Genomic DNA, 54,717 nt, shown 5'->3' with positions numbered 1-54,717 from the left:
GCGTAATACAGGTGATCGGCGCGACCGTCGCCGGTATTGGGGTGGATCAGGATGGTCAGCCCCAGGCTGTTGAGCTGCAGCCACGGCACCAGCACCGGCAGCAGGTCGTTGGTGAAGCCGAAGTAGAAAGAGGGCGTGACGTGCGGGCCGCGCGGCTCCAGGTTCCAGTTGCCCAGCTCCACCGGGAAGCGCTCGGCGGCCCAGCGCCGCAGCAGGGCTGCCTTCTCGAAGCTGTCCTCATCGAAATAGATATGGGCGTGGTAGCTCTTGATGTCGGTGTAGGCGCGCGGGGCGGTGGGCAACGTGGCCTCGCCGGGGCGCACGCTGGCCGGGCGCGGGGTCGGTTCGCTGGCCGTGGCCTGGCCCCAGGGGCTGCGGCCCTTGGGCGCTGGCGGAACGATGGCGCGGAAGCCAGGTCGCCCGGGTTCGGTGGTGTTCACGGCGCTGCCGACGCGCGCGGCGGCGGTGGCGGTGGACGCGCTGGCCAGGCCGCCGGCGGCCAGGCCGGCCGACGCGATCAGGCGCCGGCGGGCGGGCGAGAGCAGGTCGGCCCAGTGGGCGTCATCGTCGCCTGCGTCGGTGAGGGGATGCGGGTCCGGGTGCATGAGGGGCTCCGTGGCGGCATTGTGGGGGCAGGCGTCCACGCTCGGGCAGGGCTGCCGGTGGCGTCCAATAAGCAGCCGGCATCACTTCATGCACGGCTGCCTTCGTCGCCTTGAGCGCGACCGAACGGCGGGCTAGGGTGCAGGTCTACTGCCCCGGAGCCCGCCATGGCCTCGCCTGATGCCGACACCCTGCGCAAGCGCGCCAGCTTCCGCCAGTTGCATGCAGCAGGATGCTTCGTGCTGCCCAATCCGTGGGACGTGGGCAGTGCGCGCTATCTGCAACGGCAGGGCTTCCAGGCCCTGGCCACGACCAGTGCCGGCTGCGCCTGGAGTGAGGGGCGGCCGGACGGCGCGGTATCGCTGCAGGCCACGCTGGAGCACCTGCGACTGATGGCGGCGGCGACCCCGTTGCCGTTGAATGCCGACTTCGGTGATGGTTTCGGCGCTACGCCACAGGCGGTGGAGGAGGCGGTAGCCGCGGCGCTCGCTACCGGCATCGCGGCGTTGTCGATCGAGGACGCCAGCGGCCTGGCCGATGCACCACTGAGGCCCATCGAGCAGGCGGTCGAGCGATTGCGCGCGGCGCGTGCGGCCATCGACCGCGCGGGCGGCGACGTGCTGCTGGTCGGGCGAGCGGAGAACTTCTTCGTGGGCGTACCGGATCTGCAGGACACCCTGCGGCGCCTGCGTGCCTACGCCGAGGCCGGTGCCGATGTGCTGTATGCACCGGGCATCAGTACGCGCGAGCAGATCAGTGCGGTGGTCGCCGCCGCGGGCTCGAAGCCGGTGAACCTGCTGGTCGCTGGACCCACAGCACTGAGCCTGCAGGACATCGCCGCACTTGGCGTTCGCCGGGTCAGCCTGGGCGGTGCGCTGGCGCGTGCCGCGTGGGCTGGACTGATGCAGGCGACCCAGCCGATCGTGCAGGACGGACGCTTCAATGGCCTGCAGCAGGCGGCGTCCGGGGCTGCCTTGAACGCGTTGTTCCAGTAGCCCCGCGCCCTGCATGACGGGAAGGGCCGGTGACTACAACGCCTCGATCTCCCGCTTGGGCAGGATCACGCCGGGTTCCAGCGCTGGCAGCAGTTGGCGAAGCAGGCGCGGATTGTCCTGCAGCCCCGTGCCGTCCAGATACGTCCACCCGGAACCGCCAATGCGGCGCACGGCCACCATGAACGTGGTGCTGCGCATCGGGGTTTCACGCACCCGTACCAGGGATTGGCGTGGCACGAAGCAGACTTCTTCCTCCCCGGCCGCATAGGTCCGGGTCGGCACACCGACGTCTTCGCTGATGACCACCACGCCGCCGCTGTGCTGCCTCTTCAGCGCATCGCGGGTGATCGCCTGGAAGGCCTCATCGCCGCCGGCCAGCCGCTTGAGGCTGGGATGCGTACGCTCGATGAGGAAGTCCGCATCGCCGCGGGCGTAGGCAGTCATCAGGGCGCGCACATCATCGCGCAGGGCCTTCGCGTCACTGGGACTGAGTTCACCCGCGAAGGCGGATGGCAGCAACAGCGACAGCAGCAGCGTCAGTATCGTCAGGGGCAGGCGTCGATCCATGTCCGGGTGTCCCACAGGGCATCGCTGCACTATACGTTGGACGCGAAAACAGCGTCCCATCGGTGGCGCTGGTTTCCCCGGAATCGCTACTTACCATTGGTAGGTATAGATTCCTGGAGATCCCCATGCACAGCCTCATTGTCATCGCCCACCCTGAGCCCGGTTCGCTGACCCACGCGATGGCGCGTCGCATCGGTGATGCCATTGCCGCGGCCGACACCGGCAACACCGTGGCCTACGCCGACCTGATGGCCGAAGGCTTCGATCCGCGCTTCAACCCGCAGGACCAGGCGTTGTTCCGCGGCACCGGCGCGGTACCCGCCGATGTCGCTGCCGAGCACGCGCGGCTGGATGCCACCGATACCCTGGTGCTGGTGTTCCCGTTGTACTGGTGGTCGTTCCCGGCGCTGCTGAAAGGCTGGATCGACCGTGTGTTCACCAACGACTGGGCCTACGCACAGGATGCGCAGGGCAGGCTGGTGAAGAAGCTGCAGCGCCTGAATGTGCATCTGGTCGGCTTGGGCGGCGCCGACGCAGCCATGGTCGAACGTCGTGGCTACGACGCGGCAATGAGGACGCAGATCGACATGGGCATCTTCGACTATTGCGGCGCACGCGTGCTGTCGTCCCATCTGCTGCTGGACGCCGATACCGGTGCCGCTGACGCGCATCTGCAGACCGCGCTGGCGATCGGCCGTAAAATTGGTGTTCCAATGCGCTGATCGCCGTGCGCCGCCGATGCCCGCCAACGCCACCCCCACGCGCCGCCGAATGACCCGGGAGCAACGCACCCGCCAGTTGCTGGATGTGGCCTGGGCACTGGTCCGCGGAGAAGGTACCGGAGCGTTGACGCTGGGGCGGCTGGCCGAGGCGGCGGGCGTGACCAAGCCTGTGGCCTACGATCACTTCGTGACCCGCAATGGCTTGCTGGCGGCGCTCTACGATGACTATGACGGACGCCAGACCGTGGTCTTCCACGAGCGCATCGGCCGCGCCCGGGCGCAACTGGTCGATCGGGCGGCGGCCATCGCCTCCGGCTACATCGACTGCGTCCTCAGCCAGGGCAGTGAAGTGCAAGGCATCCTCGCCGCGCTGGTGGGGGCGCCGGAACTGCATGAGGTGCGGCGGCGCTACCAGCAGGATTTCATCGACAACTGCCAGGTCTGGCTGGGCCCGTTCGCCGCCGACGGCACGGTGTCGCTGGCGGGGCGCTGGGCCATCCTCGGTGCGGCTGAAGCCCTTTCAGAGGGTGTGGCTGCCGGCGCGCTGGACAAGGCCGGTGCCGTGGCCGAGCTGCAGCGGCTGATCGTGGCGACGGTCAAGCGGCGCTGAGCCGCACGAGCGGTCAGCCGCCGGCCAGGGCGGCGAATCCCGCGGCCAGCTGGTCGCGCACCAGTGCGTCGCGCGCGTCGCGGCTTGCAGAGCCCAGCACCACGGTGATCAGCCGTACCGGCTGGTCCCGCCCGGATACTGGCCGGCACGCGGTGGCGGCCAGGCAGAAGCCTGCGGCCTGGGTGTAGCCGGTCTTCAAGCCGTCCACGCCGTCTTCGCCGAGCAGGGCGTTCTGGTTGCTGCGGTTGAAGCTGCCATGGGCGAACGCGCGCTGCGCGGTGATCGCCAGGATCTGCGGATGGTCGTTCAACAGGCGGGCGGCCAGCACCGCCATGTCGCGCGCGCTGGAGACATGGTGCGGTGTGGTGATGCCGGACACGCTGGCAAACCAGGTGCTGCGCAGCCCGAGCTGGCGTGCGTGCCGGTTCATGCGTTCCAGGAATGCGGCCTGCGATCCGTCCAGGTGACGCGCGATCGCCAATGCAGCGTCATTGCCGGAAACCACCATCAACCCTTCCAGCAGGCGTGCCAGAGTGATTGTCTCGCCGGGCACCAGGCCCATGCGCGTTTCATCATCGGCCACGGCATGCACATCGTCGGCGGCGATGGTGACCGGGTCGTCCCACGAGCGTCCGTTCTCTTCGACGCACGCATAGGCGGCGTAGGCGGTCATCAGCTTGGTCAGCGATGCCGGTTGCCGCGCGGTTTCAGCGTCGTGCTGGTGGATCACCGCGGAGGTTGCCGCTTCCAGGGTGATGGACGAAATCGGTAGGGGGGCGGGCGCAGCAGACGGCATGGCGGGCGGAGATGGCAGCGACGGTCAGCAAGAATAGTTCGTGCCGGCTGCACGAAGCCGCACTGCCGGAGCGCTGCAGCGTCCACGGCAACGCCCGGTTGCGCCCGGGCTGGGGTCGAGGCAGCCTGCGCACATGCAATCGGATATCCGCATCGACGGTCGTGTCTTCACCTACGTCTTCCCGTGTGCGTGGGAGGACTACGCGAAGATCGGCTTTTCACGTGATCCGCTCGGACGCATCAGCGCATTGCATCGGCGATGGTTCGAGTTCTTCGATCTCGATGCCGGTGCGCTGGTGGAAGCGGAGGGCGAGCGCGATGCACGTGATCTGGAGCTGCAGCTGCGTTCGCCGTTCAAGGCGCACCGCGCACCGGCACCGATGACGATCCAGCACAAGGCTGGGGGTTGTACTGAATGGGTACGTGGTGCCAACCAGGCCTTGTCGCTGGCAATTGCTGCGTTGGGTGAACAAGGCTATCGCTGTTACCCGCTGAAGGCATGGCTGCAGGCGGCGCTGCGCCTGCGCATGGACCGGCTGCACGACTGGGCTGTGGTGCAGCTTCCGGAAGAAGAAGGCCTGCGGATTCCCGGTGGCCCCGGTGAGGGCGTGCTGCGTGACACGCTCGACGGTTGCCGGGCACTGGATATCGATCCAATGCCCTGGCTGCCTGAATACGTCCAACGCTGGTACACAGGTTGAGCCGCGTTCAACGGGTCCCCGGCTGCTGAACCGGCGCGGCCGGTTGCGCCGCGCACGCAGGGGAGGCGGTGGACGGGCTGGCCAGCTGGCGTGCCAGCTCGGCGTTGGCCACATGGCCGTGCAGGAACAACAGGCTGCCGAAGATGTTCATGAGCGTGCCTCCACTTGAGTGGATTGCACGATACGGGCAGCATGGAAGCGCAAAAAGAGACATTTCCGCAAGCATGCCTTGAGAGGAATTCAAGCCTGATGTCCCGTCCGCCCCTTCATGCCCTGCAGGGATTCGTGGCCGCCGCGCGGCTGGGCAACCTGTCACGGGCAGCGGCGTCGATGAATCTGACCGTCAGTGCGCTCAGCCATCAGATGCGCCAGCTGGAAGAGCGGCTCGGGCAGCCACTGCTGGTCCGCCAACCGCGTGGCGTCGCCCTCACCCTGGAGGGGCAGCGCCTGCTCGACCAGGTCGGCCCGCATCTGGATGCGATCAACGAAGCTTTCCAGCCCTATGCGGCCCGCGCCGAGCACGTGCTGACGATCAGTGCGGTGCCGTCGATGGCGTCGGCGTGGCTGGTGCCGCGCTTGGGTCACTTCGTGGCTGAGCACCCACAGATCGAGATCAACCTGCAGTCGAGTGAGCGCCTGATTGATTTCGAGCGGCAGCGCCAGTTCGACGCCGCGCTGCGGCTGGGCAGCGGGCAGTGGCCGGGCCTGGTGGTTGAGCCGCTGTTCGACGAGTGGCTGCTGCCGATGGCGAACCCGGCGCTGATCGAACGTATGGGAGGGATCGACCGGGTGCCACTGAACCAGTGGCCACTGCTGGGGGACCCCGATGGTGCGTGGGGGGCCTGGTTCGCGTTGAGCGGGCAGACCCCGCCGTCGCGCTTCGTAGCGGTGCTGGATGATTCGGAGGCACACCACCGTGCGGCGCTGGACGGGGTGGGCGTGGCGCTGGGGCGGGTGACGCGGGCGCGCTTGTTGCTGGATTCCGGCCAACTGGTTGCGCTGTCCAACCTGCGCCTGAAAACCGCCTGGCCGCATTGGCTGGTCTACCCGCAGCGTTCGGCCCGCCACCGCGGCTTTCTTGCCTTCCGCGACTGGCTGCACGCGCAGGCTGCCGAACACGTGCGGCACATGGCGGACGCTACACTCATCGCACCAGCGTGACCGCCTGCCCGCCACGCGCGAATGCCTCTTCCAGCAGCGAGCAGGCCTTGATCGCCTGCACTTCCTTGAACAGCGCCTGCAGCGCGTCGGCGGGGCGCGATGCCGGCGCCGCCACCGCCTGCTGGATCGCGGTGAAACGGTCGGCCAGCACGCGGTGGCCGGGATGCGCCCGCGCCCATGCTTGCAGCGGCTGGCGCACGCCGGCGGCGGCATCCAGGCGCTGCAGATCGAACAGGGTGATCGCAGCCGCCGACGTCTCGGCCCGTTCGATCGTGGCGTGGCGCAGTTCGCGGCTGAGAAACAGGTCGTAGGCTGCACCGCGGCCCACCGCGATGCGCAGCCCTCGCGGTCGAGGTCGGTCACCTGCTGCGCGGGACTGTCCTCGCGCACCAGATAGGTGCCTTCGATCTCCACGTACGGAGCACTGAAGGCGATGCGGTCGGCGCGTGCCGGATCGATGGCCAGGAAGGCCAGATCCCAGCCGTCTTCGCCTGCCGCAGCGACCACCGAGGCTGCGGCATCGTGACAGGTGAAGCGTGCCTGCACACCCAGGCGCTGCGCCAATGTCGTGGCCAGCTCCACCGACGGTCCACGCGGTGAGTGCGCATCGCCCTGCGCCAGCACCGGGTTGCCCAGGTTGATCGCCACGCGCAGGAAACCCTGCGGTGCCAGCGCACTTTGGTGTTCGGCCAGGGACATGCAGGACTCCGCGAGGAAAGGGGCACCCAGCATGCCAGCACTGCCCTGCAAGGGGTGTCATGCTGCACGACTGCAGGATGGCCCACCTTCCGTTTGCCGACGAGGCCGCAGGTGTCGGTATGGACTTGGAGGTGAGCCTGGCGCGTGGCCGAGATCTGCGACAGTGAAGGCAACCGCATTGCGTTGCAGGCGCACGCAGCTCTGTAGAGCCGAGCCCACGCTCGGCTGCTGTTGGCCCAGCCGCCCAAGCTCAGCCGAGCATGGGCTCGGCTCTACAAGGTCGCGGCGCGTGAGCGCTGCAGCCAGTCGTTGATCGCCGGATCGAGCCGCGGGTCGTCCGGCAGCTGCATGCCGAAGCCTTGCTGCAGCACGTCGCGCACGTCGGCAACATCCTGCAGCGGACGCTTGTCCGGTGCCTGGCCGGGGCGGTACTCGGTGTAGTTGCCGCTGCCGATGGTGCGTCGCCAGTCCGGCCCGGTCAGCGACGCGCGCAGCTGGCCAGGGAAGCTGGAGTCGGGATGGGTGCACACGTACCAGTTGCCCACCACGTTGTCGATCGGTGCCGGCACGTGCAGGTCGAAACGGTACATCGCCCGCCAGCCGTCAGCGGATTCGGCGGACAGCACGAAATCCCCCTCGCCGGGCAGCCGCTGCAGCAGATAGCGTTCGTGCGGCGTGGCTTGCGGTTGCGGATCATGCAGCCGCAGCGGCACGGTCGGGGTCAGGCTGCCGAAACCGGCATCCACCAGCCAGTCATCGCCGTCCACCTGCACGCGCAGCAGCAGGTGGGTCCGTGCGGTCAGTTCGCCGTCCTGGGCAGCCAGCAGCACGCGCGCGCTCAATGGCTGTGCATCGAAGCCCAGCGCCTGCAGCAGCGCCAGCAGGCCGCCGTTGAGTTCGAAGCAGTAGCCGCCACGACGGTCGTCGAGCAGCTTGCGCTGCACGCTGTCCAGGTCGATCGGTACCGCATCGCGCAGCAGGCAGCTGAGGGTCTCGAACGGCAGCACTGCGTTGTGACGCTGCTGCAGCAGGGTCAGCCCGGCCAGCGTCAGCGGTGGCGGGGCATCCAGCTGCAGGCGCTGCAGGTAGAGGGGGACATCGAGCGTCGTCATGGCGGCACCGGGCGGGAGGGGAGGTCCACTGTGCTCCCCCAACCGGGGTTGAGGTCAAGGGCGCTGGTCGTGTCACGCCAGCGTCGCCTGCACCCGGTACAAAGGCCGCGTCCGCCCGTCACCGCTGGGCCAGGACGACGAAAGTTCTAAAGTTGCCTTGAATCCGGCCGATACAGGTGCGTCCTTCTGCCTGGAGTCTGTCATGTCGGCCGTTGTCCCCCACCTCCGGTCCCTGCGCACGCGGCTTGCGGCGCTGCGCCCGGCGTCTTCCGGCCTGCTGCTGTGGCTGCAACCGCATCGGCTGAGCGTAGCCAACAAGCTCAAGGCGACCTTGTGGGTCTGTGGCCTGGGACTGGTCGCAATTGCCGCCGCCTATGCCTGGACCGGGCATGCCAGCACGCAGGCTGCGCGCAGCCAGGCCAGCTACCAGCGCGGCAGTGATCTGGCCGCGCGCCTGGCCACGCGGGTGGCCGAAGCGCGCCGCCTGCAGATCCAGTATGCACGCAGTTTCGATGATGCCGACCGCGCGCAGCTGCTGGCCACGCAAAAGGCGCTGCAGGACGATCTGCAGGCCCTGCGCACGATGCCGATGGATGCCGGCCGGCGCAAGGCCCTGCAGGCGCTGACCGAAGCTGCAGACGCGTTCTCGCAGGGTGTTGCCGCCCTGTTCGAACGGGTCGACGAGATGGGCCGTGGTGAGGCCGGCCTCGCCGCGCAGCTGCAACAGGCTGCAGACACGCTGCAGGGGCAGGTGGATGCGCAGCAGCGGGATGCGCTGGCGTTGTCCCTGCAGAAGATGCGGCGGCAGGAGGCCCTGCTGCTGCTCGACGGTGATTCCACCCACGCCGACCGCGCCAGCGAAGAAAAGCTGCCGTTCGATCTCGCGCTGGCGGGCCTGCCCGCGGATGCGCAGGTCACCCTGCGCACCGGGATGGATGCGTATCAGGCCGCATTGCTGGGGTATACCGCGGCCCGCGTCGGCCTGGATGTGGAAGCGCAGTCGCTGCTGGATACCGCCGCGGGCGTAGCGCCTGCGCTGGCCGCATTCCAGCAGGCACAGGTGGCGGCGCTGGCCGGGGCGCAGGCACGCCAGCAGGCCGGCGCGCGCACCATGAGCGTGCTGTTCGCACTGACCCTGCTGCTGGTGGCCGGCGTGCTGATCACCAGCCTGGTCCTGGTGCTGCGTGCGGTGCGCCAGCCGATCCAGGACACCCTGCGCTTCGCCAGCGACATCGCTGACGACCGCTTGGACACCACCCTCCGCGTCTACAACGCCAACGACGAGATCGGCCAGCTGGCGCAGCGCCTGGTCGACATGCAGCAGCGCCTGCGCGCGCGTATCGAGACCGAGCGTGCCGTCGCGCGCGGCAACACCCGGGTGCGCCAGGCATTGGACAGTGCACAGACCGGTTTGATGGTGATCGATGCGGAAGGGCAGGTCGCCTACGCCAACCCGGCATTGCTGCAGCTGCTTGACCTGCGGAACGAAGCGCTGGTGGGCAGCGACGCGGTACGCCTGCATCCGGCGTTGGCCAGCCTGGCCGGCGTGCGCCAGCGCGAAGAGCGCGAGATCGGTCATGCCGGAACGCGTTACCAGCTGATTGCCAACCCCATCATCGATGAAGGGCAATTCCTCGGCGTAGCGGTGGAATGGCGCAGTCGTGCGCTGGAGACCCTGCTGGAAACCGAGGTCGCTGCCCTGGTCGATGCTGCAGCACACGGCGACCTGCACGGTCGCATCGCGCTGGAGGGCAAGCAGGGCTTCGTGCGCACGTTGTCGACCAGCATCAACCGCCTGCTGGCGACGTTTGAAACCAACCTCGGCGACCTGCAGGCATTGCTGGCTGCGCTGGCCCGTGGTGACCTCAGCGTGCGCATGGAGGGTGAGCTGCAGGGCGTGTTCGCGCGCATGCGCGATGATGCCAACGCGACGGTCGCGCAGCTGGGCCGCATCGTCACCCGCATCCAGCACGCCACCTCCAGTCTCGATACCGGCGTTGGCGAGATCGTTGCCGGCCATCATGATCTGTCTCAGCGCACCGAGCAGCAGGCCGCCAACCTGGAAGAGACCGCCGCTTCCATGCACGAACTGACCGATACGGTCGGTCGCAATGCTGATGCCGCAGGCCGTGCCGACGCGCTGGTCAAGGGTGCGGCTGCGGTGGCGCAGCGCGGCGGCGAGGCTGTCGGCCAGGTGGTGGCGACCATGCAGGGCATCAGCGAGGCGTCGCGGCGGATCGGCGACATTACCCAGCTGATCGACGGCATCGCCTTCCAGACCAACATCCTGGCGCTGAATGCGGCGGTGGAAGCGGCGCGTGCCGGTGAGCAGGGCCGCAGTTTCGCCGTGGTAGCCGCGGAAGTGCGCCTGCTTGCACAACGCAGCGCAGAGGCGGCCAAGCAGATCAAGGGCCTGATCGAGGATTCGGTGGCGCGTGTGGGAGAGGGCAACCAGCAGGCCGAACAGGCCGGCACCACGATGGGCGAGATCGTCGGCAGCGTGCAGCAGCTGGCCGAGCTGCTGGCGGGTATCCGCAGTGCGTCGCAGGACCAGCATGCCGGCATCGCACAGGTGAACCAGACCATCGTGCAGATGGAAGCCAGTACCCAACGCAACGCCAGCCTGGTGGAAGAGGCCGGTGCCTCCACGGCGCAGATGCAGGTCCAGGTGCGTGCCCTGGCCGACGCGGTGGGCGCGTTCCGGTTGCAGTCGATGCCGCAGGCGCGCGCCGCCGCGGCCTAGTCAGCCGAGCGTAGGCTCGGCGCTACATCGGCTGCAGGAACACTGTAGAGCCGAGCCCATGCTCGGCTCACACCAGCGTTCGGCGGCAGGAATCAATACACGTCGCGGCGGTAGCGCCCGTTTTCCAGCAGCATTTCCACCGCTTCATCGCCCAGCGCCGTTCGCAGCACCTGATCCACGCCTTCGGCCATGCCCTGCAACGACCCACAGACATGGATCACTGCACCGCGCCGCATCCAGTCGCGCAGCGTTCCGGTGGCCGCCTGCAGGCGATCCTGCACATAACCGCCGTCGCCATCGCGCGAGAACGCCAGGTCCACCCGCGCGAGATGGCCATCGGCCTGCCACGCTTCGATCTCGTCGGCGAACAGGAAATCGAGTGCACGCTGGCGCTCGCCGAACAACAGCCAGTGCCCGTGTTCGCCTGCACGGGCGGCTTCGCGCAACAGGCTGCGCAGGCCGGCGATGCCGGTGCCGTTGCCGATCAGCACCATCGGCGCGCCAATGACACGATGGAAACCGGGGTTGCGATGCACGCGGGCGACGATGCCGGCACCGATCGGCGCATGCAACGACAGCCAGCCCGAGCCCAGCCCGGCTCGACCGGAGGCGTCATGCACCAGCCGCACCACCAGCTCCACCACGCCATCATCCGTGCAGGAGGCGATCGAATACTCGCGGCTGGGCAGCAGCGGCAGCCCGGCCAGCCACAGGCAGGCATCCTGCACTGCCAGCGCGGCATCGGCCTCCGGCAGCTCGCGTTCGCTGGCCAGCGCCAGCAGCGTGCGCGGATGGCCATCGACCAGCAAGGGCTGCAGCGGATCCAGCCCATGCGCCTTCAACACGGCACCGGCATGCTGCGCATTGTGGCGGGGCGCGATGTGCAGGATGTCACCGGCCTGCCACTGCACGTCGGCCGGTGCGGCAAGACGGATACGCCAGATCGCTCCGCCGACGCTGCCAGGGTTGAGGCGGTCACGGCCGAGCAGGCGCCACTCATGCATCTGCGTAGCCGCAGGCAGCACGCTGTCATCGGTGACGATGCCGGTGAGCGCACCCAGCTCCTGCTGCCACCGGCGCAGCGCGGGGACCGAGGCGGCATCGACGTCGACGCGCTCGAACAGTGCACGCGCGCCGTTTCCGATCAACCAGCCATCGACCCGGCGGCCGAAGCCGCAGTAGTGCGGGTACTGGCGGTCACCCAACGCGAGCAGGCCGAACTGCAGGCCCGAAAGGTCCAGCGCTTGTGCAAGCAACTGCCGCGCTGCGCGCCGTGCGGCGTCGGGCGGCTCGCCGTCGCCGAAGGTGCTCAGCACGAACAGCGCGCTCGATGCACGCAGCAGGAGCGCGGCATCGATGCGCGCCAGCGGCAGCACCTGCACCGCATGGCCGGCCGCCTGCAGCTGGGCCGCCGCGCGCCACGCCAGCTGTTCGCCCAGTCCGCTCTGGCTGGCATGCACCACCAGCCACGCTGCGTTGCCGGCGTCGCTGGCCGGCATCGGTAGCGCCTGGCGCAGCCCGCGCGCGGCACGCTGGCTGCGGCGGCGGTCCAGGTACAGCATCCAGCCGGTGATGAAGAACAGGCTCATGCCCAGGCTGCTGAGCATCACCACCACGCGTCCGGGTACACCGAAGTAGCTGCCCGAATGCAGCGCGAACACGCTGGTGGCCAGCTGTCCGCCCGCGCCCTGGCGTGCGTACGGGCGGGCATCGAGAACCGCACCGCTGGCCGGATCGAGCTGCAGCAGGTCATGCGCACGATCGTGGTGGCCGCCGCGCTGCGACGGATCACCGGCCATCACCCGCACGTTCAGCGCCTGCCCGGGCTTCTCCGGCAGGCGCAGGTCAATGAAGCCGGCGCGCACGCCCGGCACCGCGTACAGCGTGGCTTCAATGCGGTGCAGGTCCAGCGATGCATCGGTGGCAACCTGGTGCTTGGCCGCCGGTGGGACGCCCAGCAGCGTGCTGGCCGCGCTGCGATACCCGTCGAACGACCACCACAGGCCGGTCAGCGCACTCATCAGGTAGATCAGCAGCACCCAGGTGCCGACTACCGAGTGCAGGCTCCACAGGAAGCCGCGCCCGCTGCGTTTCCACTCCACTGCCAGCCAGCTGCGCCAGTGCCACCAGCGTCGTGGCCAGCGCAGGTAGAGGCCGGACAGGGTGAAGAACAGCAGGGCGATGGCACAGCTGCCGGTGATCCACTTGCCGCGTTCGCCCGCGGCAAGGTGGCGATGCAGGTCCTCGACGAAGTCAAAGAACGCCTGGCCGCGCAGGGCGCTGAAGCGCTCACCGCTGTACGGGTCGAAGTACACCCAGTGGTCCTTGCCGCCGGCAAAGCGCGCGACCGACGGCCGCTGTCCGGTGGCATCGATACGCAGGCGTTGCAGGGGGCGTTCGCTGCCGGCCTGCAGCAGCGGCACCAGTTCACTGAGTGCAAGGGGATGCTGTCCGTCGGCATGGTGCTCGGCGATCTCGGCAAAGCCGGGATTGGCGGCGCGCAGCAGCTCGTCCTCGAAGGACAGCACGGCGCCGCTGAGGCCCATCACGGCCAGGACGGCACCGGCGGTAATGCCCAGCAGCCAATGCAGTTGGAACAGGACGTTCTTGAACATCGAAGGAGAGGGGCCCGGGAGGCTGCCGCCCGCATCCTGCGCAACAGCAAATGAGAATTAGTCGCGTAATTCTCCGTGGCGCGTTGGCTGCGGTCAAGCTGGAGGTACCGGCCGGGCGGCACCCGGCACCCGCGGTAGTGCCGGCCGCTGGCCGGCAACCTCAGAAGCAACAGCCGAAGCAACAGCGGGTTTCCTGTGAGGAGGCGGGGTGGGTCCGGTTGCGGGGGACGGCGCAAGTACGTCCCTGTAGCCTTGGTCACGGCATCCATGCCGCGGACACCCCCTCAACCGGACCCACCCCGCCTTCGACAGTTTCCTGCGATCTGTCGGAACGGCGTTCTGCTTTGGTGGGTGCCGACCGTTGGTCGGCACGGGGTCTGATTCCGTTCTGAATATCGATATCTGACAGATGTGTCGACCAAGGTCGACACCTACCAACAGCCGCGAAGATCTGTCAGAGGTGGGGCGGTGTCGGAGTGCGGGGTGTCAGCCGCATGGGCCCGAGGCATGCCTCGGGCGGGTTGGGCAGGACGCCCAACCCCGGTCTTGACGTGTGCGCAGGACAGCGCTCACGAGCAAGCGGCTGCCAAGCTTACAGGGACGTACTTGCAGCGTCCCCGCACTCCGACACCGCCCCGCCAACCCACGGAATGCCCGCTTTGGCTTTGGCTGTTGCCGTTGCATTGAGCAGGGTGCAGGGCTGCAAGCCCTGCAAAAAACACCCTCACTTCGCCCAGCCGTCGATCTCGCCGTGGGCGAACGGTCCCAGCTTCGCTTTTACCATTCGCCCCTGCGCATCGAACAACACGCTGTAGGGCAGCAGGCCTTGCGCGTTGCCGAGCTGCACGCTGGCATCGCGCGGGCCCGGTGTCTCGATCACGATCGGGTAGTCCACCGGCACCTGCTGCAGGAAACCGCGCACGTCGTCCGTGGTGTCCAGCGCCAGACCCAGCACCTGCACACCGTTGTCGCCCTGGGCATCGGCGAAGCGCGCCAGTTCGGGCATCTCTTCCACGCAGGGCGCACACCAGCTGGCCCAGACGTTGATCAGCAGCGGCCGGCCGGCGAAGTGATCGCGCAGGACCAATGGCTGACCCGCCAGGTCCGGCAGTGTCAGCGCGGGCAACTGATCGCCCACCTGCAGCGTGGGCTTCATGGCCGTCGCCCTGGAAGCCGTCGCTGGCGCGGCAGGTGATGATGGGCCGGGGGCCAGGCGGTGCCCGGCCCACAGGCCGAGGCCGGCGGCCAGCACCGCTGTCCACAGCAGCGCTGGCCGTTGCCACTTCATCGTGCGGTGCGCAGCAGCGCTTCCTCGACCACCGCCTGGGTCAGCAGGGTCGGCAGCACGGTCGGCGGCGCGCCGGGGCCGTACACCACGTACAGCGGTACGCCCACCGCCTTGTGCTCTTCCAGGAACGTGGTGATCTGCGGGTCGACGTTGGTGTAGTCACCGCGCATGTACACCGCATTGGTGCGCTTGAGCAGTTCCTTGAACTCCGGCCGTGACAGCACCGCACGTTCGTTGGCCTTGCAGCTCACGCACCAGTCGGCGGTCATGTTGACGAACACCACGCGGTTGTCGGCGCGCAGGCGGTCCAGCAGCTGCGGCGAATACTCGACCACGTTGTCGCTGGCGGCCTGTGCGGCCCTCGCCGGCGGTGCCAGCTGGGTCACGCCCCAGGCCGGAACCAGTGCACCGATCGCCAGCAGCACGCCGAGCAGCGTCCCCGCACGCGAGCCGGTCCAGCGGTTGCGTTCAAACAGCCACAGGCCGAACGCGAACAGCAGCAGGCCACCCAGCACCAGCGCCATGCCGTCCACGCCGCGCTGCTTGCCCAGCACCCACAGCAGCCACAGCGCAGTGGCGTACATCGGGAAGGCCAGCACGTGCTTGAGCGTTTCCATCCACGGGCCGGGCTTGGGCAGGCGGCGTGCCAGCGCTGGCACGAAGCCGATCAGCAGGAACGGCAGCGCCAGGCCCAGGCCGAGGAACAGGAACACGGTCATCGCCTTCAGCGGCGGGGCAATGAAGGCGTAGGCGATCGCACCGCCCATGAACGGGCCGACGCAGGCACTGCCGACCACGCAGGCCAGCGCACCGGTGAAGAAGTCACCGGCCGGGCCGCTGCGGCTGGCCAGCGACTGGCCAAGGTTGCCGATGCCGCCGCCGAGGGTGAACACGCCGGACAGGCTCAGGCCCACCGCGAACATGATGTAGGCCAGTGCCGCCACCACGCCCGGGTGCTGCAACTGGAAGCCGATGCCGACGGCGTTGCCGATCGCGCGCAGGCTGACCATCAATGCGCCGATCACGGCGAACGCGACCAGCACGCCCAACGTGTACCAGAGCGCGTGGCTGCGGGCGCGCTGCGGGCTTTCGCCGCTCTGCGCCAGGCTCAGCACCTTCAGCGACAGGATCGGCAGCACGCAGGGCATCAGGTTCAGCACCAGTCCACCGGCCAGCGCCAGCAGCAGCACCCAGACGAACGAACGGTCCGGGTTCGGGGTGGTCGCCGGCGGACGCGTGCGAAGCGCATTGTCACCACGCGCGTCGGTGGCGAACGCGTTGCCTGCGCCCTGGCCGCCCGTGGCGGCGGGAGTGGCGTTGCCGTCGTTGGGTACGGTCGGCAGCAGGCGCAGCGGTACGCCATTGGCGGATTCACGCGGCGCACCGGCAGCGTGCAGCGCATTGACGGCTTCCTCGCGCACTGGCGCCTGGCCGGTGCCGGCGGTGAGCTTGCCGGCCGGAATCGACAGCTTCACCCGACGGGTCATCGGCGGGTAGCAGATACCATCGGTCTGGCAGCCCTGGAAGGTCACCACCAGGGTGCTGTCGACCGCATCAGTAACAGTGCGGCGCAGCGGCAGCGGCACTTCCACCTGGTTGAAGTACACCGAGACATCGCCGAAGTGCTCGTCGCGATGCGACTGCGCGGCCGGCCAGCGCGGCTTGTCGGCGAGCACGCCGGCGCTGCCTTCCAGCTTCAGCGAAGTGCGGTCGCGGTACAGGTAGTAGCCGGGTGCCGGGCTGAAGCGCAGCAGCAGGGTGTTGCCGTCGCTGGCGATGGCATCGAAGCCGAACGCCTGTTCCGACGGCAGCGGCAGCGCCTGGCTGTTGTTGGCCGCGCCCGGCAGGCGCAGGCCACCGCTGTTGCCGGCACCGGCCAGCGGGTTGTTGAACGGACTGGCGGCACCGGTACGCGCGGCAGGCACCGCGGCCGCCGCACCGGCACCCGGCAGGGTGACCTGCACCACGCGCTTCTGCGGCGGGTAGCAGACGCCGGCATCGGCGCAGCCCTGGTAGCGGACTTCCAGGCTGATGGCACCGGCGGCGTCCGTCGGCGTGCCGGGCAGGGTGGCCTGCAGGCGCTCGCGATAGGTTTCGACCTCGCCGAAGAAATCATCGTGGTGCCTGTCACCCTCGGGCATCTGCAGCGTGCCGGCATTGAATGCCGGATCCGCCTTGACGCTGGTGCGGTGGCGATACAGGTAGTAGCCCGGTGCGATCTTGAACTGCAGTTGCACCTGGCCCCGTTCGGGGGCCGTGGCGGTCAGCGCGAACGCCTGGTCCACCGGCAGCAGGTCCTTCTCATCCAGGGCCAAGGCGGGCAGCGAGAGCCACAACAGGGCGCACAAGGCAGCGCCACGCGCAAACAGAGTCTTCAATCAGTGTCCTCCCGGGTCTGTGCCCGGATCCAGTCCAGATACGCCGGCAGGCCGGCCCGGGTTTCGACCGCGATGCACTCCGGGAGTTCATACGGATGCAGTTCGACGATCCGGGCGATTGCGTCATCGATGCGGCTCGCGGTGGTCTTTACCAGCAGCTGCAGCTCGGCATCGGTGGTCACCTCGCCCTGCCAGCGGTAGGTGGACTGCGCGCCATCAAGGCGGGTCACGCACGCGGCCAGGCGCTCGCCGACCAGCGCGTGCGCAATGCGCTCGGCACTGGCCCGGTCCGGGCAGGTGGTCAACAGCAGCAGGACGGGATCGACGATCGGCATGACCGCCGAGTATAGGGCCGCCGCCGGGTCAGGGCCCGGCGGCGGCAGTGGACCGCTGCGTTGCGCGGTCAGTTGGCCAGCTGGCAGGTGGCTGGCTTGGCCGAGGTGAACAGGGCCGGGGTCGCCCACTCGGGGTGATCGATGAACGGGTTGCGATTGCCCTGGAAGCTGTAGACCACGTCATTGCGGGCACGCTCGGCATCATCCGGCGGATCGGACAGGTGCCAGTCGATCAGCGTCGACAGCAGGCCCATGTAGGCCGGCGAACTGCTGGTCTTGACGATCTTGCTGCGGTCGTCGGTCAGCTCCAGGTCCGGCTCGGACTGACCGGTGGCCGCATCCTTGCCACCCTCATAGCGGATCGCCATGTACATCACCGCACGCGCCATGTCGCCCTTGCGCTTGCCCCACACCTCGAAGGTGCCGGTGTTGCCGTCCGGCGTGCGCACCCAGTTGGAGTTGCCCGGGTAGCCGCCGCTGCCGCCGCCCTGCCCATTGTTGGCTTCGGTGGCACGCTCGCCGCAGCTGGCATCGCACTTGGCGAACGGCTTGTTGCCACGGTCGGCGTTCCACTGCGCGTCGGTCAGGTACAGCATGTGGGTGTCGGTGTACGGCGCGTAGGGCAGGCCCTTGTCACCGGTGGTGGTGGCAAAGCCCAGCGAGTTCGGCCAGGTGTGCTCGCGGTTGTAGGTCAGGCCGCTGCCGGTGCCCGCACGATCACTGACCTTGGCGTAGCTGCGGTTGCGGTACGCATCGAGGATGCGGTTCGGGTTGTTCGGATCCTCGTCGGCGATTTCCAGGATGGTCCAGGTGCTGGTGCCCGAGCCGCTGTACGGGTAAGCGGTATGGCCCTTGATGGTGGCGTGCAGCGAGCAGCGCAGCTGGCTGGGGCTGCTGGTGTTGACCCTGGAGTAGTAGCCGGCCGGCACGCCCGGGTTGCCTGGGTCCGGATTGCCGCCGGTGCTGGCCACGGTGAAGGCGATGCGGCTGTCGGCGGCCGGATGCGCGCCCTGCAGGTCGGTGATGCGCGCAGCGCGGATGTCGAAGCGGCAGGCTTCACCGGCCACCAGCGCGGTGTTGGTGGACAGCTTCACGCTGCGGCCGCTGGCCGGGAAGGTCAGCGGCACGGTGCCGGAGGTGCCGCAGCTCAGGGCGAAGGCGCCACTGGCCAGGTTCACCGTCTCGCTGAACACCACTTCCAGGTCGGCGGCAGCGGGGAAGGTGCTGCTGCCCTGCGCCGGGGTGGTGGTGGAGACTGACGGCGGCGTGTTGGGGCCTGGCGTGCCGCCGCCGCTGAAGGTCTGGCCGTTGTTGCAGCTGCCGAACGTCTGGCCGGCCGATTCGGCCCAGGTGAAGTGGGTGTACTGGCTGCCGCTGCCGGTCAGCTGCAGTGACGTACCCGGCGCCGTGCTGTTGCTTTCGGCCACCGGGATGTTCTGGCTGGTCATGCCCGCAGCAGGGCCGCCGGAGGCGGTGATGGCACCCTCGTAGCTGAGGAACTGGACCACCTTGCCGCTGGCATCGACCAGGGCGATGCCGTCGTTCGGACCATTCTGGAGGCCGTTGGTCGGGTAGTTGACCACGGCGATGGTGGCGCTGCCGCAGCCGGCGGCGGTGCCGGCCGGGACCGGGGTGTTGGCGTAGACGGTGGCGGCCGACGGATTGCTGCCGTTGTAGAGGTACAGGCGGTAGCCGGACAGGTCCTCACCGGCAGTGGCTACGACCTCGATCGCTTCGCCGACGTCACCGGCGGCGGTGCTGTCGTCGTAGTGCAGTTCATTGATGAAGACCTCGGCCTGGGCCGGCGCGGCGGCCAGCGCCAGCAGGCAGGCGGCGGCAAGCGGGGACAGCAATCGCATCGACTACTCCTTGTGATTGGGAATGCCTGACCGAGCCTAAGGCCGATCCAGTGACACTTTGTCGTAAATGAACGTCAGATATCTGACAGTGCGACGCTTGTCACCGAAATTGTCCAGGACCGACGCCTTGGCCGACGCGCGCGGGCGGAAAAATTTTTTTCATTCCGCCCTTGAAAGGGGACGGCGGGGCTCCATCTCTGCCCTGCTCCCGACGTTGTCGGGTTTCTTCACGTGCGGTTCTGGCACTCGCCTGGGGTGAGTGCTAACATCGCCGGACTTTTTTAGACCAATCAATCACTTAAGAGGTCTCCTATGAGCATCAAGCCGCTGCACGACCGCGTTGTGGTCAAGCCGATCGAAGCCGACGAAATCTCCGCCGGTGGCATCGTCATCCCCGACTCGGCCAAGGAAAAGTCCACCAAGGGTGAGGTCGTGGCCGTCGGCCCCGGCAAGCCGCTGGACAACGGCAACGTGCGCGCGCCGTCGCTGAAGGTCGGCGACAAGGTCATCTACGGCCAGTACGCCGGCAGCTCGTACAAGAGCGAAGGCGTCGAATACAAGGTCCTGCGCGAAGACGACGTGCTCGCCGTCATCGGCTGAGCTTCGGCGCGACCTGTTTCAACCTGATCCCAAACTCCCAGCCGCCGGGCCTCGTCCGGCGCTACCAATGAGGTAAATGCAATGGCTGCCAAGGATATTCGTTTCGGTGAAGACGCCCGTTCGCGCATGGTGCGCGGCGTCAATGTTCTCGCCAATGCCGTCAAGGCCACCCTGGGCCCGAAGGGCCGCAACGTCGTGCTGGAAAAGAGCTTCGGCGCCCCGACCATCACCAAGGACGGCGTCTCCGTCGCCAAGGAAATCGAACTGGCTGACAAGTTCGAGAACATGGGCGCGCAGATGGTGAAGGAAGTTGCGTCGCGCACCAACGACGATGCCGGCGACGGCACCACCACCGCCACCGTGCTGGCCCAGGCCCTGATCCGCGAAGGCGCCAAGGCCGTTGCCGCCGGCATGAATCCGATGGACCTCAAGCGCGGTATCGACAAGGCCGTTTCGGCTGCCGTCGCCGAGCTGAAGAACATCTCCAAGCCGACCGCCGACGACAAGGCGATTGCCCAGGTCGGTACCATCTCGGCCAACTCGGACGAGTCGATCGGCCAGATCATCGCTGACGCGATGAAGGAAGTCGGCAAGGAAGGCGTCATCACCGTTGAAGAAGGCTCGGGCCTGGACAACGAGCTGGACGTGGTCAAGGGCATGCAGTTCGACCGCGGCTACCTGTCGCCGTACTTCATCAACAACCAGCAGTCGCAGACCGCTGACCTGGATGATCCGTTCATCCTGCTGCACGACAAGAAGATCTCCAACGTCCGTGACCTGCTGCCGGTACTGGAAGGCGTCGCCAAGGCCGGCAAGCCGCTGCTGATCGTCGCTGAAGAAGTCGAAGGCGAAGCGCTGGCGACCCTGGTGGTCAACACCATCCGTGGCATCGTCAAGGTCGTGGCCGTCAAGGCCCCGGGCTTCGGCGACCGCCGCAAGGCGATGCTGGAAGACATGGCCGTGCTGACCGGCGGCACCGTGATCTCCGAAGAAGTCGGCCTGTCGCTGGAAAAGGCCACCATCAAGGACCTGGGCCGCGCCAAGAAGGTGCAGGTCTCCAAGGAGAACACCACCATCATCGACGGCGTCGGCGACAAGGCCAACGTTGATGCACGCGTGGCGCAGATCAAGACCCAGATCCAGGACACCTCCTCGGATTACGATCGCGAGAAGCTGCAGGAACGCGTGGCCAAGCTGGCCGGCGGCGTTGCCGTGATCAAGGTCGGCGCCTCGACCGAAATCGAAATGAAGGAAAAGAAGGATCGCGTCGACGACGCCCTGCACGCCACCCGTGCAGCCGTTGAAGAAGGCGTGGTCCCGGGCGGCGGCGTTGCCCTGGTCCGCGCAATCACCGCGCTGGCCGGCCTGAAGGGTGCCAACGAAGACCAGAACCACGGCATCCAGATTGCCCTGCGTGCGATGGAAGCCCCGCTGCGCGAGATCGTGGCCAACGCTGGCGACGAGCCGTCGGTCATCATCAACAAGGTCAAGGAAGGCACCGGCAGCTTCGGCTACAACGCGGCCACCGGCGAGTTCGGCGACATGCTGCAGTTCGGCATCCTGGACCCGACCAAGGTGACCCGTTCGGCCCTGCAGAACGCGGCCTCGATCGCCGGCCTGATGATCACCACCGAAGCCATGGTTGCCGAAGCTCCGAAGAAGGACGAGCCGGCCATGGGCGGCGCTGGTGGCATGGGTGGCATGGGCGGCATGGGCGGCATGGACTTCTAAGTCCACGCCTCCGGCGGTCGTTGCCGGCCTCGGTCGGCACGCCTTCCCGATGTGATGTAAGGAAGAACCCCGCCGCAAGGCGGGGTTTTTCGTTGCCCGGTTGCCGTCGCCGCAGTGCATCGCTACGCTCGGTGACCATGCCTACTTCGTTCATCGTCGTTGACGACTTCCTTTCTCCCGCCGATGCGCAGGGGTTGCGCCAGGCGGCACTGGGCCTGGACTATCCCGTCCAGGAGGGCGCATTCCCCGGCCGCAATTCACAGCAGCGGCTGGAGTTGGAGGGACTGTCCGGTGCGGTCTCGCGACTGGTCAACGAACCGCTGCGGCCGGTCAACCCGCTGCAGTCGCACGGCAAGTTCCGCCTTACCCTCGCCGGCGACATCGGCCGCGCCAAGGTACACGCCGACCACTCGCACTGGTCGGGCATTCTCTACCTGAGTGCACCGGAGCACTGCGAGGGCGGCACCGAGTTCTTCCGCCATCGCCGTACCGGCACCGAGCGCATGGCCCTGGACGCGGCGGAGCTGGCCGCATTGGGCTACGCCAACGGCGGCGACATGCATCGCGACATCATCGAGCGCGACAGCAACGACGACAGCCAGTGGGAAATGACCATGCGCATTCCGATGCGCTTCAACCGGCTGGTGCTGCTGCGGCCCTGGTTCTGGCACACCGCCGGGCCAGCGTTCGGTGATCGACCGGAGAATGGCCGGCTGGTGTACCTGATGTTCTTCGAGCAGGCCCGCTGAGGAGTGCCATCCACGCATGGCGTGGATGCTCCCCCTGGCCGCGTTCGCCATGCAGGCGTCATCGCACCCTCATTCGACGAATACCTTCGCCGCGCCATACTCCCACTGCCACGGCACGCCGGTATCGCCCAGTACGAATGCCACCAGTGCCGGGAACGCAGCTTCCGCCCGTACATCGTTGCCCAGGATCACCACGCAGCGTCTGTACCGTTCGATGCACACCAGCGTGTTGCCGACCGCATCGTCGTGGCCACCCTTGTAGAAGCCTGCGCCCTGCGGGCCGCGGAACGTCACCACGCCCAGGCCTGAGGCCAGATCCTTGCGTTGCTGCGCCACGGGCAGCTCTGGCTGCAGCGTGGGGAACTGGCTGGCGGTGGTGATCGGCAGCTGCGGCCGCACCAGTTCCCTGCGCATTGCAGGCGACAGCCCATCGCCGCGGACATAGCCGGCGGCGAAGCGCGCCATGTCGGCGATGGTGGTATCCATCGAACCGGCCGCACGCACGCGGCTGCGTTCATCGTGCGGCTCGGCCGTGCCTTCCGCCGTCCAGCCATCGGCCAGGTTGGCGGCGAAATCCTCACGCCACATCATGCTGGTGCGGACCATGCCGAAGCGGTCGAATACCTGCCGCTGCATCAATGCACCCACGTCCTGGCCAAGCCGTCCACGCTCGATCACGAACTGCAACAGGATCAGCCCTTCGCCGGAATACCCATAACGACTGCCCGGATCGAAGTGGAACTTCAGGCGGCCATCGGGTTCCAGGAACCCGAAGTTGGCAAAGCCACTGGAATGGTTGAGCAGCAGGCGCGGAGTGAGCTGGCGCCAGCGCGCATCATCGGCCAGTACGCTGTAGTCGGCGTACTTCTTCGGCTCCGGCGGGTAGTCCGGCAGCGGCTTGTCCAGCGCCGTGGCGATGCTGGCGTCCAGCTCGATCCGTGCGTCCTGGGCAAGCTGTGCGACCAGGTGGCCGAACGCCATCTTGGTCAGCGAGGCGGCGTACATCACGGTATCGGTGCGCAGCGGCTCGCCTGCGGCGTTGCGTTCGCCGTAGGCGGCCACGTGTACCACCTTGCCGCCATCGATCACCGCCAGCGCCATCCCGCGCGCATGGGCCGCCTGCATCAGCCGCTGTGCTCCGGCATCGATGCGCGCGGGCGAGGGTAGCGGCGGCGCGGCCAGCACGGCCGGCGGGAGCAGCGTCAGCAACAGCAGGACAGCACGGCGCATGCGTGGAACTCCTGGCGGGACGTGGCGCGATGCTACGCCTGCCAGCTCCCGCCGTCATGCGCCAGACGTCAGCCGGGTCGGCGCAGGCAGATCCGCGCGGCACCCGCACCGATGTCCACCTGGCCACCGCGCATCGCGTCGGCACCGAGGATCAAGGCCGGTCGCGCCTCCAGGCCGATCGCCCTGAACACCGGCAGTTCGCTGATCCGGACCTCCATCGGCGGGTGCTGCCAGTTGCCGCCGGTCATGCCGGGCAGGGTGTACAGCCAGGTTGCCTGTGCACCGCCACCCAGCCCCTCGGTGCCCTCTTCACGTGCACGCACCCGAGCATCGCTGCCGTCGGTGCGCAGGCCCAGTGCGCGGGCTGCTTCGGCGTTGAGGACGGTCTGCGCGGCACCGGTGTCGACCACGGCGATGGCGTCCACGCCGGGCGTACCCAAGGCAAGCGTGATGAAGCCGAACTGGCGCAGGCCGTCATCGCGGCCGGGCAGCGCATTGGGTTGGCAACCCGGTCCTTCCAGGTCCAAGCCGCCGGGTGTCCACAGCGCCAGTTGATTGCGGCCGAAGTCCCAACGGGTGTCCCAGCGCCCGGTCAGGTCGTTGCCGATCAAGCCGTCAATGGCCGGATCATCGCCCTTCGCCAGCGATGACAGGTCGACCTGCATGCCGCTGGCCTTCAATTGCCAGCTGCCCAGCTGCCACGCTGTGCTGCGCATGCGCTGCAACCGCGCCGCCTTCGCGCTCGCGCCCTGGGCCTGCGACACTGCCGCTTCCGCATCCTGCAAACCGTAGCGCCGCACTACGCGTGCATCGACCAGGGTTGCCCCGGCGGCACTGTCGACCACGAAGCGCAGCGGCTCTGAACGCCCGTCCAGCGAGACGGCCACTGCCGGATGACCGCCCTGCATCCACATCGGCAGGACGTGCTCGGCGGCATCGGAGGCGAGCGCCGGCAAGGGGATGGCGAACAGGGGCAGCAGGAACAGGCGCAAGGGGAGACTCCGCAGTGATCGTGGGCGACCATTGGCGCGCAGCGGCGTATCACCGCGATATCGGCGTTGATACCGTCCTGATACACAGGTGCGGGATACTGGGGCAATGAACACTCCCATCCGCGTCATCGTCGTCGATGACGATGCCAGCATTCGTGACGCCATCGCCGACCACCTGCTGCTGCACGGCTACCAGGTGCGTGTGGCGGCGGATGCAACAGCGCTGGACGTGTTGCTGCAGGTTGAACGTCCTGACCTGATCATCCTCGACTGGATGATGCCCGGTGAGGACGGCCTGTCGGTATGCCGCCGGCTGCAGGCGCGGGCGATCCCGATCCTGATGCTGTCGGCGATGGGGGCCGCGCCGGATCGCGTGATCGGCCTGGAGATGGGCGCGGACGACTACCTGGCCAAGCCGTTTGACCCGCGCGAGCTGTTGGCGCGGGTTCGCGCGCTGATGCGCAGGCAGGACAAGCTGCGCGCACAGGTGGCCAGCGAGCTGCGGTTTGATGGCTGGCGATTGCTGCCTGACCAGCGTCGCCTGTTCGCGCCGGATGGCGCCGAACTGGTGCTGAGCCGCGGTGAATTCTCCCTGCTGCTGGCACTGGCTGAACGTCCCGGGCGGGTGCTGGCGCGCGAACAGCTGCTGCAGTTGAGTCGCGGAGAAGCCAGTGACAGCGTGGACCGTGCCGTCGACCTTGCGATCAGCCGCCTGCGCCGCAAGCTCGGGCAGGCCGCGTCCGGCGCTGAAGCCCTTGTGCAGACACTGCGTGGCGAAGGGTACCGCTTCAACGCGGAGGTAGGGGTGTTGTGAGCAGCCGGTGGTCAACCACCCGCTGGATCGCGATGCTGGCCTTGGCCAGCCTGCTGCTGGCAACCCTGGTCAGCGTGGCGGTAGTGGGGTGGATGCCCCGGCCCGCGCCGCCACCGATGCGGCTGGACCATGCGATGCAGGTGCTGCGTGGGGAACAGGCGCCGGCGCCACTGGGATTGCATATGTCGACGCAGGACGCGCCACCCCGGGGCAGCGCCAGTGACTGGCTCACCCAGTTGGCGGCGCTGCAGATGGACCTGCCGGCCAGGAATGTACGCCTGGTGTGGACGGGGCAGGGCAGGGCGCCCGATGTGCAGGTCATCGAGGGTGGCGCGGTACTGGACGCCTCCGCTCGTGCTGGCGTGCTGAAATCGCAGGCCGCGTTGCTGACCGCCATGCAGTGGCCGCCGTTCGAACTGGGGATGCGGCAAGCCGATGGCCGATGGCGGGTGGTCGGCAGCGACCACAGTGAACTGGCGGCCTGGCGCCGCCAGGTGATGCTCGCCCTGCTGGGCGGTGCGATCCTGCTGGCCCCTCTGGCGGCGTGGGCGTCGATCCGGTTGGGGCGCCCGCTGCGACGCCTGGCTGAAGCCAGCGCACGGGTCGACCTGCAGGCCGAAACGCCATTGCCTGATGACGGTCCACGCGAAGTGCAGGTACTGGCCACAGCGATCAGCACCGGTCGCGAACGTCTGCGCGCCCAGGCACGGGACATGACCCATATGCTGGCGGCCGTGGCGCATGACCTGCGCACGCCCCTGACCGGCCTGCGCCTGCGCGCGGAGTTCGCTCCCGCGCCACAGGCCGCCAGGATGGTGGCAGACATCGAGCGCATGGATACGATGATCGAGCAGGTGCTCGACTACGCACGCGGTGAGCTGCAGCCGTTGCAGATGCGGATGGTGGATCTTTCAGCGCTGCTGGAGGACTGCGTGCAGGCGGCGCTGCTGCGCGGGGTCGACATTTCCCTTCAGGGCCCGGATACGTTGCCGTGGCATGGCGATGCGCTGCTGCTCCGACGCGCGGTCGACAATCTCATCGACAACGCCGAGCGCTACGCGGGCGCCGTGGAGCTGTGGGTCGCCATGGCGGGGGATGGAGTGCAGCTGGACGTGATGGACCGCGGCCCTGGCATCGCCGAGATCGATCGCGCACGCCTGCTGCAACCGTTCCAGCGCAGCGAGGGCTCGCGTAGCCGCGCCACCGGGGGCGCCGGACTTGGACTGGCCGTGGCTGCCAACGTGGCGAAGCGCCACGCGGGCGAACTTCAGCTGTTGCACCGCGAGGGCGGGGGGCTGATCGCGCGGCTGCTGCTGGGACGCACTTCCTGAGTCAACTCCGATTTGCTTCCACTGGCCACTCCTCCATATGATTAGGTGCCTAATCATTCAGTGAGGAAAGGATGATCGAAGCCAAGCATCAGGCGTTGCTGGAGGAAGCGCAGCGGCGCGGCCACGCCAACATCGCGCAGCTGCGCCTGTGCTTCCAGCTGCTCTCGTTGTCCTCGTCGATCGATCGCGACTGCGCTGCACGGTTGGCACCGCACGGGCTCAGCGAGGGTCGCTTCATCGTGCTGTTCCTGCTGCACGGGGCCGGCGGCGCACTGGCGCCGCACGCGCTGGCCGAGCGCGCTGGCGTGACCCGGGCCACCATCAGCGGCCTGCTCGATGGCCTGCAGCGCGAAGGCCTGCTGCAGCGTCGCAGCGATGACGAGGATGGCCGTCGTCTGCAGATCGTGTTGACCGCACCGGGCAAGCGTTTGGCCGAGTCGCTGTTCGAGCGGCACACACAATGGATCAGCGGCCTGTTCAACGGCCTGGATGCTGATGAACGGCAGCAGCTGTCACAACTGCTGCACAAGGTCTGGCAGCACACGGACACCGGGCGGGAAGCCTCCGCATGAGCACGCCCATTCCCGCGGAACGGCTGCGTGCACTCAACAGCGGTGGTGCCGCTGCCACGCATCTGGCCGAATGCCTGGCAGTGGATTTCGCCGCGCTGTTGCAGGGGGTGGCACCTGTGCTCGAGCCGGAAGCGCTGCAATGTATGCGCGACGCCTCCGGCAAGGGCATCACCCAGCGCATGGCGCTGGCGGCGCGGTTGCTGCACGAATCCGGGCAGGGTGATCCCGCGCACTGGCAGGCACACGCATCAGACACCGTGCGTGGCTGGGCCTGCTACCTGATTGGCAGCGATGCCGGCGCGGCGCTGCCGGCCAAGCTGCGGGCGATGCGTCCGCTGGCTGACGACCCGCACTTCGGCGTGCGCGAATGGGCATGGCTGGCGCTGCGCAGCGACATCGTTGCCGCACCGTTGCAGGCGCTTGAGTACCTGCAGGTGTGGACGCAGGAAGCATCGCCTTACCTGCGCCGCTTCGCCTGCGAAGCGCTGCGCCCACGAGGCGTGTGGTCCACGCATATCGCGCTGTTCAAGCAGCATCCAGAACTCGCGTTGCCGATGCTGGAAGCAATGGCCAACGACCCGGAGCGCTACGTGCAGGACTCGGTCGGGAACTGGCTCAACGATGCCGGCAAGACTCGCCCGCAGTGGCTGCGTGAGCTGTGCGCACGATGGCAACAGCAGCACCCTGGCGATGCCAATGCCTACATCCGCAAACGCGCCATGCGCTCGTTGCGGTAGTGCCGGCCGCTGGCCGGCAACCTCATCAACCTCAAGGAAGGCCTTCCATGTCCTACACCCTCATCGAGCTCTACACCGCTCTGGCCACCTTGTAACAGCGCCTCCGGAGGCGCATGGCACATGCGTCTGTCACCCGGACGCGGTAAACAGGACATTGCCCATGTCCATCCGCAGGGAAGTTGATCATGCAGAGCACGCTCCAGGTAACGCTGTACGGCCCGCAGGGCGATACGCCGGCACTGCAGCTGCCGCAGATGGAAGGGCCCTCGGTGGCCATCCCGGAAGCGGTACTGCGCCGGCTGGTGTCCGATCTCTACACCACCCGTTCCCTGCTCAATCCCGAGCAGCTGGACGAGGCCCGGCAGGAGCTGGACCGCGTGCTGGAGCGCTGGGCCGACATCCACGAAGGCCTGCTGCTGGACGTGGAAGTGCATGGCAGATGAGCGACGTTGCACAGCTGCCACCACGTGCGCTGCGCAGTCAGGCGCATCACTGAACCGCGCCCCCAGTTGCGGATGAAACATTTTGCACTGCGCAAAAGCTGTGCTATCAATAGATCCCATGAACGCAGCCGCTACCCGCTTTTACTGGTATTACTTTCCGAAGCCACTGGCGGAGGAAGGACTGCGCTCACCCTGAAGAAAGCTTCAGACGCATTCCCGAAAGCCGCCAGCGAACCTGGCGGCTTTTTTCATGCCGCCACGCTGGGGACCCCCAACGTTCCGGAGATCTCCTGCAATGCCCCCGCACACCGACGACCTGCGTATCCGCACCATCGAACCGCTGACACCGCCCGCCCAGCTGCTGGCGATGCTGCCCTGTGACGATGAGGCTTCCGACACCGTCAGCGCCTCGCGCGCGGCCCTGCACCAGATCCTGCACGGCCGTGACGACCGCCTGGCGGTGGTGGTGGGCCCGTGCTCGATCCACGACCCGAAGGCCGCCATCGAGTACGCCCAGCGCCTGAAGCCGCTGCGCGACGCGCTGGCTGGCGAGCTGGAAATCGTCATGCGCGTGTACTTCGAGAAGCCGCGCACCACGGTGGGCTGGAAGGGCCTGATCAACGACCCGGACCTGGACGGCAGCTTCAGGATCGACAAGGGCCTGCGCATCGCCCGTGGCCTCCTGCGCGACATCAACAAGCTCGGCCTGCCGGCCGGTGTTGAATTCCTCGATGTGATCTCGCCGCAGTACATCGCCGACCTGGTGGCATGGGGCGCGATCGGCGCACGCACCACCGAAAGCCAGGTGCATCGCGAGCTGGCTTCGGGGCTGTCGTGCCCCGTCGGCTTCAAGAACGGCACCGATGGCAACGTGAAGATCGCCGCCGACGCGGTGGGTGCGGCATCCAACCCGCATCATTTCCTGTCGGTCACCAAGCAGGGTGGCACTGCCATCGTGTCGACCACCGGCAACCCGGATTGCCATGTGATCCTGCGCGGTGGCAAGCAACCGAACTACGACGCTGGCAGCGTGGCTGAGGCCTGCCAGGTGCTGGCCAAGGCCAAGCTGCCGGCGCGCCTGATGATCGATGCCAGCCATGCCAACAGCCTGAAGACCCCCGAGAACCAGCCGAAGGTGATCGACGACATCGCCGCTCAGATGGAAGACGGCGAACAGCGCATCGTGGGCGTGATGATCGAGAGCCATCTGGTTGGTGGCCGCCAGGAACTGGTGGAAGGCCAGCCGCTGGTCTACGGGCAGAGCATCACCGATGGCTGCATCGACTGGGACACCACCGTGACGGTGCTGGAGCGACTGGCTGCGGCCGTGCGCGCCCGTCGCGACGTGAAGGTGTCCGAAGCCGCCTGAGTGCGGCACGTGTGTGGATGGCGGCCAGCGCCTGCGGGGGTGCGGCCGCGATCAGGGCCGGCCGGAGTTGGAGACCGGCCCATCTGCACCGGCGATGCGCCTGGCGCTGCGCATGAGCGACAGCGCCAGGTACATCGCCGGGGTGGTGATGCCGATATTTGTAGCGTCGAGCCATGCTCGACGTGCGCGCGACGCGCGTTGGCTTCCTGCAAAGCGCAGTCGAGCATGGCTCGACGCTACGAAGAGGCTCAATGCACTTCGTCGTGGTACACGAACTTCGGCATTTCCCAGCGATAGTGGATCGCCAGCAGGCGCAGCGCGAAGCCGCCGCCCAGGCAGCACAGGATCGCGGTGGCGTCGGCCACGCCCCAGTGCAGCAGCAACAGATACGCCGCGCCGGTCAGCAGCGCGATGATCGCGTACAGCTCCTTCTGGAAGATCAGCGGCACCTCGTTGCAGAGGATGTCGCGCAGCACGCCGCCGAACGCGCCGGTCAGCATGCCGGCGATCAGCACGATCGGCATCGCATGGCCGGCCTCGCGCGCGATCGAGCAGCCGATCAGGGTGAAGGCGATCAGGCCCAGGCCATCGAGCACCAGGAAGGTGCGCCGGAAGTGGTGCATCCAGCGCGCCACCCAGGTGGCGATCAGCGCCGCGCACACGGTGAAACCCAGGTACTCGGGATGCTTCACCCAGCCCAGCGGATAGTGGCCGAGCAGGATGTCGCGCAGCGAGCCGCCCCCGAGGGCGGTGACGCAGGCGATCATGACCACACCGAACAGGTCCATGCGGCGGCGGCCGGCAGACAGTGCACCGGTCATGGCTTCGGCGGAAATGGCAACCAGGTAGATGATGGACAGCAGCATGGAACAGGCTCCGGGCGCGGTGGGGCCGGCCATGCGCAACTGCCACCACTGCCTGCGCAATGACGGGATGACGATGACCGGTGCCGCTCCCGCTGTCCTTTTGCCTGAGAGTTCAGCGGCGTTGGCCGCGTGCCCCTTCGGCGGATCGTCCCGGGCGTGCCCGGTGACCTCTCTCCAGCTCGGCGAGTCGAATGCATGGTTGGTGGGATTCCAGCCCACCGGCCTGAGCGATCATGGGAGCCTGCGCCTTCGGCGGGCGCCAGCGCGGCGCCACTCTCCTGCATTCGGGCGCCAGTATATCCGCTGCAGTGCAGCACGGTGCAGCACGGCATAATCCGGGCATGGCCCCGTCCCTCCGCCCGTGGTTTCTGTACCTGCTCGAATGCCGCGATGGCAGCTATTACGCCGGCATCAGCACCGACGTGGATGCGCGTTTCGCCGCCCACCAGGCCGGCAAGGGCGCGCGCTACACCCGGGCTCGGCCACCGCTGCGCGTGCTGGCCGTGCGCGAATACCCGGACCGGGCCGCCGCCTCGCGGGCCGAGTGGCAACTCAAGCAGCAGCCGCGCGAACGCAAGCTGGCCTGGCTGCAGGCGCCGGTCCTGTAGATCCACGCCACGCGTGGATGGGCTGCCCGGCCCATGCGATGATCGCCCCGCGCCCAGAGCTGGAGACCCGGATGTCCACGATCGCCCTGCTGTTTGCTCTTTCCGCAGCAACGAGCCCTGCCGCCGAGCCGGCCACGATCGCGGCCATCGAAGCCACCTGCCATGACTACGTCGATGGCCAGCTGGAGGCGGACCCACAGCGCGTCGCCCGTTCCCTGCACCCGGACCTGGCCAAGCGCGCTGTGCTCGGCGATACACCCGACGAACGCCTGGGCCTGCGCCGGATGTCGAAGGAAGAACTGGTCTCGCTGACGAAGCAGGGCGCGTTGAAGACCCCGAAGGATCAATGGGATCGTCGCTGCACGGTGCTGGACGTGACCGGCAACGCGGCCTCGGTGCGGCTGGAGACCCCGTGGTTCGTCGATTACTTCCACATGGGGCGCTTCGACCAGCGCTGGGTCATCGTCAACGCGTTGTGGTATCCAAAGCCGAAGGCACAGTGAGCGATGCGTGCCGCCGGCAAAGCATGGATCTCCGTCGTCGTGCTGGTCGCCGGCATCGCGCTGCTGCCTGGCCTGCTGTACCTGCTCGGGCTGGCATTGGCAGGCGGTCGGCCGACGCCGGCCGACCGTGCGCCCAGTGGTGTGGCTGCGTGTAGCAGCGAGCCACGGGCGGGATACCAGCCGATGAACCCCTGGCGCTTTACCGCCCAGTTCTTCGACAAGGACGCGATGAAGAAGGTGCCTGAAGTGGAGCGGGAGGCCTTCTGGATTGCCCGGCGCTACCTGTGGCGGCAACCGCAGCGCGGCATGCTGCGCTGGCATCTCAGCAGTACCGCACTGACGATCTGGATCACCCGGCATTGGAGTGCCGCGCAGATTGCCGACACCGCGAGGAAGGAGGACTTCTGCCGGACCTGGTCGAAACGGCGGGTGCCCGGTGGCCCGATGAACCAGTAGATCCACGCCATGCGTGGAGGGTGTTGACCGGGTCAGAGCCCTTCCCTGTGGAAAGGGATCCGACCCCGTTGCGTGCAGCCCTACCGCCTCGGCCGCCGGTCATCCTGGTCATCACCGAAGATGATCCGCGCACTGCGCTGGTAGCTCCAGTACGCGACTGCCCAGTTCAGCAGCACCACGATGCGGTTGCGGAAGCCGATCAGGAAGAACACGTGCGCGGCCAGCCAGAACCACCAGGCCAGCACGCCGGAAAGCTGCAGCCGGCCCAGGTGCACGATCGCGGCCATGCGGCCGATGGTGGCCAGGTTGCCGTAGTCGGCGTACTTGAACGGGCCGGGCTCGGGCTTGCCGTGCAGGCGCGCGCGGATCACCTCGGCCACGTACTTGCCCATCTGCTTGGCGGCCGGTGCCACCCCGGGTACCGGCTTGCCGTCGGCCTGGCTCAGTGCGGCCAGGTCGCCGGCCACGAACAGCTCCGGGTGACCGGGCAGGGTCAGGTCCGGTTGCACCGGCACGCGTCCGGCGCGGTCCAGTGGCACGTCCAGCGTGCGCGCCAGCGGTGAAGCGGCCACGCCGGCGGCCCAGACCACGGTGCGCGCCGGTACGAACTGTTCGCCGAGCTTGAAGCCCTGGCTGTCGATGTCGCTCACCGGGGTACCGGTCAGCACTTCCACGCCCAGCTTTTCCAGTTGGCGGCGCGCCTTCAGCGAAAGCACATCCGGGAACGAGGACAGCACGCGGGGCCCAGCCTCGACCAGCCGCACCCTGGCGCTGGCCGGGTCGATGTGGCGGAATTCGTTGCGCAGCGTGTGGCGCGCGATCTCGGCCAGGGTGCCGGCCAGTTCGACGCCGGTGGGACCACCGCCGACGATGGCGAAACTCAGCCACGCCGCCTTCTTCGCCGGGTCCGGTTCGGCCTCGGCGCGTTCGAACGCCAGCAGCAGCTTGCGGCGCAGCGCGATGGCATCGTCCAGCGTCTTCAGGCCGGGCGCATCATCGGCCCACTGATCGTTGCCGAAGTAGGCGTGGGTGGCGCCGGTGGCCAGCAGCAGGCTGTCGTAGTCCAGCGTGCTGCCATCGGCCATGCGGATCTGCCGCGCCCGCTTGTCGATGGCCACCACTTCGCCGAGGCGGACTTCCACATTGCGCTGGTGGCCGAGGATGTGGCGCAGCGGTGCGGCGATATCCGGCGCGGACAGGCCGGCGGTGGCCACCTGGTACAGCAGCGGCTGGAACAGGTGATGGTTGCGGCGATCGACCAGGGTGATGCGTATGCGCTCGCGGGCCAGGGCACGGGTGGCCCAGAGACCGGCAAAACCGCCGCCGACAACGACCAGGTGGGGAACGCGCTCGCGACTCATCGACTCACTCCAGTGGGGGCATCGGGGGAAGCGCCTGGCATCTTCGCACGGCGGCCACCTGTCACGTCAGCGCCTGCCCGGATCGGCGATACTCGGGTTCAGGCAACGGCCCGTGAGGAGCCCATGAGCGAACCGGAAAAGCGCATCGCCCTGTTGATCGACGCCGACAATGCGCCGGCCTCGAAGATCGACGAGGTCCTGGCGGAAGTCGCCCGCTACGGCGTGGCCAACGTGCGCCGTGCCTACGGCAACTGGAAGAGCCCGCGACTGAAAGGGTGGGAAGCGGTGCTGCATGAGTATGCGATCCGACCGATCCAGCAGTTCGCCTACAGCAAGGGCAAGAACGCTTCGGACATGGCGATGGTGATCGATGCCATGGACCTGCTGTACGCGCGCAACCTTGATGGCTTCGCCATCGTCTCCAGCGATGCGGACTTCACCCCGATGGTGATGCGCCTGCTGACCGATGGCGTGAAGGTATATGGCTTCGGCGAGAAGAAGACGCCCGAGCCATTCGTCAATGCGTGCTCGAAGTTCACCTACCTGGAGGCACTGGGGCAGACCCATGCCAGCGTGCCCGATGCCGAACAGGCGTCCAGCGAGCAGGCCTCGAACGAGCCGGTGGCCAACGACGATGCGCGTCCACGCAAGAGCGGTGCGGAAATGCGCAGTGACACCCGGCTGGTGAAGATGCTGCGCCGTGCGGTGTCCGCGGCCGAGGGTGAGGATGGCTGGTCGCACCTCGGCCCGGTCGGCAGCCAGATCGGCAACCAGGCCTCGTTCGATCCGCGCAACTATGGCTACGGCAAGCTCAGCGACCTGCTGGCGGCGATCGGCCTGTTCGAGCTGAAGAAGGACGGCAAGTCGTCCTACGTGCGCGCGCTGCCAAAAAAGAACAGGTAGTGCCTGCTGCTGGCCGGCAATGCCCGGATGCCAGATCCCGCATCCGGCACGCACATCTCCACCCGATCAGGCGTATCGTTGCCGCTCGCATTGCCAGCAAGGAAAACCCGCATGTTGAAGATCTGGGGCCGCCGCAATTCCAGCAACGTCCGCAAGGTACTGTGGTGCGCCGAGGAAATCGGCCTGCCGTACGAATCCATCGAAGTCGGTGGCAGCCATGGTGGTACGCAGACCCCGGAGTACCAGGCGATGAATCCCAACGGCCTGGTGCCGGTGATCGAAGACCACGGCTTGCCGCTGTGGGAATCGAACACCATCGTGCGCTACCTGAGCGCCCGCTATGCACTGGGCACCCTGTACGCTGAGGACCCGATGGAACGCGCCCAGGCCGAGAAGTGGATGGACTGGAGCACGTCGCGGATGGCGCCGCTGTACAGCGACCTGGTCTGGGGCATCATGCGCACCGCGCCGGCCGACCGCGATGAAGCGCGGATCAATGCCGCCATCGTGCGCGCCGGTGACTACCTGGCGATGGCCGACGCTACCCTGGCCAGGCAGCCGTGGCTGTCGGGCGAGAAGTTCGCGATGGGCGACATCCCGCTGGGCTCGCTGGTCTACGCCTGGTACGAGCTGCCGATCCAGCGACCGGAGCTGCCGCATCTGGCTGACTGGTATGCGCGGCTGCGTGAGCGCCCGGCCTACCAGCGCGGCGTGATGTCGCCGCTGACGTAAGCGAAGGCGTCCGGGGTCAGAGCCCTTTTCTGCGAAAAGGGATCCGACCCCAGGGCATCGGGGTCGGATCCCACCCGACGGGTGGGCTCTGACCCCTCAATACAGGTCCGTTGGATCCACATCCAGCGACCAGCGCACCTTGCGTGCTTCCGGCAGCGCATACAGCTGCGGAACCAGCTGCGCGAGCACGCCATGCAAGGGTGGCCGCTGCGGCGCCGACAGCAGCAGCTGTGTGCGCTGGTAGCCCGCGCGCCGCGGCATCGGCGCCGGCATCGGGCCGTACGCCTCCACCACGTTCTGCTCGCCCAGCAACTGCCGCGCAGCCAGCAGGAACGCATTGGCGTGCTCGACCTGCTGCGCTTCGGCGCGCATCAGCGCCAGGTGCGCGAACGGGGGGAACCCTGCGGCTTGCCGCTGGTTCAACTCGGCCTGCGCGAACGGGTGGTAGCCACCGCTCACCAGGGTTTCCAGCAGCGGGTGACCAGGGTGATGGGTCTGCAGCCAGACCTCGCCGGGGTCACGCGCACGTCCTGCACGACCGGCCACCTGGATCAGCTGCTGCGCCAGCTTCTCGCTGGCGCGGAAGTCGGCGGAGAACAGGCCTTCGTCGATGCCGACCACCACCACCAGGGTCAGCTTCGGCAGGTCGTGGCCCTTGGCCAGGATCTGCGTGCCGACCAGGATGCCGGGCTGGTCGCCCAGTTTCGCCAGCTGCTGCTCCAGCGCATCGCGGCGTGAGGTGGTGCCACGGTCGATGCGCACCACCGGGAAATCGGCGAAGGCGGCGGTGAGGTGTTCTTCCAGGCGTTCGGTGCCGATGCCCTGCGGCTGCAGCGCCAGGCTGCCGCAGGCCGGGCATGCCAACGGCGCCGGTTGGCGCGCGCCACAGTGGTGGCATTGCAGGCGTCGGCCGCCGCCATGCACGGTCATCGGCGCATCGCAGCGCTGGCACGGCGCGGTCCACCCGCAGTCGTGGCACAGCAGCACCGGTGCGTAGCCACGGCGGTTCTTGAACACCAGCACCTGCTGGCCACGCTGCAGGTGTTCGCCGATGCCAGCCAGCACATCGGCCGAGAGGCCATCGTGCAGCGGCCGCTTGCGTACATCGAGGATGCGCACGCGCGGTGGCCGCGCATCGCCGGCGCGCTGCTTCAGGCGCAGGTGCGTGTAGCGCCCGGCGTAGGCGTTGTGCAGCGTTTCCAGTGAAGGGGTGGCGCTGCCGAGCAGCACCGGAATGCCCAGCGCCTTGGCGCGCACCAGAGCGAAATCGCGCGCGTGGTAACGGATGCCGTCCTGCTGCTTGTAGCTGCCGTCGTGTTCCTCGTCGACGATCAGCAGGCCGGCCTGCGGCAATGGCGTGAAAACCGCTGAGCGGGTGCCGACGATGACCCGCGCTTCGCCTCGGGAGGCGGCCGCCCAGACGCGCGCGCGCTCGTTGTCGTTCAACCCCGAATGCAAGGCGTGCACGGCGATGCCCAGGCGGCCGCGGAAACGTGCCAGGGTCTGCGGGGTCAGGCCGATTTCCGGTACCAGCACCAGCGCCTGCCTGCCCTGCGCCAGGCAATGGATGATCGCCTGCAGGTAGACCTCGGTCTTGCCGCTGCCGGTCACGCCGTCCAGCAGGAACGGCTGGAAGCCGTCGGCAGCGTTGATCGCAGCCACCGCCCCGGCCTGGTCCGGGTTGAGCGTGGGGCCGGGCAGCGGCTGCGCATGCTGCGGTGCCACCGTCATCGCCACGCGCTCGGCCAGCTCGCGCTTGGCCAGGCTGCGTGAAGCGGTGCGCCAGTCGGCCATGCGTTCGCCGAGCACGTCCTCATCCACGATCGCTCCTGCCAGCAGCTCGGCCAGCTGCCGCGGACGGCTTCCGGCGCGCAGCTTTTCGCGCTGGGCGTGGCCTTCGGTGGTCAGCTGCCAACCCCAGTGGTGGGTGTCGGGCAGGGCCTCGCCATGGCGCAGCGGGCCGGGCAGGGCGGTGCTCAGCACCTCGCCCAGTGGCGCATGGGTGTAGCGCGCCAGCCACTGCAGGCTCTGCCAGAGTTCGCCCTGCAGCAGCGGCTGCCGGTCGCACCAGGCCAGCGCCTGGCGCAGTCCCTGGCCGTCGTCGGTCTGGCCGTGGCCGGCCACCACGCCGACCAGCTCGCGGTTGCCGAACGGCACCTTCAGGCGGCAGCCGACCGCGGCCGTGGGGCCATCGCCCTCCGGCGACAGGTAGTCGAACAGGCGGGGCAGGGGGACGGGCAGGGCGACCTGCAGGGTCGGAATGGGCGAAAGCATCGGGCCAGTGTAACGGGCCATGCGCGCGCGAATGGCAGGGGGCAGACGTGCCCGGGCACGGCCGTTGAATCATAAATGTCACCTAAATATCGGTGTCCATTGGAGATTCAGGCTTATCCACATGTTCTGTGGATAACGTTGTGCGTTACCGGTCGACGGCAACCCAGGAGGCCGATGGCGACGAGCTCACGCTTGGGTTGGTCAAAAAATAGCCACACTTGAAAGGCATTCAAAATCAATAACTTGAGTGTGAAACATTGCTGAAACAGAGTGAATTCAGCTGCATGCCGCAATTTCCCGCGCGGGGAGCGTGGTGCTGTGCACAACCTGCAGCACGAAGTGCCTGTGGGCGCAAGTCCTACGGGTGCCGATGGGCTGCCGCTATCATGCCGGCAGACCTTTGGAGTGACCGATGACGGCTGTGCCCGCCCCTGTTTCCTCGACCGCGGCCGGCGCGCTGTCGGCGTTCCTGCGTGGCGTCGAACGCCGCGCCCTGGTGGTGGCTGAACTGCAGTGCGGCGATGCCGCGCGTGCCGAGCAGACCCTGGTGGCAGTGATGCGCGCGTTTGCAGCGGTCGCCAGCGACCTGCCGATGGCGCAATGGCCGACCCGCTTCTGGACCCTGCTGGGCCAGCGCCAGGCGCTGCGCGAGCCGGCGGGCGGGCAGTGGGCGCCGTCGTTGGCCGCGTTGGGCGCGATGCCGCCACTTCCACGACTGGCGCTGCTGCTGCGGGTGGGCGGCAGCCTGGACGAGGGCATCGCCATGCGCGTGCTCGACCAGGACGAGGCCGGTTACCAGCACCTGCTGGCCGATGCCTGCCCGCGTGATGCCCAGGGCCGGCCCGATGCCGTGGCCTGGCGCCAGTTGGCCGAGCAGGTACAGACCCGTGTCCGTGACCTGCCGGCCGCACGCCTGCAGCAACTGCAGCAGCCGGCCGCACCCACCACCCACAATGAAGCACCGGCCTCCAGCTGGCGCGCACCGCAGCGGGACGAGCGTGCGGCCGCCAACGGCAAGCGCCGCCGCGCGAATGCCAGGCCGCGCTGGCGCGGTCCGCTGATCCTGCTGGTGACCGTGGCGGTACTGCTGGCCGCCGCGCTGGGGTGGCGCCACCTGCAGGGACATTCGTTCGGCAGCGATGCACCCTTGCCGGAGGGCGTGGTGGGCGAAGCCGGTCCGGTGACCGTGGAAGCCCTGCCACCGAGCAAGGTGGACGCCACACCGGACGCGGGCCAGGCGCAAGCCAATGATGACGCAGCGATGCTGGCAGATCGCGACTACCCGCTGGTCGCCGATGCCGACCTGTACGCGTGGACTGCCGCGGGCGGCCCGCTGCCGGTGGATGAATCGCAAGCCAAGCCGAGCCGGCCGGAGCCGGCCAGTGCCACGCTGGAAACGGCTGCCGCCGATGAATAAGTCCGTGCTCGCCAGCCTGCTGCTGGCCCTGCCGCTGTCGCTGTCCGCCGCACCGCAGCCGTTGAGCGTGCCGTTGCCGCCACCGGTTCCGGGCAGTTCGCCGGCCACGCCGGCGTCGGCCGCTGCAACAGCACCTGCCGAATTCGCTCAGCTGGATACGCAGCAGCAGCGACAGCGCCGTGCCGACTACGCCGCCTGGCGCGCATTGCCGGAAGCAGAGCGCGAGCGCATCCGTCAGGCGGCTGCGCGCTTCAATTCGCTGCCGGCCGATCAACAGCAGCGCATGCGGCAGCAATTCCAGGCGCAGGATCAGGCGTTCCGCGCCGGATGGCGGCTGGGCCCGCAGCTGGGCCTGGAATTCCCCAAGCTGCACGGACTGTTCGGATTCGTGCCACCGGAGCAACGCGAGACCGCGCTGGCCGTGCTGCGCCAGCTCAACCCGGCGCAGCTGGCCCAGCTGGCCCTGGTCGCGCAGCGCACGCCGCCGCAGGAACGCGACACGGTACGCAGCGCCTTCCTCGCCGTGCCCGCCGCCGAGCGCGACAGCTGGCTAAAGCGCCAGGCCGGCCAGTAGAAAAGGGGACGGAGGGGATTAAGTCGTATCAGGCCAGTCAGTGCCGAATGCGACTTAATCCCCTCCGTCCCCTTTTTGCTTGGGGCGGCTGAAACCCAGCATTCACGCCATGTCATGGGAATGCAGGCGCCGCCCGCGTAAGATGGGCGCCCGCAACCCGGTGCCTGTGCCCTTCGCGCGCAACCGCAGTTCGCGTCAAGCACCTTATGTCTACTGCAACCTCCACGCCGCGCTTCAGCAAGGAAGTCGGCGCCACCGGTCTGCTCGCCCTGCCGCTCGTGCTGGGCCATGTGTCCACCGGTCTGATCTCCTTCGTCGACAACGTGATTGCCGGCCACCACGCTACGGCGACCCTTGCCGCAGTCACCATCGGTACGGCGTTGTTGTGGCTGCCAATGCTGATTCCGATCGGCACCCTGATCTCGCTCACCGCTTCGGTGTCGCAGCTGCACGGCGCCGGCCGCGAGCGCGAGATCGGCCCGCTGTTCCGCCAGGCACTGTGGCTGGCGCTGGGGCTGGGGCTGATCATGTTCACCTTCCTCACCGTGGTGCCGCCGCTGCTGCCGGCCTTCGGCATCGCGCCGGACATCGTGCCGGGGGCGACCGCGTTCCTGCATGCGGTGCGCTGGGGTGGCCCGGCGCTGACCCTGTACTTCTGCATGCGTTATCTCAGCGAGGGCATGCACTGGACGCTGCCGACCATGCTGCTCGGCTTCGGTGGCCTGCTGGTGCTGGCACCGATGGGCTACGTGCTGGCCAATGGCAAGCTCGGCTTCCCGGAGTTGGGGGCCGAGGGCCTGGGCATCGCTTCGGCGGTGATGATGTGGCTGCAGGCGACCGCATTCGCTCTGTATCTGTGGCGGACCAAGCGCTTCGCCCATCTGCAGCTGTTCTCGCACTTCGAGGGACCGCGCTGGAAGGCGATCTGGGAGCTGCTGCGCACCGGCCTGCCGATCGGCATCACCGTGCTGATGGAAGGCGGCCTGTTCATCGTCACCGCCTTGCTGATCGGCCGCCTGGGTGCCAATGAAGCGGCGGCACACCAGATCGCGATCAACGTCGCGCAGCTGTGCTTCATGATCCCGATGGGCGTGGCCGAGGCCACCACCGTGCGCGTCGGCCATGCGGTCGGCCGTGGTGACGGCTTCGGCGTGCGGCGTGCGGCGTGGGCCGGTTACGCGATCATCATGGGCACGCAGACGTTGTCAGCGGCGGTGCTGCTGTTCGGCCACGATGCCATCGTCGGTGTGTACACCAACGACCTGGCAGTGGCCGGCCTGGCCTCGACCCTGCTGCTGTACGCGGCCACCTTCCAGTTCCCGGACGGCATCCAGGTGCTGTCGGCGGGTGCGCTGCGCGGCCTCAAGGACACCCGCGTGCCGATGTTCATCGCCATGTTCGCGTACTGGGGCCTGGGCATGCCGCTCGGCGCCGGGCTCGGCCTGGGGCTGGGCATGGGCCCGCAGGGCATGTGGATCGGCCTGATCGTCGGCCTGACCGCCGCTGCCATCCTGATGGGCTGGCGCCTGCGCCGCAGCAGCCAGCGCATCGGGCAGTCCGCGCTGTCCTGATCGTCCTGCCCGCCATGCCGACCCATGGCGGGCGATCCCCTGACTTGTGTCCGATGCCGCATCACGCGGCACCGGCTATGCTGGTACCACGGCAAGAAGCCATCCGGAGCGTTCCATGAATCAACCCGTGCCCCCGCTGCCCCCGGCGCGTCGCAACCCCGTCGCCAGTTTCTTCATCGGGCTGTGGGACGTCATGAACTTCACCCGCCGGTTGATCCTCAACCTGGTGTTCTTCGGCCTGCTGTTCCTGCTGCTGGTGATGTTCGTCATCGCCGCCGGCATGGGCGCCGGTGCCAGCAAGTCACTGCAGGACCGCACCACTCTGGTGATCGCGCCGGAGGGCCGCCTGGTCGAGCAGTTCAGTGCCGATCCGGTCAGCCGCGCACTCGCCAAGGCCGTGGGTGACAACGGTGCCGAAGAGATCCAGCTGCGCGACCTGCTGCGGGTGATCGAGTCGGCCAAGGACGACAAGAAGATCGAGCGCGTGGTGCTGGAGCTTGACAAGCTGCAGCCGTCCGGCTTCGCTTCGCTGCGTGAAGTGGCCGCCGCGCTGCAGGATCTGCGCGCTTCCGGCAAGCAGCTGGTGGCCTACAGCGAGAGCATGGGCCAGTCGCAGTACCTGCTGGCCGCGCAGGCCGACGAGGTCTACCTGGACCCGATGGGTTCGGTCGTGCTCGAAGGCCTCGGCCGCTACCGCCAGTACTTCCGCACCGGCCTGCAGGACAAGCTGGGCGTGGACGTGCACCTGTTCAAGGTGGGCGAGTACAAGTCCGCGGCCGAACCGTACGTGCTTGACGCCGCGTCGCCGGCCTCCAAGGAAGCCGACCTGTTCTGGATGAACGATGTGTGGCAGCGCTACCTGGGCGACATCGCCAAGGCGCGCCGCCTGGATCCGGCGCAGCTGGCTGCCGGCATCGACACGCTGCCGGAAGGCATTGCCGCCGCCGGTGGCGACCTGGCCAAGTTCGCGCTGCAGCAGAAGCTGGTGACCGCGCTGAAGACCCGCGAGGAATTCGAGGATCTGATGATCGAGCGCGGCGTGGCCGACGAAGACGCCGACGGTGGTTTCCGCAACGTCGACTTCGGCCGTTACCTGGCCCTGCTCGACGCCCGCCGCAACCCGGTGGACTCGCGTCCGCAGGTGGCCGTGGTGGTGGCTGCCGGCGAGATCAGCGGTGGCGACCTGCCGGCCGGCCGCATCGGCGGCGAGTCGACCTCAGCGCTGTTGCGCGCCGCGCGCGACGACGACAACGTGAAGGCCGTGGTGCTGCGCGTCGATTCGCCGGGCGGTGAGGTATTCGCCTCCGAGCAGATTCGCCGTGAAGTTGTGGCGCTGCAGGCTGCCGGCAAGCCGGTGGTGGTGTCGATGGGCGACCTGGCTGCCTCCGGTGGCTACTGGATCAGCATGAATGCCGATCGCATCTACGCCGATCCGTCGACCATCACCGGTTCGATCGGCATCTTCGGCATGGTGCCGAACTTCAGCCGCGCGCTGGACAAGATCGGCGTGCACACCGATGGTGTCGGCACCACCCGTTTCGCCGGTGCATTCGATGTCACCCGCCCGATGGATCCGGCCGTGGGCCAGGTCATCCAGTCGGTGATCAACAAGGGCTACGCCGACTTCACCGGCCGCGTCGCCGACGCCCGCAAGAAGCCGGTCGAGGCGGTGGACGAGGTGGCCCGCGGCCGCGTGTGGAGCGGTGCGCAGGCCAAGGAACGCGGCCTGGTCGATGCCTTCGGTGGCCTGAAGGATGCCGTGGCCGACGCTGCCAGCCGTGCCAAGCTGGGCAAGGCCGACGCTTATCGCGTGCGCTACATCGAGAAGGCGGCCACGCCGTTCGCACAGTTCGTCAGCGGTTTCGCTGGCAGTCGTGCCGGTGCCTGGATGCTGTCCGATTCGGGCATGGCGCGGATGATGCTGGCACGCACGATGCCGGAAGTGGACACTCAGTTGCGCTTCGTCGAGAACGCGGCCCGCGAAAAGGGCAACGGCGCACCGGTGAAGGCGCTGGCGTACTGCTTCTGCGGGTTCTGACCGGCAACGCTATCGAATGAAAACGCCCGGCTCAGGCCGGGCGTTTTCGTTCATGGGGTCGGATTCCTTGGCTTCGCAAAGGGCTCTGACCCCACCGGTCATTGCGCCGCGTCGGCCTCGGCCTTGCGCTCACGCGCGGCAGCATCATCGACGGTTTTCTGCACGCCCTTGGCGCGGTCCAGCGGCTCCTGCATCGCATGCGACATCGCTTTGGGTACCGGTGGCTTCTCCGGGTTCGGCGTCGGCGGACGCTGGCAGGCAACCAGCTGCACGATGGCCAGCAGGGACAAGAACAGGATCAGGATGCGCATGGCGGTACTCCGCGGTGGGCGTTCGCGCAGTGTCGCATCTCCGGCAACGCGCTGCCGTGAGCGCGTATCCTTGCGGCATCGAAACACAGCGGGCGCGGCCCCGGAGGACACATGACCCAGCAACGGTGGCGCCTGGACGGCCAGACGGCCCTGATCACCGGCGCCAGCGCCGGCATCGGCCTGGCCATCGCGCATGAACTGGCGGGGCTCGGCGCCGATCTGATGATCGTCGGCCGCGATATCGACATGCTGGAGACCGCGCGCGACGAACTGCTGGATGTGTATCCGCAGCACCAGGTGCATGCGCTGGCCGCGGACGTCTCCGATGACGAGGACCGCCGCCAGATCCTGGACTGGGTGGAAGACCACAGTGATGGCCTGCACATCCTGGTCAACAACGCTGGTGGCAACGTCACCAAGGCAGCCACGGAGTATTCCGAGGACGAGTGGCGCAAGATCTTCGAGACCAACCTGTTCTCGGCCTTCGAGCTGTCGCGCTACGCGCATCCGCTGCTGGCCCGGCACGCGTCGTCGTCGATCGTCAATGTCGGCAGCGTGTCCGGGCTGACCCACGTGCGCAGTGGCGTGGTCTACGGCATGACCAAGGCCGCGATGCACCAGATGACCCGCAACCTGGCCGTCGAGTGGGCCGAGGATGGCATCCGGGTCAACGCGGTGGCGCCCTGGTACATCCGCACGCGGCGCACGTCCGGTCCATTGTCGGACCCGGACTACTACGAGGAAGTGGTCAACCGCACGCCGATGCGCCGCATCGGTGAACCGGAGGAAGTGGCCGCAGCCGTGGGCTTCCTGTGCCTGCCGGCGGCCAGCTATGTCACCGGCGAATGCATCGCAGTGGATGGCGGTTTCCTGCGCTACGGCTTCTGATCATGCGGTGGTAGTGCCGGCCGCTGGCCGGCAACCACGAGATCTTCAGGTGATTGCAGTTGCCGGCCAGCGGCCCGCACTACCGCATGGCAGTCACCCCGGTACCGGGCAGTTGCTGGCCTCCAGCACGCCCTGCAACCGTTCGCGTTCGCCCCGGGCCTTGTCGCGGTTCTCCGGTGAGGCGAACCGCTCGCGGCCACGTGCGTCGCGGAAGCGTTGCTGCCAGCTGCTGCAGCGCTGCGCTTCCGGCAGTTCCTCGCAGCGGTCGCGCACCACTTCGCAGCCTGCAGCATTGACCGGTGTGGCGCCGCCCAGGCCCTGCACGGTCATCAGTTCGCAGCGGCCGGGGGCAGCTTCGTATTCGTGCAGGTAGCCACCGCCCTGGCTGTCGGTGCACTGGAAGATGGGCGGCAGCGGCGGCTTCGGCGGCGCATTGCTGTCCGGCGCGGCATCAGCCTGGCGTGGCAGCGATGCACTGTCGAGTATCAGATCGCCGCCTTCGCGTTCGACCATGCCGGCTTCCATGATCGTGCGTCCTTCGCCGGGGCGGCGGGGGCTGGGCGCGGAAGCCGGCGGCATACCCGCCGCCGCCGGTTCGGGTGGCGACGGCACAGGGGTCGGCGTGGGCGGCGCACTGGCAGCGGCCGGAATCCGCACCACCTGCTGCTTGCTGCCGGCAGGGCAGGGCGTACGTTGCAGGGTGGGCACATCGCTGTTGCTGGAGGTGCAGCGGTAGATCACCCCGTCGTCGGCCACTGCGTTGCCGGCGAACAGGCCCAGGGCCAGCCAGATCAGGTTCTTCATGCGCACAGCGTACATGCCACGGCAGGTGCTGCGCTCAGCGGTCGCAGTCCCGCGACAGGCGTGCGTCGATGCCACGCTGTTCGTTGCTGATGGCAGTACGCTCGCTCTGCAGCGCACTGTTGTAGCGGCGGTCCAGTTCCCAGCGGCGGTCGCGCAGGCGCGCGCAGACTTCCTGCGGCGGCAGCGCATGGCAGCTGTCGCGGACCAGCACGCTGCCGGCCGGAACCTGCACACCGACACCCACCGCGGGCGGCCGGTAGCCGGTTCCTTCACCGATGGGGGTGCCGACCGGCGTGCCGAAGGCCGGGCGTGGGCCGGGATGGACCGGGCCGTGGTGCCCGTGCGGAAGCCAGACGCTGGTCCACAACGGTACCCAGCGCGGATTGCCCTCGTTGTTGTCGCTGGTATAGCGGCGACCGTCGTCGCTCACGCATTCGTACAACGGTTGTGGTGGCTGGAGGTAGACGTGGCGGACCTCACGATCACGCATCACCGGAACCTCGTCCGGCCGGGCGGGTGCCGCGTCGCTGCGCACCACCCGGGGGGCCGGGTCGCGCGGGCGCTGCAGGTCACGCACTTCCTGCCGGCCACTGCTGCAGGGCTTGTCCTGCAGGGCCACGGCGCCGTTGCTGGCGACACAGCGGTACACGCGCACGTCCTCGGCGGCGGGTGCGGTCCATGGCAGCAACAGGCACAGGCCCAGGGCGGTGCGCAGCAGGTTCATGGCGGCAGGGTGCGTGATTGTCCGCGGCAGTGCAATCGTCCGCTCAGGAGCGCAGCACGTTGCCGCTGAGCGCGTCGCGGATCGGGGTCGGTTGGGCCAGGCCACCGGTCTCGCCATCGAGCAGGCCATCGAGCAGGCGCAGCAGGCGCGGATCCAGCTCGGCGCGACTGCGTGCCGGCGGTTCACCTGCCAGGTTGGCGCTGGTGGAGACCAGCGGCCCGCCCCAGGCGCGGCACAGGGCGGCGACCAGTGGGTGGGCGCTGATGCGTACGGCGATGCCGCTGTGTTCACCGGTGACCCACGGTTGGGCGCGCGGACCGGCCGGCAGGATCCAGGTGTTGGCGCCCGGCCAGCTGGCCAGAACCGCACGCTGGCGGGCGTCGGGCAGCGCCTGCAGGCGGACCCAGCCCTCCAGCTGCGACAGTTCGGCGGCGACCAGGATCATGCCCTTTTCGATCGGGCGCTGCTTCAGCCGCAGCACCGCGTGCACCGCGGCTTCATGTGACGGATCGCAGCCCAGGCCCCAGACCGCCTCGGTCGGATAGGCAATCACGCCACCGGCGCGGAGCGTGGCGACAGCAGAGTTCAGGGTGAGTTCTTTCATGACGGCGACCGGCCCGGCGTGGGCGTCCATTATCCCCCCGCCGCGTGCAGAAGGGGTGGAACGCACCCACTCGGTAGTGCCGGCCGCTGGCCGGCATCCGACGCTTCCAGGTGTTGCCGGCCAGCGGCCGGCACCGCCCCTCATCCGCGCATGGCGTGGATCTACTTCTTTGCAGCGGTCTTCTTGACGGCCTTCTTCGCCGGTGCCTTCTTTGCGGCAGCTTTCTTCACAGCCTTCTTGGCCGGCGCTTTCCTGGCCGCGGCCTTCTTCGGCGCTGCTTCCTTCTTCACCGCAGCCTTCTTGGCCGGTGCCTTCTTCGCAGCGGCCTTCTTGGCGCCGAAGCCCTTGCGCACCGGCTTGCCGGTTTCTTCCATCAGCTGCTGCACTTCAGCCAGGGTCAGCGATGACGGCTCGCGATCCTTGGGGATCTTGCCGTTCATCCTGCCATCGCTGATGTACGGGCCGAAGCGGCCGTTCAGCACCTGGATGTCGCTGCCCTCGAACTCCTTGATGATCCGGTTGCGCGCGATCTCTTCCTTCTCTTCGATCAGGAATACGGCGCGGGCCAGGTCGATGGTGTACGGGTCGTCTTCCTTCTTCAGCGAGGCGTAGGTGCTGCCGCGCTTGGCGAACGGGCCGAAGCGGCCGATGCCGACGCTGACCGGCTCACCATTGTCCTCGCCCAGTGCGCGCGGCATCAGGAACAGTTCCAGCGCGTCTTCCAACGAGATGGTGTGCATCGACTGGCCGGGGCGCAATGAGGCGAACTTCGGCTTTTCCTCGGCGTCCTCGGCGGTGCTGCCGATGGCGGCATACGGCCCGAAGCGACCCAGCCGCACGCTGACCGGCTTGCCGGTCTTGGGGTCGGTGCCGAGCTCGCGCGCGCCACTGGCCTCGGCGCGGTCGACCGATTCCTTCTTGTCTTCGACCAGTTCCTTGAACGGCTCCCAGAAACGGGCCATCAGCGGGATCCATTCTTCCTCACCGCGCGAGACGGCATCGAGCTCGTCCTCAAGCCTGGCGGTGAAGTCGTAATCCACGTACTGGGTGAAGTGGCTGGACAGGAACTTGGACACCGCGCGGCCCACGTCGGATGGGCGGAAGCTGCGGCCTTCCATTTCCACATACTTGCGGAACAGCAGGGTCTGGATGATCGAGGCGTAGGTCGAGGGACGGCCGATGCCGTACTCTTCCAGCGCCTTCACCAGCGCCGCTTCGGTGTAGCGCGGCGGTGGCTGGGTGAAATGCTGTTCGGCCAGGATGCGTTCCAGCGGGATGCGGTCGCCCGGCTTCATCGCGGGCAGCTTGCGGCCCTCATCCTCGTCCTCGGCGCTCTTGTTGTCCTTGCCTTCCTCGTACACGGCCAGGAAGCCGGGCACGACCACGGTGGTGCCGCTGGCGCGGAACACGTGTTCGCTGCCGGCCGACAGGTCGACGCTGACCGTGTTGAGCGTGGCCGGGATCATCTGGCAGGCCACCGCACGCTTCCAGATCAGCTCGTACAGGCGCCGCTCGTCGTCGGTAAGGAACCGGGCGACCTGCGACGGGGTGCGCAGGGCCGAGGTCGGGCGTACGGCTTCGTGCGCTTCCTGGGCGTTCTTCGACTTGGTCTGGTAGGTGTTGGGCTGGTCCGGCAGCGAGGCGATGCCGTAGTCGCGGGCGATCACGTCGCGGATCTCCGCCAGCGCGTCCTGCGACAGGTTCACCGAGTCGGTACGCATGTACGAAATCAGGCCGACGGTGCCTTCGTCGCCGATGGCCACGCCTTCATACAGCTTCTGCGCCACCTGCATGGTCTTGCGGGTGGTGAAGCCGAGCTTGCGCGAGGCTTCCTGCTGCAGGGTGGAGGTGGTGAACGGCGGCGCCGGGCGGCGCTTGCGCTCCTTGCTGGCGACGTCGGTGACGTGCAGCGAGCCCTGCGCGGCCTGCTGGATGCGCATGCGCGCCGCTTCAGCGGTGTCGCCATCGGTGACGGTGAACTGCTCGAACTTCTGCCCGTCCAGTTTGACCAGCTTGGCATTGAAGTGCTGGGACGGGTGCGCGCACTCGGCAGCGATCGACCAGTACTCGCGGGCGATGAAGGCTTCGATCTCTTCCTCGCGCTCGACGATCATGCGCAGCGCCGGGCTCTGCACGCGGCCGGCAGACAGGCCGCGCTGCACCTTGCGCCACAGCACCGGCGACAGGTTGAAGCCGACCAGGTAGTCAAGTGCGCGGCGGGCCTGCTGGGCGTCGACGAGGTCGCTGGCGATCGCACGCGGCTGGCTGATCGCTTCCTTGATGGCGCGCGGGGTGATCTCGGTGAACACCACGCGCTGCATCGGCTTGTCCTTGACCAGCCCGCGTTCCTTCAGGATCTCGGCGATATGCCAGCTGATCGCTTCACCCTCGCGATCCGGGTCGGTTGCCAGCAGGATGTCGTCGGCGCCCTTGGCGGCCTTGGCGATCGCATCGACATGCTTTTCGTTCTTGTCGATCACGTCGTAGTGCATGGCGAACCCGTTGTCCGGGTCGACCGCGCCTTCCTTCGGAATCAGGTCACGCACATGCCCATACGAGGCCAGGACGGTGTAGTCCTTGCCGAGGTATTTGTTGATCGTCTTGGCCTTGGCCGGCGATTCGACGATGAGCAGGTGCTTGGGCATGGCAGCAGTGTCTGTGGGGCGAGCCGCAGGGAAGGGGCCGCTAGGGTGGAGCAAACGGCCGCATTAGTGAAGCGGCCACGGACAAATCAATACGCTGAACGCCCGGTAGTGTGCCGGGCGTTCAGGTTTCACCTTATTAGAGGAATCACGCCCGGCCAGCCCCTGTCAAGCAGCCAGACGTGAGGATGGCCGTTCATGAGGCCATCTTGGCGATGAAGCCGACCGCAGCCACCAGCAGCACCAGGCCCGCCACCGTCAGCAGGCCGGTCAGTACCAGGATCACGATGGTGACCGTACCCAGCTCATGGCGCTGCAGCTGCGGCTGGTCGGTGTAGGCCCAGCGGTCGACCACCAGGGTGTCGCAGATCATGTCGTGCAGGCCCTGCTTGCGCTCGGTGAAGGCGGCCATCAGGAAGCCGATGCCCAGGGTGAAGCTGCTCAGCAGCATGGCCCAGTAGCGACCGAAGGCGCGGCCACGGGTCAGGCGGTCACCATTGCTGCGCACGACCTTGATGCCGACCGCCATCTTGCCCAGCGTGGCGCCGCCCTGCGAGGAATGGAACCAGGTGTAGTAGGCCACGCCGATGACCATGTTGATCAGCGCGCTGGCCAGCTGCGCGACGATTTCGATGGAGGTCTCGCCACTGCCCACCGCGCCCATGCTGGCGCCAAGCACCACGCCGATGATGGCGCCGATGATGCCGCCCGGCACGGCCAGCACGAAGTAGTCGATCATGTAGGCCGCGACGCGCTTCCAGAAGCCGGCGTAGACCACCTCGCCGCCGATCACCGGCCGCGCGCCACCGGCAGCGGCGGCGGCCGGTGCGTTGTAGGGTGAGCTGCTGAGCGCGCCCGTGCCAGGCAGCGGCGCAGTGCCGTTGTCGATGGCGGCGTAGTCGCTGCGCAGGTCGAAGCCGCCACTGGCAGTGGCGGTGCTGGCGTCGGCCAGCGTCTGCAGGCCCAGTTCATCGACCACCTGGCGCAGTGCAGCCCACTGGGCCATGCCTTCGCGCCAGACCAGGGTGTCCAGGTTCAGTTCGCCGCGCTGGAAGCGCTGGCGGATCTCCTGGACCGACAGCGGGCCCTGGCGTTGCTGTCCTACGGCGTAGTACCACTCAGTCATTGCATGTTCCCTGTTGGATCGTCCTTGGAGGTGCTGCCGTGCGCGTGGCTCAGCCGCGGCATGACGTCGGCAGGTACTTGTCGTCGCTTTCACCGCTGCATTCCCAGCGGCCGCTGTCGCGATCATATTCCAGCCACAGCAGGTCGCCATCGAGGCTCTTGCCGGGCACGGCCAGCGTTGCTTCGATGCCACAGTGGCCGTTGTTGAAGCGGCCGATGTTCACCGCCGACAGGCCGGCCTGGGTGAAGTCACCCGGGGCCGGGAAACCGGCATCGTTGGCGCCGGGGCAGCGGCCTTCATCGTCGGCGAAGTGCTGCACCTGCTGTTTCAGCGGCTGCAGGGCATTGACCGCAGTCGCGATCCTGGCACGCACGGTGTAGTCGTTGTATGCGGGCAGGGCGATCGCCGCGAGGATGGCCATGATCGGTACCAGTACCAGCAGCAGGCCGCCGCCGATGATCGCGGTCAGGGCGCAACCGGAGAGCTTCTTCTTCGGCGGCGGCAGGACCCCAGCCGCCGCCTGGGTGGCATAGGGCGTGGACGGCGGCAGTACAGGCGGCTGCGGCGGAGGCGGGGCCACCGGTTCCGGTTCCGGCTCGGGTGGCTGGGCCGGCGCAGCAACGTCCAGCGCCGGCACGATCAGGCCCAGCTCGTCGACAACGGTGCGCAACGGCTGCCATTGCGGCAGGCCGTCGCGCCAGACCAGGGTGTCCAGGGAGATCTGGTTGTTTCGGAACAATTCGACCAACTGTTCCGCCGGCAGCGGGCCTTGCTGCCGGTTGCCTTCTGCATGGAACCACTCGCTCACGGGGACGCTCCTGAATGCGCTATGCCCCCAAGTGTACGGTCAGTGAAGGGGTTCTGGCTCGTCCATGAACATCTGCGTCTCCATCCAGGCATAGGCCGCTTCGGAGCCGGGCTGGTTGAACAGCACCATCAGCACGACCCATTTCAGGTCATCCAGGTCCAGTTCGTCCTGGTCCAGGGCCATCGCCCGGTCCAGCACCAGCTCGCGCTGGTCGGCGTCGAGGATGCCGTGCTGTTCCAGGTACAGCAGGAAGCCGCGGCATTCCACATCCAGCTTGTCCAGCTCGGGGCCATGGTAGATGCGCACGGGGCCATCGACCCGCGCCTGGGCCACGCTCGGCCGCTGCGCGGCCAGGGCATCGAGCCAGTCGAACGCCTTGTTGATCTCGGTGGGGCTGAAACCGGCCTGGATCAGGCCGTTCTGCAGCGAATCGCGGTCACGGATCAGGTCCGCATCTTCGCTGAAATAGTGTTCAAACAGGTACAGCAGTACATCCAGGATGCTCTCTTTCATTGCCCCTCGGCCTGCGTCGCGCGACGCTGTGGAGGTGAAGAAACTAGGGAGTTCGACAGTAGCGGCCGTGTACGCACACCACGATTCCCGCCAGTTCCATGGCCAGCAGCATGGAGGACACCTGGGGCGCCGTCAATCCACAGCGCGTGATCAGTGAATCCATACCGCTTGGGTTGTGGTCCAGGGCTCGCCACAAGCACTGGTAGTCAGGGTCGTCGGCCCAGCGCGCCGGCAGGAGGGCCGGCAGTGCCTGTTCAGTGGGGGTGGACAGCCGCGATTGCAAGCCCGGCAGCTGCAGGCGAAGGGCAGGGGCGAGCAGTTCCAGAACCTCCTCGGGGCGCTCGACCAGCGCCGCGCCCTCGCGGATCAGGCGGTGGCAACCAGCCGCGCGCGGGTTGAGCACCGACCCGGGCAGGGCACAGACCTCGCGGCCTGCCTCGGCGGCCAGGCGCGCGGTGATCAGCGCGCCCGAACGCTGCGCGGCCTCGACCACCACGGTGGCCAGCGCCAGCCCGGCCACCAGCCGGTTGCGCGCGGGGAAGTGACCTGGGCGGGCCGCCGTACCCGGCAGGTACTCGCTGAGCACCACGCCCTCGGCGGCGATGCGCGCCTGCAGCTGGGCGTGGCTGTCCGGATAGGCGCGGTCAGGGCCCGTGCCGATCACCGCCACGGTGCAGCCACCGGCCTCGAGCGTGGCCTGGTGCGCAGCCGCATCGATGCCTGCGGCCAGGCCGCTGGTCACCGCCAGGCCCGCTTCGACGAAACAGCCGGCAAAACGCGCGGCCAGTGCGCGCCCGCCCGGGGTGGGGGAACGGCTGCCGACCAGCGCCACCGACGGGCGCCAGGCCAGGCTTGGGTCGCCGGCGACGAACAGCGCCAGCGGCGGGTTGGGCACCTCCAGCAACGATGGTGGAAAGGCCGGATCGGTGCAGGGCAGCAGGTGATGGTTGTCCTGTTCCAGCCAGCGCAGGGCGGCTGCACGCGCCCGGGCGTCGGGACGTTCCAGCGCGGCGCATTGCTCCGGCGTGCAGCCGTGCGCGCGCCAGTTCGCCGGGCCTTGCGCGATGGCGGCTTGCGCACCGCCCGCGGCCTGCAGCAGGGCCCGTCGTGGCGCCAGTGCGCCTCCCGTCATCAACAGGCGCAGCAGCGCCTCATATGCATGCGTGGTCATCCCCCACTATCGGCCGCACACAACAAAGGCGCCCTAGGGCGCCTTCGCACGTGATCGTCAGGTTTTCCCGCAGACGCCTGCCGGGCAGCGGCCGGCACGCCCGGCAACGGTTACTTCGCGTCCGGGTGCAGCGCGTTGTAACCGACCTGCACCGGCTTCACGCCCTGCATCACCAGCGCGTAGCTGACGTTGTCGAAGGTACGGAACACCATCGCGTGTGCGGCATACTCATCCGGCAGCGAGACCCGGCCCGCGCCGGTGCTGAGCGAGTCGTCCATGCGCGAGGAGTTCGGGTACTTCATGCGGTGCGCCACATGGCGGCCCGGGCGCCACAGCGAGAACACGGTGCCGTTGTCCACGCCCTGGGCACGGCCGGCCGAGATCGCGATCACGTCGCGCGGGCCACCGGCATTGAACATGTCGGTGACGGCCAGCACGCGCACGTCCACACCCTCGACACCGGCAGCGGGTACATGAGGGATGAACTGCAGGTCGTACGGCTTGGCTTCGACCGGCACCAGGCGGTCACCGGCGCGCACTTCGCGGCCGCCGACGTTCTTGTCCAGCACCAGCGTGGAGGCCTCGACCTTGCCGCCGGCAATCTGGGTGATGGTGCCGGTAGCGACCTGGGCCAGCTCGTAGCCGAGCACGCCACGGCGGGCGTTGGGCGCGTTGTAGGCCTTCCACAGGTTGCCGCTGCCCGGGGTCACGTCGCCATTGGCGGTCAGGTCTTCGGTCGGCTTGGGCTGGGCGTACCGTACGGTCGGGCGTACCACGGCCCAGCGCTGGCCCACCTGGGCATCGGCCAGGCGCACGTAGACGGTGTCACCGCCGGACACGCGCAGGCGGCTGTCCTCCAGGCCGACCACGTAGGGCAGCTGCTTGATGCTGTCGACAACGCTCAGCTGCTTCAGGAACGGCTCGACCTGGGCCAGCGGAATGGCGTCGATCGGGGCCTCCTGGCGCGGGCCGGCCTGGGACACGGTCACCCGGTCCAGGTAGGCAAGGCTCAGCACGTCACCTGGATAGATCAGGTGCGGGTTGGCGATCTGCGGATTGGCTTGCCAGATCTCCGGCCACAGCCAAGGCTTCTGCAGGAAACGTGCGGCGATATCCCACAACGTATCCCCTTTTCGGACCACATAGGTGTCCGGGTGCCCGCCATTCACTTCCACGGCGGTAGCATAGGCAGCCACGGTCAGCATCGCCGCGGCGACGACCGTACGAAAACGAAGCAACATAGGTGTGAAGCCCTGATTCCCCAACAGGTCCACGCACTATAGTCCAGAAACCGGGGCGCAAGGCAAGCGTTGGAGCTAGAATCTGCGACGTATGCCGGCGTGCCGGCCCCCTATCCGGAAACAGCCATGGCCCTTCTCCCCATTCTCGAGTTCCCCGATCCGCGCCTGCGTACCAAGGCTGCGTTGATCGACGCAGCCGAAGTCACCACGCCGGCCTTCCAGGAACTGATCGACAACATGTTCCAGACCATGTACGACGCCCCGGGCATCGGCCTGGCGGCCACCCAGGTGGACGTGCACAAGCGCTTCATGGTCATCGATGTCAGCGAAGAAAAGAATGAACCGCATGTGTTCATCAACCCGGAAATCGTCGCCAGGGACGGGGGCCGGGTGTACCAGGAGGGCTGCCTGTCGGTCCCGGGCATCTTCGCCGACGTCACCCGCGCCGACACCATCACCGTGAAGTACCTGGACCGCAACGGCCAGGAACAGCAGCTGGAGGCCGGTGAAGTACTGGCCACCTGCATCCAGCACGAGATGGACCACCTGGACGGCAAGCTGTTCATCGACTACCTGTCGCCGCTCAAGCGCGAGATGGTCCGCAAGAAGCTGGCCAAGCAGCGCAAGCACGTGGCGTGATCGCCCATCCGGGCCGCCCTTCGGGTGGCCCGTGCCTGCGCGACGCGCGCGGGCTGCACGGCGCCGGCCGACGGCGCCGTTTTCTTTCCTGCACGAATCCATCCTGCAAGTGGGGTAGCCATGAGGATTGTCTTTGCCGGTACGCCGGAATTCGCGGTGTCGTCGCGGGGGGGGGGGGGGGGGGGCCCCCCC

General features: G+C 67.9%; 52 protein-coding genes, 1 pseudogene and 2 riboswitches (1 of these 55 running past the window's edge). Of the genes and pseudogenes, 26 read left to right on the top strand and 27 right to left on the bottom strand.

What is annotated here, in order from left to right:
- Positions 1-605: the 5' portion of a DOPA 4,5-dioxygenase family protein gene (locus ACM0O9_RS12555; protein ID WP_065186306.1), read on the bottom strand. It extends 124 nt beyond the left edge of the window; 605 of the gene's 729 nt are visible here — the first part of the coding sequence; its start codon is at positions 603-605; its stop codon lies beyond the left edge, outside the window.
- Between the two features lie 165 nt (positions 606-770).
- Between ACM0O9_RS12555 and ACM0O9_RS12550 the strand changes: the two genes are divergently transcribed.
- Positions 771-1,598 (top strand): isocitrate lyase/PEP mutase family protein, encoded by an 828-nt coding sequence (locus ACM0O9_RS12550; protein WP_065178825.1) that lies wholly within the window; start codon positions 771-773, stop codon positions 1,596-1,598.
- Positions 1,599-1,631: 33 nt separating this feature from the next.
- Here ACM0O9_RS12550 and ACM0O9_RS12545 read toward each other — a convergent pair whose 3' ends face one another.
- Entirely contained in the window at positions 1,632-2,165 is a 534-nt protein-coding gene (locus ACM0O9_RS12545) for a hypothetical protein (protein ID WP_235649046.1), read from the bottom strand.
- Between the two features lie 125 nt (positions 2,166-2,290).
- Between ACM0O9_RS12545 and ACM0O9_RS12540 the strand changes: the two genes are divergently transcribed.
- Positions 2,291-2,887 carry an NAD(P)H-dependent oxidoreductase gene (locus ACM0O9_RS12540; protein WP_069139637.1) on the top strand — a complete coding sequence of 199 codons (597 nt, stop codon included), beginning with the start codon at positions 2,291-2,293 and terminating at the stop codon, positions 2,885-2,887.
- 16 nt (positions 2,888-2,903) lie between these two features.
- Positions 2,904-3,497, top strand: a complete 594-nt coding sequence (locus ACM0O9_RS12535; RefSeq protein ID WP_032954567.1) for a TetR/AcrR family transcriptional regulator — start codon at positions 2,904-2,906, stop codon at positions 3,495-3,497.
- A 13-nt stretch (positions 3,498-3,510) separates the two neighbouring features.
- On the opposite strand, the gene ACM0O9_RS12530 is transcribed toward ACM0O9_RS12535, so the two are convergent.
- Positions 3,511-4,293 carry a D-alanyl-D-alanine carboxypeptidase family protein gene (locus ACM0O9_RS12530; protein ID WP_235649047.1) on the bottom strand — a complete coding sequence of 261 codons (783 nt, stop codon included), beginning with the start codon at positions 4,291-4,293 and terminating at the stop codon, positions 3,511-3,513.
- Positions 4,294-4,426: 133 nt separating this feature from the next.
- Between ACM0O9_RS12530 and ACM0O9_RS12525 the strand changes: the two genes are divergently transcribed.
- On the top strand, positions 4,427-4,993 hold the full coding sequence (locus ACM0O9_RS12525) for a GIY-YIG nuclease family protein (protein ID WP_414603842.1): 567 nt from the start codon (positions 4,427-4,429) through the stop codon (positions 4,991-4,993).
- Positions 4,994-5,000: 7 nt separating this feature from the next.
- Here ACM0O9_RS12525 and ACM0O9_RS12520 read toward each other — a convergent pair whose 3' ends face one another.
- Positions 5,001-5,144, bottom strand: coding sequence for a hypothetical protein (locus ACM0O9_RS12520; RefSeq protein ID WP_005419683.1), 144 nt, complete (start codon positions 5,142-5,144; stop codon positions 5,001-5,003).
- Between the two features lie 98 nt (positions 5,145-5,242).
- Between ACM0O9_RS12520 and ACM0O9_RS12515 the strand changes: the two genes are divergently transcribed.
- Complete coding sequence (locus ACM0O9_RS12515; protein WP_235649048.1) at positions 5,243-6,154, top strand: LysR substrate-binding domain-containing protein; 912 nt, start codon at positions 5,243-5,245, stop codon at positions 6,152-6,154.
- Here ACM0O9_RS12515 and ACM0O9_RS12510 read toward each other — a convergent pair.
- The 3 genes and pseudogenes from ACM0O9_RS12510 to ACM0O9_RS12500 form a co-directional block, all read right to left on the bottom strand.
- On the bottom strand, positions 6,138-6,482 hold the full coding sequence (locus tag ACM0O9_RS12510) for a type 2 periplasmic-binding domain-containing protein (protein ID WP_235649049.1): 345 nt from the start codon (positions 6,480-6,482) through the stop codon (positions 6,138-6,140). The genes ACM0O9_RS12515 and ACM0O9_RS12510 overlap by 17 nt on opposite strands.
- Positions 6,389-6,853, bottom strand: a pseudogene (locus ACM0O9_RS12505) (transporter substrate-binding domain-containing protein); the annotation flags it as partial. The gene ACM0O9_RS12510 and the pseudogene ACM0O9_RS12505, both read right to left, overlap by 94 nt.
- A gap of 272 nt (positions 6,854-7,125) precedes the next feature.
- The gene (locus tag ACM0O9_RS12500; protein WP_235649050.1) at positions 7,126-7,965 is read right to left on the bottom strand and encodes an arylamine N-acetyltransferase family protein; all 840 of its coding nucleotides are present in this window, start codon (positions 7,963-7,965) and stop codon (positions 7,126-7,128) included.
- A gap of 202 nt (positions 7,966-8,167) precedes the next feature.
- Here ACM0O9_RS12500 and ACM0O9_RS12495 point away from each other — a divergent pair, with 202 nt between their 5' ends.
- Positions 8,168-10,708: a methyl-accepting chemotaxis protein gene (locus ACM0O9_RS12495; RefSeq protein ID WP_235649051.1), complete on the top strand. Its 2,541-nt coding sequence runs from the start codon at positions 8,168-8,170 to the stop codon at positions 10,706-10,708.
- A 92-nt stretch (positions 10,709-10,800) separates the two neighbouring features.
- On the opposite strand, the gene ACM0O9_RS12490 is transcribed toward ACM0O9_RS12495, so the two are convergent.
- The 5 genes from ACM0O9_RS12490 to ACM0O9_RS12470 all read right to left on the bottom strand — a co-directional run bounded on the left by ACM0O9_RS12490 (position 10,801) and on the right by ACM0O9_RS12470 (position 19,183).
- Entirely contained in the window at positions 10,801-13,323 is a 2,523-nt protein-coding gene (locus ACM0O9_RS12490; protein WP_235649052.1) for a PepSY domain-containing protein, read from the bottom strand.
- A 724-nt stretch (positions 13,324-14,047) separates the two neighbouring features.
- The gene (locus ACM0O9_RS12485; protein ID WP_235649053.1) at positions 14,048-14,611 is read right to left on the bottom strand and encodes a TlpA family protein disulfide reductase; all 564 of its coding nucleotides are present in this window, start codon (positions 14,609-14,611) and stop codon (positions 14,048-14,050) included.
- Positions 14,608-16,989, bottom strand: coding sequence for a protein-disulfide reductase DsbD family protein (locus tag ACM0O9_RS12480; RefSeq protein WP_235649054.1), 2,382 nt, complete (start codon positions 16,987-16,989; stop codon positions 14,608-14,610). Before ACM0O9_RS12480 ends, ACM0O9_RS12485 begins: the two co-directional genes overlap by 4 nt.
- Entirely contained in the window at positions 16,986-17,324 is a 339-nt protein-coding gene (cutA, locus tag ACM0O9_RS12475; RefSeq protein ID WP_065196842.1) for a divalent-cation tolerance protein CutA, read from the bottom strand. Before cutA ends, ACM0O9_RS12480 begins: the two co-directional genes overlap by 4 nt.
- Before the next feature lie 68 nt (positions 17,325-17,392).
- Positions 17,393-19,183 (bottom strand): endonuclease, encoded by a 1,791-nt coding sequence (locus ACM0O9_RS12470; protein WP_235649055.1) that lies wholly within the window; start codon positions 19,181-19,183, stop codon positions 17,393-17,395.
- A 312-nt stretch (positions 19,184-19,495) separates the two neighbouring features.
- On the opposite strand from ACM0O9_RS12470, the gene ACM0O9_RS12465 reads away from it, so the two are divergent.
- The 3 genes from ACM0O9_RS12465 to ACM0O9_RS12455 all read left to right on the top strand — a co-directional run bounded on the left by ACM0O9_RS12465 (position 19,496) and on the right by ACM0O9_RS12455 (position 22,263).
- A complete protein-coding gene (locus ACM0O9_RS12465; protein WP_005411227.1) occupies positions 19,496-19,783 on the top strand; it encodes a co-chaperone GroES in 288 nt (95 codons plus the stop codon).
- 81 nt (positions 19,784-19,864) lie between these two features.
- Entirely contained in the window at positions 19,865-21,514 is a 1,650-nt protein-coding gene (groL, locus tag ACM0O9_RS12460) for a chaperonin GroEL (protein WP_005411226.1), read from the top strand.
- 137 nt (positions 21,515-21,651) lie between these two features.
- A complete protein-coding gene (locus ACM0O9_RS12455; RefSeq protein WP_061478148.1) occupies positions 21,652-22,263 on the top strand; it encodes a DUF6445 family protein in 612 nt (203 codons plus the stop codon).
- A gap of 69 nt (positions 22,264-22,332) precedes the next feature.
- Here ACM0O9_RS12455 and ACM0O9_RS12450 read toward each other — a convergent pair whose 3' ends face one another.
- Positions 22,333-23,493, bottom strand: coding sequence for a serine hydrolase domain-containing protein (locus ACM0O9_RS12450; RefSeq protein WP_235649056.1), 1,161 nt, complete (start codon positions 23,491-23,493; stop codon positions 22,333-22,335).
- 68 nt (positions 23,494-23,561) lie between these two features.
- Positions 23,562-24,485: an aspartyl protease family protein gene (locus ACM0O9_RS12445; protein WP_005419669.1), complete on the bottom strand. Its 924-nt coding sequence runs from the start codon at positions 24,483-24,485 to the stop codon at positions 23,562-23,564.
- Positions 24,486-24,591: 106 nt separating this feature from the next.
- On the opposite strand from ACM0O9_RS12445, the gene ACM0O9_RS12440 reads away from it, so the two are divergent.
- From ACM0O9_RS12440 to ACM0O9_RS12415, 6 genes are all read left to right on the top strand, one after another.
- A complete protein-coding gene (locus tag ACM0O9_RS12440) occupies positions 24,592-25,299 on the top strand; it encodes a response regulator (RefSeq protein ID WP_065178812.1) in 708 nt (235 codons plus the stop codon).
- 32 nt (positions 25,300-25,331) lie between these two features.
- The gene (locus tag ACM0O9_RS12435; RefSeq protein ID WP_065178811.1) at positions 25,332-26,630 is read left to right on the top strand and encodes a sensor histidine kinase; all 1,299 of its coding nucleotides are present in this window, start codon (positions 25,332-25,334) and stop codon (positions 26,628-26,630) included.
- Between the two features lie 71 nt (positions 26,631-26,701).
- Positions 26,702-27,202 (top strand): MarR family winged helix-turn-helix transcriptional regulator, encoded by a 501-nt coding sequence (locus ACM0O9_RS12430; RefSeq protein WP_065178810.1) that lies wholly within the window; start codon positions 26,702-26,704, stop codon positions 27,200-27,202.
- The gene (locus ACM0O9_RS12425; protein ID WP_065178809.1) at positions 27,199-27,939 is read left to right on the top strand and encodes a DNA alkylation repair protein; all 741 of its coding nucleotides are present in this window, start codon (positions 27,199-27,201) and stop codon (positions 27,937-27,939) included. The genes ACM0O9_RS12430 and ACM0O9_RS12425 overlap by 4 nt, the downstream gene beginning before the upstream one ends.
- 185 nt (positions 27,940-28,124) lie before the next feature.
- Complete coding sequence (locus tag ACM0O9_RS12420; protein WP_005419663.1) at positions 28,125-28,382, top strand: hypothetical protein; 258 nt, start codon at positions 28,125-28,127, stop codon at positions 28,380-28,382.
- A gap of 295 nt (positions 28,383-28,677) precedes the next feature.
- Complete coding sequence (locus ACM0O9_RS12415) at positions 28,678-29,751, top strand: 3-deoxy-7-phosphoheptulonate synthase (RefSeq protein ID WP_235649057.1); 1,074 nt, start codon at positions 28,678-28,680, stop codon at positions 29,749-29,751.
- Between the two features lie 248 nt (positions 29,752-29,999).
- Here the strand turns inward: ACM0O9_RS12415 and ACM0O9_RS12410 are convergent, their stop codons facing one another.
- Positions 30,000-30,617 carry a trimeric intracellular cation channel family protein gene (locus ACM0O9_RS12410; RefSeq protein WP_005419661.1) on the bottom strand — a complete coding sequence of 206 codons (618 nt, stop codon included), beginning with the start codon at positions 30,615-30,617 and terminating at the stop codon, positions 30,000-30,002.
- A gap of 84 nt (positions 30,618-30,701) precedes the next feature.
- A riboswitch (glycine riboswitch) is annotated at positions 30,702-30,805 on the bottom strand.
- Between the two features lie 13 nt (positions 30,806-30,818).
- Positions 30,819-30,908: riboswitch (glycine riboswitch) on the bottom strand.
- A gap of 50 nt (positions 30,909-30,958) precedes the next feature.
- Here ACM0O9_RS12410 and ACM0O9_RS12405 point away from each other — a divergent pair.
- From ACM0O9_RS12405 to ACM0O9_RS12395, 3 genes are all read left to right on the top strand, one after another.
- The gene (locus ACM0O9_RS12405; protein WP_005419660.1) at positions 30,959-31,225 is read left to right on the top strand and encodes a GIY-YIG nuclease family protein; all 267 of its coding nucleotides are present in this window, start codon (positions 30,959-30,961) and stop codon (positions 31,223-31,225) included.
- Between the two features lie 71 nt (positions 31,226-31,296).
- Entirely contained in the window at positions 31,297-31,728 is a 432-nt protein-coding gene (locus ACM0O9_RS12400) for a nuclear transport factor 2 family protein (protein ID WP_065196847.1), read from the top strand.
- A 3-nt stretch (positions 31,729-31,731) separates the two neighbouring features.
- Complete coding sequence (locus ACM0O9_RS12395) at positions 31,732-32,184, top strand: hypothetical protein (RefSeq protein WP_065178806.1); 453 nt, start codon at positions 31,732-31,734, stop codon at positions 32,182-32,184.
- An 80-nt stretch (positions 32,185-32,264) separates the two neighbouring features.
- Here the strand turns inward: ACM0O9_RS12395 and ACM0O9_RS12390 are convergent, their stop codons facing one another.
- A complete protein-coding gene (locus ACM0O9_RS12390; RefSeq protein ID WP_065178805.1) occupies positions 32,265-33,545 on the bottom strand; it encodes an NAD(P)/FAD-dependent oxidoreductase in 1,281 nt (426 codons plus the stop codon).
- 123 nt (positions 33,546-33,668) lie between these two features.
- Between ACM0O9_RS12390 and ACM0O9_RS12385 the strand changes: the two genes are divergently transcribed.
- Together ACM0O9_RS12385 and ACM0O9_RS12380 are read left to right on the top strand one after the other, a co-directional pair.
- Positions 33,669-34,448 (top strand): NYN domain-containing protein, encoded by a 780-nt coding sequence (locus tag ACM0O9_RS12385; RefSeq protein ID WP_049470953.1) that lies wholly within the window; start codon positions 33,669-33,671, stop codon positions 34,446-34,448.
- Between the two features lie 111 nt (positions 34,449-34,559).
- Entirely contained in the window at positions 34,560-35,180 is a 621-nt protein-coding gene (locus ACM0O9_RS12380; protein WP_005419650.1) for a glutathione S-transferase family protein, read from the top strand.
- Positions 35,181-35,276: 96 nt separating this feature from the next.
- On the opposite strand, the gene ACM0O9_RS12375 is transcribed toward ACM0O9_RS12380, so the two are convergent.
- Entirely contained in the window at positions 35,277-37,454 is a 2,178-nt protein-coding gene (locus tag ACM0O9_RS12375; protein ID WP_414603854.1) for a primosomal protein N', read from the bottom strand.
- Positions 37,455-37,866: 412 nt separating this feature from the next.
- On the opposite strand from ACM0O9_RS12375, the gene ACM0O9_RS12370 reads away from it, so the two are divergent.
- The 4 genes from ACM0O9_RS12370 to sppA all read left to right on the top strand — a co-directional run bounded on the left by ACM0O9_RS12370 (position 37,867) and on the right by sppA (position 43,054).
- Positions 37,867-38,871 (top strand): hypothetical protein, encoded by a 1,005-nt coding sequence (locus ACM0O9_RS12370; protein WP_095378171.1) that lies wholly within the window; start codon positions 37,867-37,869, stop codon positions 38,869-38,871.
- On the top strand, positions 38,864-39,445 hold the full coding sequence (locus ACM0O9_RS12365; RefSeq protein WP_032954564.1) for a DUF3106 domain-containing protein: 582 nt from the start codon (positions 38,864-38,866) through the stop codon (positions 39,443-39,445). Before ACM0O9_RS12370 ends, ACM0O9_RS12365 begins: the two co-directional genes overlap by 8 nt.
- Before the next feature lie 206 nt (positions 39,446-39,651).
- Positions 39,652-41,016, top strand: a complete 1,365-nt coding sequence (locus ACM0O9_RS12360) for an MATE family efflux transporter (protein ID WP_005419642.1) — start codon at positions 39,652-39,654, stop codon at positions 41,014-41,016.
- A gap of 115 nt (positions 41,017-41,131) precedes the next feature.
- The gene (gene sppA / locus ACM0O9_RS12355; protein WP_061478137.1) at positions 41,132-43,054 is read left to right on the top strand and encodes a signal peptide peptidase SppA; all 1,923 of its coding nucleotides are present in this window, start codon (positions 41,132-41,134) and stop codon (positions 43,052-43,054) included.
- A 98-nt stretch (positions 43,055-43,152) separates the two neighbouring features.
- On the opposite strand, the gene ACM0O9_RS12350 is transcribed toward sppA, so the two are convergent.
- Complete coding sequence (locus tag ACM0O9_RS12350) at positions 43,153-43,365, bottom strand: hypothetical protein (RefSeq protein WP_279946154.1); 213 nt, start codon at positions 43,363-43,365, stop codon at positions 43,153-43,155.
- A gap of 111 nt (positions 43,366-43,476) precedes the next feature.
- On the opposite strand from ACM0O9_RS12350, the gene ACM0O9_RS12345 reads away from it, so the two are divergent.
- A complete protein-coding gene (locus tag ACM0O9_RS12345; protein ID WP_005419635.1) occupies positions 43,477-44,253 on the top strand; it encodes an SDR family oxidoreductase in 777 nt (258 codons plus the stop codon).
- Positions 44,254-44,346: 93 nt separating this feature from the next.
- On the opposite strand, the gene ACM0O9_RS12340 is transcribed toward ACM0O9_RS12345, so the two are convergent.
- From ACM0O9_RS12340 to ACM0O9_RS12300, 9 genes are all read right to left on the bottom strand, one after another.
- Positions 44,347-45,057 (bottom strand): hypothetical protein, encoded by a 711-nt coding sequence (locus ACM0O9_RS12340; RefSeq protein WP_197598661.1) that lies wholly within the window; start codon positions 45,055-45,057, stop codon positions 44,347-44,349.
- Between the two features lie 34 nt (positions 45,058-45,091).
- Complete coding sequence (locus tag ACM0O9_RS12335; protein ID WP_235649060.1) at positions 45,092-45,781, bottom strand: DUF4124 domain-containing protein; 690 nt, start codon at positions 45,779-45,781, stop codon at positions 45,092-45,094.
- Between the two features lie 43 nt (positions 45,782-45,824).
- The gene (tsaC, locus tag ACM0O9_RS12330) at positions 45,825-46,415 is read right to left on the bottom strand and encodes an L-threonylcarbamoyladenylate synthase type 1 TsaC (protein WP_235649061.1); all 591 of its coding nucleotides are present in this window, start codon (positions 46,413-46,415) and stop codon (positions 45,825-45,827) included.
- Between the two features lie 131 nt (positions 46,416-46,546).
- Positions 46,547-49,030, bottom strand: coding sequence for a DNA topoisomerase I (locus ACM0O9_RS12325; RefSeq protein WP_235649062.1), 2,484 nt, complete (start codon positions 49,028-49,030; stop codon positions 46,547-46,549).
- 193 nt (positions 49,031-49,223) lie between these two features.
- Positions 49,224-50,153: an RDD family protein gene (locus ACM0O9_RS12320; RefSeq protein WP_065178799.1), complete on the bottom strand. Its 930-nt coding sequence runs from the start codon at positions 50,151-50,153 to the stop codon at positions 49,224-49,226.
- Positions 50,154-50,202: 49 nt separating this feature from the next.
- Positions 50,203-50,961 carry a pilin gene (locus ACM0O9_RS12315; protein ID WP_049411898.1) on the bottom strand — a complete coding sequence of 253 codons (759 nt, stop codon included), beginning with the start codon at positions 50,959-50,961 and terminating at the stop codon, positions 50,203-50,205.
- Between the two features lie 39 nt (positions 50,962-51,000).
- Positions 51,001-51,474, bottom strand: a complete 474-nt coding sequence (locus ACM0O9_RS12310) for a DUF494 family protein (RefSeq protein ID WP_005419622.1) — start codon at positions 51,472-51,474, stop codon at positions 51,001-51,003.
- Between the two features lie 43 nt (positions 51,475-51,517).
- A complete protein-coding gene (gene dprA, locus ACM0O9_RS12305) occupies positions 51,518-52,645 on the bottom strand; it encodes a DNA-processing protein DprA (protein ID WP_414604280.1) in 1,128 nt (375 codons plus the stop codon).
- 110 nt (positions 52,646-52,755) lie between these two features.
- Complete coding sequence (locus ACM0O9_RS12300) at positions 52,756-53,886, bottom strand: LysM peptidoglycan-binding domain-containing protein (RefSeq protein ID WP_414604279.1); 1,131 nt, start codon at positions 53,884-53,886, stop codon at positions 52,756-52,758.
- A 126-nt stretch (positions 53,887-54,012) separates the two neighbouring features.
- On the opposite strand from ACM0O9_RS12300, the gene def reads away from it, so the two are divergent.
- Positions 54,013-54,525, top strand: coding sequence for a peptide deformylase (def, locus tag ACM0O9_RS12295; protein WP_005419619.1), 513 nt, complete (start codon positions 54,013-54,015; stop codon positions 54,523-54,525).
- Positions 54,526-54,717 lie beyond the last annotated feature (192 nt).

This window comes from Stenotrophomonas sp. FR012 (genome assembly GCF_047520565.2).
GTDB lineage: Bacteria > Pseudomonadota > Gammaproteobacteria > Xanthomonadales > Xanthomonadaceae > Stenotrophomonas > Stenotrophomonas sepilia.
Note: the sequence above shows the minus strand (reverse complement) of the source record. Positions and strands in the feature narration are given on the sequence as shown.

What these genes read in the sequence shown, in the direction of transcription:
- ACM0O9_RS12425 (WP_065178809.1), top strand. Translation starts at nt 27,199, where the DNA reads ATGAGCACGCCCATTCCCGCGGAACGGCTGCGTGCACTCAACAGCGGT.
- ACM0O9_RS12470 (WP_235649055.1), bottom strand. Translation starts at nt 19,183, where the DNA reads ATGCGATTGCTGTCCCCGCTTGCCGCCGCCTGCCTGCTGGCGCTGGCC.
- ACM0O9_RS12420 (WP_005419663.1), top strand. Translation starts at nt 28,125, where the DNA reads ATGCAGAGCACGCTCCAGGTAACGCTGTACGGCCCGCAGGGCGATACG.
- ACM0O9_RS12485 (WP_235649053.1), bottom strand. Translation starts at nt 14,611, where the DNA reads ATGAAGTGGCAACGGCCAGCGCTGCTGTGGACAGCGGTGCTGGCCGCC.
- ACM0O9_RS12310 (WP_005419622.1), bottom strand. Translation starts at nt 51,474, where the DNA reads ATGAAAGAGAGCATCCTGGATGTACTGCTGTACCTGTTTGAACACTAT.
- ACM0O9_RS12370 (WP_095378171.1), top strand. Translation starts at nt 37,867, where the DNA reads ATGACGGCTGTGCCCGCCCCTGTTTCCTCGACCGCGGCCGGCGCGCTG.
- ACM0O9_RS12490 (WP_235649052.1), bottom strand. Translation starts at nt 13,323, where the DNA reads ATGTTCAAGAACGTCCTGTTCCAACTGCATTGGCTGCTGGGCATTACC.
- ACM0O9_RS12415 (WP_235649057.1), top strand. Translation starts at nt 28,678, where the DNA reads ATGCCCCCGCACACCGACGACCTGCGTATCCGCACCATCGAACCGCTG.
- ACM0O9_RS12435 (WP_065178811.1), top strand. Translation starts at nt 25,332, where the DNA reads ATGCTGGCCTTGGCCAGCCTGCTGCTGGCAACCCTGGTCAGCGTGGCG.
- ACM0O9_RS12400 (WP_065196847.1), top strand. Translation starts at nt 31,297, where the DNA reads ATGTCCACGATCGCCCTGCTGTTTGCTCTTTCCGCAGCAACGAGCCCT.
- ACM0O9_RS12540 (WP_069139637.1), top strand. Translation starts at nt 2,291, where the DNA reads ATGCACAGCCTCATTGTCATCGCCCACCCTGAGCCCGGTTCGCTGACC.
- ACM0O9_RS12430 (WP_065178810.1), top strand. Translation starts at nt 26,702, where the DNA reads ATGATCGAAGCCAAGCATCAGGCGTTGCTGGAGGAAGCGCAGCGGCGC.
- ACM0O9_RS12495 (WP_235649051.1), top strand. Translation starts at nt 8,168, where the DNA reads ATGTCGGCCGTTGTCCCCCACCTCCGGTCCCTGCGCACGCGGCTTGCG.
- ACM0O9_RS12525 (WP_414603842.1), top strand. Translation starts at nt 4,427, where the DNA reads ATGCAATCGGATATCCGCATCGACGGTCGTGTCTTCACCTACGTCTTC.
- ACM0O9_RS12395 (WP_065178806.1), top strand. Translation starts at nt 31,732, where the DNA reads ATGCGTGCCGCCGGCAAAGCATGGATCTCCGTCGTCGTGCTGGTCGCC.
- ACM0O9_RS12500 (WP_235649050.1), bottom strand. Translation starts at nt 7,965, where the DNA reads ATGACGACGCTCGATGTCCCCCTCTACCTGCAGCGCCTGCAGCTGGAT.
- ACM0O9_RS12405 (WP_005419660.1), top strand. Translation starts at nt 30,959, where the DNA reads ATGGCCCCGTCCCTCCGCCCGTGGTTTCTGTACCTGCTCGAATGCCGC.
- ACM0O9_RS12385 (WP_049470953.1), top strand. Translation starts at nt 33,669, where the DNA reads ATGAGCGAACCGGAAAAGCGCATCGCCCTGTTGATCGACGCCGACAAT.
- ACM0O9_RS12320 (WP_065178799.1), bottom strand. Translation starts at nt 50,153, where the DNA reads ATGACTGAGTGGTACTACGCCGTAGGACAGCAACGCCAGGGCCCGCTG.
- ACM0O9_RS12390 (WP_065178805.1), bottom strand. Translation starts at nt 33,545, where the DNA reads ATGAGTCGCGAGCGCGTTCCCCACCTGGTCGTTGTCGGCGGCGGTTTT.
- def (WP_005419619.1), top strand. Translation starts at nt 54,013, where the DNA reads ATGGCCCTTCTCCCCATTCTCGAGTTCCCCGATCCGCGCCTGCGTACC.
- ACM0O9_RS12335 (WP_235649060.1), bottom strand. Translation starts at nt 45,781, where the DNA reads ATGAACCTGCTGCGCACCGCCCTGGGCCTGTGCCTGTTGCTGCCATGG.
- ACM0O9_RS12375 (WP_414603854.1), bottom strand. Translation starts at nt 37,454, where the DNA reads ATGCTTTCGCCCATTCCGACCCTGCAGGTCGCCCTGCCCGTCCCCCTG.
- ACM0O9_RS12455 (WP_061478148.1), top strand. Translation starts at nt 21,652, where the DNA reads ATGCCTACTTCGTTCATCGTCGTTGACGACTTCCTTTCTCCCGCCGAT.
- ACM0O9_RS12360 (WP_005419642.1), top strand. Translation starts at nt 39,652, where the DNA reads ATGTCTACTGCAACCTCCACGCCGCGCTTCAGCAAGGAAGTCGGCGCC.
- ACM0O9_RS12410 (WP_005419661.1), bottom strand. Translation starts at nt 30,617, where the DNA reads ATGCTGCTGTCCATCATCTACCTGGTTGCCATTTCCGCCGAAGCCATG.
- ACM0O9_RS12465 (WP_005411227.1), top strand. Translation starts at nt 19,496, where the DNA reads ATGAGCATCAAGCCGCTGCACGACCGCGTTGTGGTCAAGCCGATCGAA.
- ACM0O9_RS12535 (WP_032954567.1), top strand. Translation starts at nt 2,904, where the DNA reads ATGCCCGCCAACGCCACCCCCACGCGCCGCCGAATGACCCGGGAGCAA.
- ACM0O9_RS12530 (WP_235649047.1), bottom strand. Translation starts at nt 4,293, where the DNA reads ATGCCGTCTGCTGCGCCCGCCCCCCTACCGATTTCGTCCATCACCCTG.
- ACM0O9_RS12380 (WP_005419650.1), top strand. Translation starts at nt 34,560, where the DNA reads ATGTTGAAGATCTGGGGCCGCCGCAATTCCAGCAACGTCCGCAAGGTA.
- ACM0O9_RS12340 (WP_197598661.1), bottom strand. Translation starts at nt 45,057, where the DNA reads ATGAAGAACCTGATCTGGCTGGCCCTGGGCCTGTTCGCCGGCAACGCA.
- ACM0O9_RS12550 (WP_065178825.1), top strand. Translation starts at nt 771, where the DNA reads ATGGCCTCGCCTGATGCCGACACCCTGCGCAAGCGCGCCAGCTTCCGC.
- ACM0O9_RS12440 (WP_065178812.1), top strand. Translation starts at nt 24,592, where the DNA reads ATGAACACTCCCATCCGCGTCATCGTCGTCGATGACGATGCCAGCATT.
- ACM0O9_RS12515 (WP_235649048.1), top strand. Translation starts at nt 5,243, where the DNA reads ATGTCCCGTCCGCCCCTTCATGCCCTGCAGGGATTCGTGGCCGCCGCG.
- ACM0O9_RS12545 (WP_235649046.1), bottom strand. Translation starts at nt 2,165, where the DNA reads ATGGATCGACGCCTGCCCCTGACGATACTGACGCTGCTGCTGTCGCTG.
- sppA (WP_061478137.1), top strand. Translation starts at nt 41,132, where the DNA reads ATGAATCAACCCGTGCCCCCGCTGCCCCCGGCGCGTCGCAACCCCGTC.
- groL (WP_005411226.1), top strand. Translation starts at nt 19,865, where the DNA reads ATGGCTGCCAAGGATATTCGTTTCGGTGAAGACGCCCGTTCGCGCATG.
- ACM0O9_RS12450 (WP_235649056.1), bottom strand. Translation starts at nt 23,493, where the DNA reads ATGCGCCGTGCTGTCCTGCTGTTGCTGACGCTGCTCCCGCCGGCCGTG.
- ACM0O9_RS12345 (WP_005419635.1), top strand. Translation starts at nt 43,477, where the DNA reads ATGACCCAGCAACGGTGGCGCCTGGACGGCCAGACGGCCCTGATCACC.
- tsaC (WP_235649061.1), bottom strand. Translation starts at nt 46,415, where the DNA reads ATGGACGCCCACGCCGGGCCGGTCGCCGTCATGAAAGAACTCACCCTG.
- ACM0O9_RS12520 (WP_005419683.1), bottom strand. Translation starts at nt 5,144, where the DNA reads ATGAACATCTTCGGCAGCCTGTTGTTCCTGCACGGCCATGTGGCCAAC.
- cutA (WP_065196842.1), bottom strand. Translation starts at nt 17,324, where the DNA reads ATGCCGATCGTCGATCCCGTCCTGCTGCTGTTGACCACCTGCCCGGAC.
- ACM0O9_RS12365 (WP_032954564.1), top strand. Translation starts at nt 38,864, where the DNA reads ATGAATAAGTCCGTGCTCGCCAGCCTGCTGCTGGCCCTGCCGCTGTCG.
- ACM0O9_RS12350 (WP_279946154.1), bottom strand. Translation starts at nt 43,365, where the DNA reads ATGCGCATCCTGATCCTGTTCTTGTCCCTGCTGGCCATCGTGCAGCTG.
- ACM0O9_RS12300 (WP_414604279.1), bottom strand. Translation starts at nt 53,886, where the DNA reads ATGTTGCTTCGTTTTCGTACGGTCGTCGCCGCGGCGATGCTGACCGTG.
- ACM0O9_RS12325 (WP_235649062.1), bottom strand. Translation starts at nt 49,030, where the DNA reads ATGCCCAAGCACCTGCTCATCGTCGAATCGCCGGCCAAGGCCAAGACG.
- dprA (WP_414604280.1), bottom strand. Translation starts at nt 52,645, where the DNA reads ATGACCACGCATGCATATGAGGCGCTGCTGCGCCTGTTGATGACGGGA.